Annotated in this window: 49 protein-coding genes (2 of these 49 cut by a window edge); 10 read left to right on the top strand and 39 right to left on the bottom strand. The window is 42.4% G+C overall.

Translation table 11 applies throughout. The annotated features are described in order from the left end of the window. The 15 genes from wecB to A3K91_RS03650 all read right to left on the bottom strand — a co-directional run. Positions 1 to 175, bottom strand: partial view of a non-hydrolyzing UDP-N-acetylglucosamine 2-epimerase gene (gene wecB / locus A3K91_RS03720; protein ID WP_062844053.1) — the start only. It extends 956 nt beyond the left edge of the window; 175 of the gene's 1,131 nt are visible here — the first part of the coding sequence; it begins with the start codon at positions 173 to 175; its stop codon lies off the left edge, out of view. Positions 176 to 184: 9 nt separating this feature from the next. Continuing rightward, on the bottom strand, positions 185 to 1,297 hold the full coding sequence (gene wbjC, locus A3K91_RS03715) for a UDP-2-acetamido-2,6-beta-L-arabino-hexul-4-ose reductase (RefSeq protein WP_062844052.1): 1,113 nt from the start codon (positions 1,295 to 1,297) through the stop codon (positions 185 to 187). A gap of 2 nt (positions 1,298 to 1,299) precedes the next feature. Continuing rightward, positions 1,300 to 2,334, bottom strand: coding sequence for a polysaccharide biosynthesis protein (locus A3K91_RS03710; protein WP_062844051.1), 1,035 nt, complete (start codon positions 2,332 to 2,334; stop codon positions 1,300 to 1,302). Beyond that, a complete protein-coding gene (locus A3K91_RS03705) occupies positions 2,327 to 3,544 on the bottom strand; it encodes a hypothetical protein (RefSeq protein ID WP_062844050.1) in 1,218 nt (405 codons plus the stop codon). Before A3K91_RS03705 ends, A3K91_RS03710 begins: the two co-directional genes overlap by 8 nt. A 79-nt stretch (positions 3,545 to 3,623) precedes the next feature. After that, positions 3,624 to 4,772 carry a glycosyltransferase gene (locus A3K91_RS03700; RefSeq protein ID WP_062844049.1) on the bottom strand — a complete coding sequence of 383 codons (1,149 nt, stop codon included), beginning with the start codon at positions 4,770 to 4,772 and terminating at the stop codon, positions 3,624 to 3,626. Next, positions 4,769 to 5,383, bottom strand: coding sequence for a CatB-related O-acetyltransferase (locus A3K91_RS14305; RefSeq protein ID WP_062844048.1), 615 nt, complete (start codon positions 5,381 to 5,383; stop codon positions 4,769 to 4,771). The genes A3K91_RS03700 and A3K91_RS14305 overlap by 4 nt, the downstream gene beginning before the upstream one ends. Positions 5,384 to 5,419: 36 nt before the next feature. Next, on the bottom strand, positions 5,420 to 6,688 hold the full coding sequence (locus A3K91_RS03690) for an oligosaccharide flippase family protein (RefSeq protein WP_062844047.1): 1,269 nt from the start codon (positions 6,686 to 6,688) through the stop codon (positions 5,420 to 5,422). Positions 6,689 to 6,693: 5 nt separating this feature from the next. Continuing rightward, positions 6,694 to 7,782, bottom strand: coding sequence for a DegT/DnrJ/EryC1/StrS family aminotransferase (locus A3K91_RS03685; protein ID WP_062844046.1), 1,089 nt, complete (start codon positions 7,780 to 7,782; stop codon positions 6,694 to 6,696). A 50-nt stretch (positions 7,783 to 7,832) separates the two neighbouring features. Beyond that, the gene (locus A3K91_RS03680) at positions 7,833 to 8,429 is read right to left on the bottom strand and encodes an acyltransferase (RefSeq protein ID WP_062844045.1); all 597 of its coding nucleotides are present in this window, start codon (positions 8,427 to 8,429) and stop codon (positions 7,833 to 7,835) included. Continuing rightward, positions 8,426 to 9,388, bottom strand: coding sequence for a Gfo/Idh/MocA family protein (locus A3K91_RS03675; protein WP_062844044.1), 963 nt, complete (start codon positions 9,386 to 9,388; stop codon positions 8,426 to 8,428). The genes A3K91_RS03680 and A3K91_RS03675 overlap by 4 nt, the downstream gene beginning before the upstream one ends. Before the next feature lie 18 nt (positions 9,389 to 9,406). Further along, complete coding sequence (gene tviB, locus A3K91_RS03670) at positions 9,407 to 10,684, bottom strand: Vi polysaccharide biosynthesis UDP-N-acetylglucosamine C-6 dehydrogenase TviB (RefSeq protein WP_062844043.1); 1,278 nt, start codon at positions 10,682 to 10,684, stop codon at positions 9,407 to 9,409. A gap of 66 nt (positions 10,685 to 10,750) precedes the next feature. After that, positions 10,751 to 12,724: a polysaccharide biosynthesis protein gene (locus A3K91_RS03665; protein WP_084387247.1), complete on the bottom strand. Its 1,974-nt coding sequence runs from the start codon at positions 12,722 to 12,724 to the stop codon at positions 10,751 to 10,753. Positions 12,725 to 12,782: 58 nt separating this feature from the next. Then, entirely contained in the window at positions 12,783 to 15,041 is a 2,259-nt protein-coding gene (locus tag A3K91_RS03660; protein ID WP_062844042.1) for a polysaccharide biosynthesis tyrosine autokinase, read from the bottom strand. Positions 15,042 to 15,086: 45 nt separating this feature from the next. Further along, positions 15,087 to 15,518 carry a low molecular weight protein-tyrosine-phosphatase gene (locus tag A3K91_RS03655; protein ID WP_062844041.1) on the bottom strand — a complete coding sequence of 144 codons (432 nt, stop codon included), beginning with the start codon at positions 15,516 to 15,518 and terminating at the stop codon, positions 15,087 to 15,089. 26 nt (positions 15,519 to 15,544) lie between these two features. Beyond that, positions 15,545 to 16,576, bottom strand: a complete 1,032-nt coding sequence (locus A3K91_RS03650) for a polysaccharide biosynthesis/export family protein (protein WP_228139900.1) — start codon at positions 16,574 to 16,576, stop codon at positions 15,545 to 15,547. A 497-nt stretch (positions 16,577 to 17,073) separates the two neighbouring features. On the opposite strand from A3K91_RS03650, the gene rluB reads away from it, so the two are divergent. Next, the gene (gene rluB, locus A3K91_RS03645) at positions 17,074 to 17,994 is read left to right on the top strand and encodes a 23S rRNA pseudouridine(2605) synthase RluB (protein ID WP_062844039.1); all 921 of its coding nucleotides are present in this window, start codon (positions 17,074 to 17,076) and stop codon (positions 17,992 to 17,994) included. Positions 17,995 to 18,183: 189 nt separating this feature from the next. Here the strand turns inward: rluB and A3K91_RS03640 are convergent, their stop codons facing one another. From A3K91_RS03640 to A3K91_RS03630, 3 genes are all read right to left on the bottom strand, one after another. Then, on the bottom strand, positions 18,184 to 18,741 hold the full coding sequence (locus A3K91_RS03640) for a hypothetical protein (protein WP_062844038.1): 558 nt from the start codon (positions 18,739 to 18,741) through the stop codon (positions 18,184 to 18,186). A 77-nt stretch (positions 18,742 to 18,818) separates the two neighbouring features. Then, complete coding sequence (locus A3K91_RS03635) at positions 18,819 to 19,520, bottom strand: hypothetical protein (RefSeq protein ID WP_228139899.1); 702 nt, start codon at positions 19,518 to 19,520, stop codon at positions 18,819 to 18,821. 30 nt (positions 19,521 to 19,550) lie between these two features. After that, entirely contained in the window at positions 19,551 to 20,309 is a 759-nt protein-coding gene (locus A3K91_RS03630) for a hypothetical protein (RefSeq protein WP_228139898.1), read from the bottom strand. Positions 20,310 to 20,443: 134 nt separating this feature from the next. Between A3K91_RS03630 and A3K91_RS03625 the strand changes: the two genes are divergently transcribed. Both A3K91_RS03625 and A3K91_RS03620 read left to right on the top strand, forming a co-directional pair. Next, a complete protein-coding gene (locus A3K91_RS03625; protein WP_062844036.1) occupies positions 20,444 to 21,046 on the top strand; it encodes a LysE/ArgO family amino acid transporter in 603 nt (200 codons plus the stop codon). A 209-nt stretch (positions 21,047 to 21,255) separates the two neighbouring features. Next, positions 21,256 to 22,476 (top strand): acetamidase/formamidase family protein, encoded by a 1,221-nt coding sequence (locus A3K91_RS03620; RefSeq protein WP_062844035.1) that lies wholly within the window; start codon positions 21,256 to 21,258, stop codon positions 22,474 to 22,476. A gap of 110 nt (positions 22,477 to 22,586) precedes the next feature. Here A3K91_RS03620 and A3K91_RS03615 read toward each other — a convergent pair whose 3' ends face one another. From A3K91_RS03615 to A3K91_RS03605, 3 genes are all read right to left on the bottom strand, one after another. Further along, entirely contained in the window at positions 22,587 to 23,228 is a 642-nt protein-coding gene (locus A3K91_RS03615; RefSeq protein WP_084387246.1) for a MarC family protein, read from the bottom strand. A 242-nt stretch (positions 23,229 to 23,470) separates the two neighbouring features. Then, positions 23,471 to 24,331: a carboxylating nicotinate-nucleotide diphosphorylase gene (gene nadC, locus A3K91_RS03610; protein ID WP_062844034.1), complete on the bottom strand. Its 861-nt coding sequence runs from the start codon at positions 24,329 to 24,331 to the stop codon at positions 23,471 to 23,473. Positions 24,332 to 24,484: 153 nt separating this feature from the next. Continuing rightward, positions 24,485 to 25,525 carry an NUDIX hydrolase gene (locus A3K91_RS03605; protein WP_062844033.1) on the bottom strand — a complete coding sequence of 347 codons (1,041 nt, stop codon included), beginning with the start codon at positions 25,523 to 25,525 and terminating at the stop codon, positions 24,485 to 24,487. Between the two features lie 458 nt (positions 25,526 to 25,983). Here A3K91_RS03605 and nadA point away from each other — a divergent pair, with 458 nt between their 5' ends. The 3 genes from nadA to A3K91_RS03590 all read left to right on the top strand — a co-directional run bounded on the left by nadA (position 25,984) and on the right by A3K91_RS03590 (position 30,142). Further along, entirely contained in the window at positions 25,984 to 27,123 is a 1,140-nt protein-coding gene (gene nadA, locus A3K91_RS03600; RefSeq protein ID WP_062844032.1) for a quinolinate synthase NadA, read from the top strand. Position 27,124: 1 nt separating this feature from the next. Then, positions 27,125 to 29,095, top strand: a complete 1,971-nt coding sequence (locus tag A3K91_RS03595; protein ID WP_084387245.1) for an L-aspartate oxidase — start codon at positions 27,125 to 27,127, stop codon at positions 29,093 to 29,095. 159 nt (positions 29,096 to 29,254) lie between these two features. Beyond that, entirely contained in the window at positions 29,255 to 30,142 is an 888-nt protein-coding gene (locus tag A3K91_RS03590; RefSeq protein WP_062844031.1) for a phosphatidate cytidylyltransferase, read from the top strand. A gap of 16 nt (positions 30,143 to 30,158) precedes the next feature. Here the strand turns inward: A3K91_RS03590 and A3K91_RS03585 are convergent, their stop codons facing one another. The 3 genes from A3K91_RS03585 to A3K91_RS03575 are packed head-to-tail and all read right to left on the bottom strand — an operon-like array spanning position 30,159 to position 34,995. Beyond that, positions 30,159 to 30,995 carry an SDR family NAD(P)-dependent oxidoreductase gene (locus A3K91_RS03585; RefSeq protein WP_062844030.1) on the bottom strand — a complete coding sequence of 279 codons (837 nt, stop codon included), beginning with the start codon at positions 30,993 to 30,995 and terminating at the stop codon, positions 30,159 to 30,161. A 38-nt stretch (positions 30,996 to 31,033) separates the two neighbouring features. After that, a complete protein-coding gene (locus A3K91_RS03580; protein WP_062844029.1) occupies positions 31,034 to 32,221 on the bottom strand; it encodes a patatin-like phospholipase family protein in 1,188 nt (395 codons plus the stop codon). Then, positions 32,221 to 34,995 (bottom strand): alpha/beta fold hydrolase, encoded by a 2,775-nt coding sequence (locus tag A3K91_RS03575; RefSeq protein WP_062844028.1) that lies wholly within the window; start codon positions 34,993 to 34,995, stop codon positions 32,221 to 32,223. Before A3K91_RS03575 ends, A3K91_RS03580 begins: the two co-directional genes overlap by 1 nt. Positions 34,996 to 35,197: 202 nt before the next feature. On the opposite strand from A3K91_RS03575, the gene A3K91_RS03570 reads away from it, so the two are divergent. After that, positions 35,198 to 36,109: a LysO family transporter gene (locus A3K91_RS03570; RefSeq protein ID WP_062844027.1), complete on the top strand. Its 912-nt coding sequence runs from the start codon at positions 35,198 to 35,200 to the stop codon at positions 36,107 to 36,109. 27 nt (positions 36,110 to 36,136) lie between these two features. Here A3K91_RS03570 and A3K91_RS03565 read toward each other — a convergent pair whose 3' ends face one another. The 4 genes from A3K91_RS03565 to A3K91_RS03550 form a co-directional block, all read right to left on the bottom strand. Then, positions 36,137 to 36,784 carry an OmpA family protein gene (locus A3K91_RS03565; RefSeq protein ID WP_062844026.1) on the bottom strand — a complete coding sequence of 216 codons (648 nt, stop codon included), beginning with the start codon at positions 36,782 to 36,784 and terminating at the stop codon, positions 36,137 to 36,139. Between the two features lie 11 nt (positions 36,785 to 36,795). Further along, positions 36,796 to 37,503 (bottom strand): OmpA family protein, encoded by a 708-nt coding sequence (locus tag A3K91_RS03560; protein WP_062844025.1) that lies wholly within the window; start codon positions 37,501 to 37,503, stop codon positions 36,796 to 36,798. Between the two features lie 17 nt (positions 37,504 to 37,520). Next, on the bottom strand, positions 37,521 to 38,780 hold the full coding sequence (locus A3K91_RS03555; protein WP_062844024.1) for an FAD-dependent monooxygenase: 1,260 nt from the start codon (positions 38,778 to 38,780) through the stop codon (positions 37,521 to 37,523). Positions 38,781 to 38,865: 85 nt separating this feature from the next. Continuing rightward, complete coding sequence (locus tag A3K91_RS03550; protein ID WP_062844023.1) at positions 38,866 to 40,164, bottom strand: FAD-dependent monooxygenase; 1,299 nt, start codon at positions 40,162 to 40,164, stop codon at positions 38,866 to 38,868. 738 nt (positions 40,165 to 40,902) lie between these two features. Between A3K91_RS03550 and A3K91_RS03545 the strand changes: the two genes are divergently transcribed. Both A3K91_RS03545 and ybeY read left to right on the top strand, forming a co-directional pair. Next, a complete protein-coding gene (locus A3K91_RS03545; RefSeq protein WP_062844022.1) occupies positions 40,903 to 41,991 on the top strand; it encodes a PhoH family protein in 1,089 nt (362 codons plus the stop codon). A gap of 199 nt (positions 41,992 to 42,190) precedes the next feature. Further along, positions 42,191 to 42,796, top strand: coding sequence for an rRNA maturation RNase YbeY (gene ybeY / locus A3K91_RS03540; protein ID WP_062844021.1), 606 nt, complete (start codon positions 42,191 to 42,193; stop codon positions 42,794 to 42,796). Positions 42,797 to 42,840: 44 nt separating this feature from the next. Here the strand turns inward: ybeY and A3K91_RS03535 are convergent, their stop codons facing one another. Together A3K91_RS03535 and A3K91_RS03530 are read right to left on the bottom strand one after the other, a co-directional pair. Further along, positions 42,841 to 43,716, bottom strand: a complete 876-nt coding sequence (locus A3K91_RS03535; RefSeq protein ID WP_062844020.1) for a mechanosensitive ion channel family protein — start codon at positions 43,714 to 43,716, stop codon at positions 42,841 to 42,843. An 84-nt stretch (positions 43,717 to 43,800) separates the two neighbouring features. Next, complete coding sequence (locus A3K91_RS03530; RefSeq protein WP_062844019.1) at positions 43,801 to 44,688, bottom strand: energy transducer TonB; 888 nt, start codon at positions 44,686 to 44,688, stop codon at positions 43,801 to 43,803. Positions 44,689 to 45,077: 389 nt separating this feature from the next. Between A3K91_RS03530 and A3K91_RS03525 the strand changes: the two genes are divergently transcribed. Further along, positions 45,078 to 45,851: a hypothetical protein gene (locus tag A3K91_RS03525; RefSeq protein ID WP_062845844.1), complete on the top strand. Its 774-nt coding sequence runs from the start codon at positions 45,078 to 45,080 to the stop codon at positions 45,849 to 45,851. A gap of 129 nt (positions 45,852 to 45,980) precedes the next feature. Here A3K91_RS03525 and A3K91_RS03520 read toward each other — a convergent pair whose 3' ends face one another. The 9 genes from A3K91_RS03520 to nuoG form a co-directional block, all read right to left on the bottom strand. After that, the gene (locus A3K91_RS03520) at positions 45,981 to 46,823 is read right to left on the bottom strand and encodes a ferredoxin--NADP reductase (RefSeq protein ID WP_062844018.1); all 843 of its coding nucleotides are present in this window, start codon (positions 46,821 to 46,823) and stop codon (positions 45,981 to 45,983) included. Between the two features lie 180 nt (positions 46,824 to 47,003). Beyond that, entirely contained in the window at positions 47,004 to 48,482 is a 1,479-nt protein-coding gene (gene nuoN, locus A3K91_RS03515) for an NADH-quinone oxidoreductase subunit NuoN (protein ID WP_062844017.1), read from the bottom strand. Positions 48,483 to 48,485: 3 nt separating this feature from the next. Further along, on the bottom strand, positions 48,486 to 50,111 hold the full coding sequence (gene nuoM / locus A3K91_RS03510; RefSeq protein WP_062844016.1) for an NADH-quinone oxidoreductase subunit M: 1,626 nt from the start codon (positions 50,109 to 50,111) through the stop codon (positions 48,486 to 48,488). A gap of 1 nt (position 50,112) precedes the next feature. After that, entirely contained in the window at positions 50,113 to 51,987 is a 1,875-nt protein-coding gene (gene nuoL / locus A3K91_RS03505) for an NADH-quinone oxidoreductase subunit L (protein WP_062844015.1), read from the bottom strand. 4 nt (positions 51,988 to 51,991) lie between these two features. Continuing rightward, positions 51,992 to 52,300 carry an NADH-quinone oxidoreductase subunit NuoK gene (gene nuoK, locus A3K91_RS03500; protein WP_062845843.1) on the bottom strand — a complete coding sequence of 103 codons (309 nt, stop codon included), beginning with the start codon at positions 52,298 to 52,300 and terminating at the stop codon, positions 51,992 to 51,994. A 98-nt stretch (positions 52,301 to 52,398) separates the two neighbouring features. Beyond that, complete coding sequence (nuoJ, locus tag A3K91_RS03495) at positions 52,399 to 53,124, bottom strand: NADH-quinone oxidoreductase subunit J (protein WP_062844014.1); 726 nt, start codon at positions 53,122 to 53,124, stop codon at positions 52,399 to 52,401. After that, complete coding sequence (gene nuoI / locus A3K91_RS03490) at positions 53,121 to 53,669, bottom strand: NADH-quinone oxidoreductase subunit NuoI (protein WP_062844013.1); 549 nt, start codon at positions 53,667 to 53,669, stop codon at positions 53,121 to 53,123. Before nuoI ends, nuoJ begins: the two co-directional genes overlap by 4 nt. Before the next feature lie 55 nt (positions 53,670 to 53,724). Next, positions 53,725 to 54,717, bottom strand: coding sequence for an NADH-quinone oxidoreductase subunit NuoH (gene nuoH, locus A3K91_RS03485; RefSeq protein ID WP_062845842.1), 993 nt, complete (start codon positions 54,715 to 54,717; stop codon positions 53,725 to 53,727). Between the two features lie 52 nt (positions 54,718 to 54,769). Continuing rightward, on the bottom strand, positions 54,770 to 57,671 hold the 3' portion of the coding sequence (gene nuoG, locus A3K91_RS03480; protein WP_062844012.1) for an NADH-quinone oxidoreductase subunit NuoG. 212 nt of this gene lie beyond the right edge of the window; the window shows 2,902 of its 3,114 coding nt (coding positions 213–3,114); the start codon falls outside the window, past its right edge; the stop codon is at positions 54,770 to 54,772.

Below are 57,671 nucleotides of genomic sequence, written 5' to 3'. Positions count from 1 at the left end.
CAGGTTTACGAATACCTAAATCTGTAAAAAATATTTCGTTTAATTCGTAATCGTAATTCTGCCCAGTGTGTACAATGATATGATCAAAATACTTATCACAGGCTTGTATGACTCTTGATAGTCTAATAATCTCTGGACGTGTCCCTACGACAGTCATTAGCTTTAACTTATCCATAGTAAACTCTTAATCTGTTATTGGCATTGCATAAGTATCAGGTTTTTCACGGTCAAAGATTTCATTAGCCCACAGCATAACGACCATCTCATCCTCACCTATATTAGTAATGTCATGAGTCCATCCTGGTACGGTTTCGACGATTCTTGCTTCATCACCAGTTGTCGTTAGCTCATAATACTCATCGGTAACCATGTGCTTAAATTTAAATAAAGCATTGCCTTTTATGACTAAAAACTTTTCTGTTTTGGTATGATGATAATGTCCACCACGAGTAATGCCTGGATGCGCTGTAAAGTATGAGAACTGACCAGCATTTTTGGTTTTTAGCATTTCTACGAATACGCCGCGCTCGTCTCCATGTTTAGTTACTTGATAGCTAAACTGTTCCGGTTGCAGATAGCTCATATAGGTAGAATATAACGCCCGAACCAAACCATTACCTACGTCTTCACTGATCAAACTATCACGACTGACTTTGAATGCTCGTATCTGCTGCGCTAAATCTCCAACCGTTATCTGATACTGAGTCTCAATATCTATAAAACCCGTAGCTGTTAACACACCATCCATAACTTGTAAAAAAGACTCAATAACGTCATCGATATAAACTAAGTTAATCTGTGCGCTTGGGTCATTAATGTGTATTGGCAGGTCTTGTGAGATATTATGACAAAAGGTTGCAACAGCAGAGTTATAATTTGGACGTGCCCACTTACCAAAGACATTGGCTAAGCGGTAAATAAATACTGGTGAGCTTGTGCTATTAGAAAAGTTAAGTAGCACCTGTTCAGCCGCTCGCTTACTAGCACCATAAGGGTTATCTGTCGCTGCTTGGATAGAAGAACTATATACAATAGGTATGGTTTTATTAAATTGCTGAAGTGCGTCACACAACTGCTGAGTTAAGTCAGTATTACCTTGCTGAAATTCAGCAGGGTCTTCAGGACGATTGACGCCCGCGAGATGAAATACAATATCGGTATCGACTAATAATGATAATAAGTCTGCTGCCGAATTATCGTGAATAAAGCACTTTACTTGCACATCAGGGCGTTCAATCAAATGCTGCTGTAGATTTTTACCTACGAAGCCATTGGCTCCGGTAATTAAAACACGCATAACTATTCCTCAGCTGCAATATTTTCGCCACGCTGGATAGCTGGCATGAATGTCAGTTTCATGAGTAACTGATGCATACCGCTGACATCTAGGCGCTTGGTATTATGAGAGTTGTAGTCCTCAGTTCGAGAGATTTTCTCTTCGCCTTGCTCAACATACTTAGCATAATTGAGATCACGTAAATCAGGAGGTATACGGAAATATTCACCTCTGTCTTCGGCACAAGCCATCTCTTCACGACTCAGTAACGCTTCATAAAGCTTTTCGCCATGACGTGTTCCAATAATATTAATAGGATGCTCTGGCTTTCCTACTAATTTAGTCAAAGCTCTAGCTAAGGTTTCTATTGTGGCAGCTGGTGCTTTTTGAACAAATAAATCACCATTATTACCATGCTCAAATGCATATAATACTAGGTCGACTGCATCAGCTAGGGTCATCATAAAGCGGGTCATATTTGGGTCAGTAATAGTCAATGGCTGATCAGCGCGAATTTGCTCTACGAATAGAGGAATCACCGAACCTCGTGATGCCATGACATTACCATAGCGAGTGCCGCAAATAACGGTCTTATTTTCATCTACGTTTCGTGATTTTGCTACCATCACCTTTTCCATCATGGCTTTGGATATGCCCATTGCATTGATTGGATAAACTGCCTTATCAGTACTCAAGCACACGACACGCTTGACTTCATTTTGTATTGCAGCTTCTAAAACATTTTCAGTACCAAGTACGTTGGTCTTCACCGCTTCCATTGGATGAAACTCACAAGAGGGTACTTGCTTGAGAGCGGCAGCATGAAAGATATAATCTACGCCACGAGTCGCATTTAGAATACTTTGATAGTCACGGACATCACCAATATAAAACTTTAGCTTGGAATTGGCGTAGGCTATACGCATATCTTCCTGTTTTTTTTCATCACGACTAAAGATACGAATCTCTTTAATGTCCGTATCTAAAAAACGTTTTAGTACTACGTTACCAAAAGAGCCAGTACCGCCTGTTATTAGAAGGGTTTTGCTTTTAAACATAGTTTTTTACCTTAAACAAACGTAGTCTAATCAGCCAAAATCCGATTACAAACCACATAGGAGAAAAAAGAACAGCTTTACCTACTAAAATAGAAATAAATGAATATACAAGCAATAAAAAACCAAATGTATCTATAGGGCTTAAACTTTCATAAATCTTATAATAGAAAATCTTTTTAAAAATATAATAAAAAGTATATATTATAGTTAGGAATGACAATGTACCATAAAACTGAAAAACACTTAGTATATTATGAGCATAAGATCCTAAGGTATTATGCCTTTCAATGAAATAATTAACATTTCCAATTAAAAACTGGCTTAGTATCCCATTATTGAAATCTGAAAAAAAATCTAGTCTTGCCTCTAAAGAAGAGTCCTGCCCAATTCCACCTTCAAAAAATATCTTTTTATATGCATCACTATCGATAAAAAGCCCTTTCAAACTATATATAATAATCAACAATATAAATATTATGAATGACAGCTTAGCTAAAAAAAAGCGTTTATCTGATATTAGAAATTCGTAGAAAAAAATCGTAAAAACGAAAGAGAAAAAAGATACTCTACCTCCTAACGCCAACATTATATATGTCATTAGCAACAGAGCTAACCATTTAATATAATTTTTCTTTATGAAGAAAGATAATGTTAAAAAAATTATATATGTTAAAGGCTCAGTTAATGATAAATGATGTATTTTTATATCATCATTTCTCAAAGAAGATAAACTATAGTAATCAATAAAGTATCCTCCGTCTAAACCTGTATACAAATAAAACAGAGATAAAATAAAGTAAAATAGTAATATAACATTGATAGCAAGGCTACTTTCTACTTTTGCAACAACACTACCTGCAAGCATCCAAGAAACAGCAAGCGAACTAGTTACTAATATATAATTATGGCTATATCTACCTTCACTATCTATTAGATTCTGAAAGAATATCATTTGAAAAAAAGGCACTGATACCAAAAAACCTATTATTAGTATATATAGTATAGATTCAATCTTAACTGTATTAATACTTTTTTTTATTTTTAGAGTGCCAAGTCCATATAATAAGGATACTGGTATAAATACCACAGGTAACCAAACTGAAATTGAATAATTAAAATTATTAAAATTAGCTAATACTCTGGTAAAGACAATACTAAGCAATAACAAAAAGAAAAAAAATTCATATTTTTTAGTCCAACGATATTGCATGTACTCTTACCCTTAAACTTAGTTAAAAAACTTTCATTTGAATATATTTATCAATATATTTAAAACCACCTCTGAATAATTAGATACTATAAATTTTCTTAGCAAGTTTTCTATAATCTAAAATATTTATTGCTATCTGATATGACTTCTTAGACATTTCACTTAATACAGAAGAGTTTTCTGAAATACTATCAAGAATCCTATATATATCCTCAATATTATTAATTAGCCATCCATTACCATCTACGAATGGTTTATGGCTCTTTACATTATCTAATATAATTGGATTTCGTAAACAGATACTTTGCTGCATCGTTGCCGACTGTGATCCTGGCTGTAAATATAAATCACTGGCACACAGTAAACCTTTCAATCTAACTGAATCAACCCAACCCAAATAACGAATACGATTATCAGAAGATATAAGTTTTAATATTTCAGTTTTCACATCTTCCTCTAAAGATCCTGCTATTACATATACAAGATTACTATTATTAACTTTTTTAAATTGCAAAATTGATTCAATAGCTTTTTTCTTAGCATTTATCTTACCAGTTTGTAAAATCATTATTTCGCTTTCACTAATATTAAGATCCAACCTAATATTAGTTCTTAGATCAAAATACTCTTCATCTTCTAAGCACTCACCTCCTAATGGAAAAAACTCTACTTTTTCTTCAGGTGTTCCATAGAAATCGATGGCAAAATCCATTGTGTCTAAAGATATACAAAATACTTTATCAACAAAAGGTAATATGCTCTGATAGCAAGTTCTATAGATTATTGAATGTAAAATATTTTTCGATAAGAAGTTTGTAGCAGAGTTATATTTATCGCTATGGCAGTCTAAAATCAATTTTACATTAGGATATTGGATTTTAAATTTTTTTATTGAAAGTAATTCAACAGCTGATATTCCATGAAAATAGATAATATCAGGAGCAAAATCCTTGAGTAGTGTAAACACCTGATCATAAGATTTTATTTTGTATTGGATTATTTTGGGTACAAGTTTATTGTAAGGCACTCTATTTACTAATGCCCCATCTCCTCCCATATAGCTACTTTTCTGTACGAAAGTTATTCTACCATTTGAATCTATAGATTCAGTAGATGCAATCACTTGCACATTGTGACCATCTTTAACATTTTGTTGTACTAGCAAATTTTCTTGATAACTAAAACCGTCATAATAAAAACACGATAAACATAAGTGTGCTATATTCATTTATTAATCTCTTTTATAAATTCAACTGGCTCATCAAAAAGGTGAGATACAGTTAGAAGTTTTTCCTCAGAGTAATTCCACCATTCTGAACGTAATAAATCTATTTTTAGTTCTTCATCAAACCTAGAACGAATTATTCTTGCTGGATTACCTGCTACAACAGCATAAGGCTCAACATCCTTAGTAACTACACTACCTGCTCCAATTACTGATCCAGTACCTATTTTTACACCTGACTTAATAATAACGCTATTTCCGATCCATACATCATGACCAATGGAGGTGTATATTGAAGGTAAGTATTGTAGTTTCCCCAATTTTTTTACTGAGCTATCTTTATGACTTAAAAATACGCTACTCATAGAAACGAAATGCATAGGATGTGATGCACCGCCTATGGTTACTCTATCTGCTAAGCAACAAAATTTACCGATACTTGTATTAATTATATTGCAATCGTATCCACAGTAACTAAAATCATCTACTTTAGAACCAATTATTTGCGTACCTGCATTAATTTTTACGTATTTACCAATACTGGAATTTCTAATTGAATGTAAACGTATCTTCTTAAGAAATTTATTGATAAGTAAAAATATTAAATTCTTCATTTAAAAAAACCTCAAGCAAAATATATTTTAGATTTATTATTTATTTTTTAACATTAGTAATACTATACATAAGTAAATAAAATAAAAAACTAGACCAGTTAATGCATAAATTTCGACAATGTAGTCATTGAAATAGAGTCCCGCTATTACAACACCACCTACTCTTAAGAACAGACCAAAAAACTGAAGGCACATTGCTATTTTTTGGTTATTATTTATATGCAGAGCCATCGACACAGGAGAGGTTATAAACTGCATTAAAAACCAAGGTGACATCCAAGCTATCAACATACCCGTACGCTGCCATTCCTCCCCAAAGATAACGGGAATTAAAAACGGTGCAGCTACTCCAGCGAATAAAATTGGAGGCGTACCTATCTTTGCTAATGCTGTGACGGTATTGTAAGTAAATTGCCTTAACTTTCCTTCGTAATTTTTTTCAGAAGCCTCTGCTAAATATACTTGTCCTACTGCGCCTCCTATTAGACTCATTGGCGCAGAAAGTAAACGCATTGCTAACATTAGAAATCCAGCTTCAGCACTAACAGCATAGTAAGCTATTAAAATCACAGGTATTTGTATAGCACCAGAGTTTGCAAATGCTTCCCAAGTAGAATATTTAGGGAATCGATCATATTGCTTAAAAATAGATTTTAGTTCATTAAAACTAATGTTTCTAAGCAAAGTCCTACTGTTTTTTGTAAAGTAACGACTTAACCCTATAATGCCTGCACCCGTATTCACCAATTGACCAATTAGTAACCCAAGAGGTGCTAATCCAGCATATCCAAAGCCAATTTGAGTGCTATTACCGCCAATTGCCTGGCTCAAGCGAGTTTTAGCTACTAAAGAGAAAGCTTTTTTCCTTGTGGCCCAATACTGTAACGCTGCATAAATACCTGAAAAAAATACACTTAATGGTATCAACCAAACATAACCCTCTAATTTCCCTTGAGTTGCTTGATCTATTTGTTCTAAAAACAAGATTGTTCCAATAGTGGTTAATAGTGTTACTATAACTACACTACCTAGAGACAAAACAAATAGTGCTACAGCGTCTTTATCTTCTTTTGGTATTGGTATAGCTATTTCTAAACGCAAACAAGAAACAACAGAAATTAGCGAAACAAATGAAAGATATACAGCTAGTACACCAAAATCTTCAGGTGAATATAATCTAGTTAATACTGGAAGCAATATTATAGTTATTAACTGAGCAAAAGCCGTTCCCCCTACCAACATGCTAACATTTTTAACAAAGCTTCCTTGAAATAAGGTTTTGATTTTCTGCTTAAATATTTTCATGATTTTTAGATAAGCACCTGCTGAAGCACACTAACAATTTTATCTTGCTGTTTTTCATTCATATAAGGATGCATCGGCAAACTCATTACCCGTTTAGCGACCGCATCACCTACTGGTAGTATTGCATTAGTATCAGAAACGGCAGGCTGCTTGTTTAGTGGTATCGGATAATGCACTGCTGTAGGAATACCCTGCTCTTTTAGCTTGGCTTGTACCTCATCACGATCATCAACTTGAATAGTGTATTGCGCCCAAGCACTCTGATTATGCGCTTCGATAAATGGCGTGGTGGTAATACCTGCTTGATCAAGCAACTGATTATATCTTTCTGCCGCCTGTTGGCGCAGAGTCACCTCTTCTGCAAATATTTCAAGCTTTGGCAACAATATTGCCGCTTGCAACGTATCCAAACGACTGTTAACACCAACTCTAATATGATGATAACGACGATCTTGACCATGACGCGCGATTTGGCGTAGTGCTGTAGCCAGTTCATCATCATTAGTGAATATCGCCCCACCGTCCCCATAACAGCCCAAAGGCTTGCTTGGGAAAAAACTGGTCGTGGCGGCTGTGCTTAGATTACAGGACTTCTTACCTTTGTAAGTAGCCCCAAAGCTTTGCGCCGCATCCTCAATCACAGGGATACCATATTTATTGGCAATGGCATTAATCGCGTCAAAATCAGTGCATTGTCCATATAGAGATACAGGAATAATGGCTTTGGTCTTTGGTGTAATTGCAGCTTCAAGCTTCTGCGGATCAAGATTGTAGGTTTTTGGGCATACATCAACGTATACAGGTTTTGCACCAAGTAAGGCGACGGTTTCTGCAGTAGCGATGTAAGTAAAGCCTGGAGTAATCACTTCGTCACCTGGGCCAATACCAAAGGCCATTTGGGCAATCTGTAGTGCATCGGTACCGTTTGCGCAGGTGACGCAATGCTTTGCACCAGTAAAGGCCGCCAGCTTTTCTTCTAGCTCGCTTACTTCTGGACCAAGAATATAATGTCCATGGGCCAATACTGCTTGAATACGAGTATCGATTTTGTCTTTAATACGCGTCTGCTGGGCGGCTAAATCTATAAATTGCATACGTTATCTCGGGTAGAACCCGCTCCTACAATCAGATATATGAAGAAAAACTACACTTGTTTAGTGACCAAGCTATCATTGAGAAGGTATATCGCATTGGTATGCTCACAGTTGGCTTGCGCTTTGCCTTTTAAAGGTAAATTTAATTGCTCACCAAACTCGCTCATCCAACCGATTTGATTAGCAGGCACACCAACCATTAAAGCGTACGCTGGTACATCTTTGTTAATCACAGCGCCAGCACCAACAAATGCATATTCACCAATGGTAATGCCGCAGATAATAGTACAATTTGCCCCAAGGGTTGCGCCCTTCTTAACAATCGTATCTAAATACTGATCTTTACGCTCGATCAGTGAGCGCGGATTGTAGACGTTGGTAAATACCATACTTGGCCCACAAAACACACCATCTTCAAGATGTACATTGTCATAGACAGAGACATTGTTTTGAATTTTGCAGTGATTGCCAATGGTGACTTTATGACCGATAAATACATTTTGACCAAGAGATACCCCTTCGCCTATTTTTGCACCACTGCAGACGTGAACGAAATGCCATACACGTGAGCCTTCGCCTATTTGTGCGCCTTCATCAACAATGGCTGAGTTATGAATGGAAACTGTAGGATGGATAGATAATGTCATAGTCTAGACCCCTTTAATAGCTTCTTGACGTTAGGATGTACTCTAGACTCATTTGTAACTAAGTCTTTGGCATGACGAATATGCTCTACAGTTTTGACACCGAAACGCGCATCTTCTAGACCGTAGCCACGTCCTGCAAGGATTTCTTGGTACGAGATAGTATGCAAGTCCGTAAACCCACCAGAAAACTCAATTTCATCACCTTCAATATTGATAGAACGATAGGTAGGCTGTTTGCCTTTAACACTGTCAGGTAAATCATCAGCGTCAATCGATAAGAACCAACGTACACGAGCCTTATCATATTCAAGATATCCACCTGCTTTGGTTTCTCCTGTATAGTAAACTTCGTTCTCTACTAAATCGCCAAATATAAAGTGCAACATATCAAAAAAATGTACACCAATGTTCGTTGCAATACCAAAAGACTTATTTAGATCGCCTTTCCAGCTTTCAAGATACCATTTACCGCGAGAGGTAATATAAGTTAGCTCGACGTCATACTTTTCTGCTCGATTGGCAGTAGCTATCTGTTCTTTTAATTTCAATATCGCATCATGGTGGCGCAGTTGTAGTATATTATAGGCCTTATGACCAGTTTCATTTTCAATCTCAATCAGATCATTAAGTATCGCTTCAGTCGGTACTAAAGGTTTTTCACATATTACGTCTGCTCCCATTCTCAGGCCTGCAGCAATATGAGAGTAATGCAAATAGTTAGGCGAACAAATTGAGACGATATCGATTTTTTTATTCGGATCACGTTTAAGTTGATAGCAATAGTCACTAAAGCGCTCGAATTGAGTAAAGAACTCGCTACTAGGAGAGATACTGTCGATAATACCAACAGAATCATTGATATCATAGGCGACAGACAATTCATTACCAGTCTCTTTGATAGCTTTCATATGACGAGGTGCAATGTAACCAGCCGCGCCTATCAATGCAAATTTTTTCATTATAACGTCCTTAATTATTTATAAACGAATATCTGTTTCGCCTTCTTGGAATACGTGTTTTACGTCGTAGACAACATGGTTCAATTTAGCCAGCGCTCTAATTTTATCAACACCCATCTGCTTATACTTACTGTGATCAACAGCCACCACAACGCCATCGTAATAGCCTTTCTGCAAATCATCGATCAACTCAATTCCGTAATGCTCGAAGACTTCTTGCTTATCAGCCCAATCATCGTAGACATCCACATTGATATTGAAACTTTTTAACTCTTTAATAACATCAATGACTTTGGTATTACGGGTATCAGGACAGTCACCCTTAAACGTGAAACCAAGTACCAGTACTTTTGCCTCATCAATATGTATTTTACTACGCGCCAGTTTTTTAACCATTTGCGTAGCCACATATTGCCCCATACCGTCGTTGATACGTCTACCAGCGAGGATAACTTCTGGGCGGTAACCAACTTCTTGGGCTTTATGAGTCAAGTAATAAGGATCGACACTGATACAATGCCCACCAACCAGACCTGGCTTAAATTTCAAAAAATTCCATTTACTACCTGCAGCATCCAATACCGCTTGAGTATCTATACCAATGATATTAAAAATCTTGGCAAACTCATTAACAATAGCAATATTTAAGTCGCGCTGCGTATTTTCAATGACTTTAGCAGCTTCAGCGACTTTAATTGATGTTGCACGATAAGTACCAGCAGTAATGATAGAAGCATAGAGACTATCGATTAAATCAGCCGCTTCCGGTGTTGAGCCTGAGGTAATCTTAGTAATTTTAGTTAAGGTATTTACCTTATCACCTGGATTGATACGTTCAGGACTATAACCAACATAAAAATCTTTATTAAACGTTAAGCCTGATACTTTTTCTATAATAGGAATACAAACTTCTTCTGTCGCACCAGGGTAAACAGTTGACTCATAAACCACGATATCGCCAGCTTTTATGACTTTACCAACAGCATCAGAAGCACTTTCTAAAGGTGTGAGATCCGGTGCATTATTATCATCAATCGGCGTTGGTACTGTTACGATATAAAAATTATAATCAGCAATGTCATCCAATTCAGTGGTAAATATCAGTGAATTAGCTGCTTTTAGCTCCTTACTATTTACTTCAAGCGTAACATCAAAGCCATCTCTTAACTCTTGAACTCGCTTGGTATTAATATCGAAACCAATGACTGGGCGATACTTACCAAACTCAACGGCTAATGGTAAACCCACATAACCCAGTCCAATTACTGCGATTTTAATATTGTTGATATCTAACATAATATTCCTTTAGTAATGTGCCTGAATTTTGTTTTCAAACTTAATTTTTAATACATCTTCTAAGATCTATACAGATTCGGAACTTTCTTGAGAGCATTCTTGATATCCATCTACAAACTGCCTAAACTGCGCTTTTAGCCAATTCACATCATGCTGTTTTTGTTTTTCGGTAAGCTCAAATAAAATGTTTTCGATATCATTTAATGGAAAGCTATGTTCCATCGCCTGCATAATCAAAGGATGGTCAGTCCCCTCTACATTATCATCACCGATGATCAGCTCTTCATAGAGCTTCTCTCCTGGACGTAGTCCTGTAAAGACAATTTCTATATCTCCATCAGGGTTTTCAGCGGTTTTTGTTTCATGACCACTGAGATGAATCATTCTACGAGCCAAGTCGACGATTTTTACCGGCTCACCCATGTCGAGGACAAATACCTCACCACCAGTCGCCATTGCTCCTGCTTGTATCACCAAATTTGACGCTTCGGGAATCGTCATAAAATAACGCGTCACATTAGGATGAGTGACTGTTATAGATTTGCCTTCTTCGATTTGTTTGGTAAATACAGGTATGACAGAGCCTGAAGATCCAAGCACATTACCAAAACGTACCATGCTAATGCAGGTGCTATTGCTTGTTTTGCTTAATCCTTGACAGACCAGCTCTGCCAAGCGCTTAGTTGCGCCCATGACATTGGTCGGCCTCACTGCCTTATCTGTGGAAATAAGAACAAAGGTCTCAACGTTCGCTTCAATGGCAGCGCGCGCACAGTGATACGTGCCTTTGGTGTTATTAATGACTCCCTCAAAAGGGTTATGCTCTACCAAAGGCACATGCTTATAGGCGGCAGCATGATACACTGTTTTTATTTGATGTTGTGTCAGTATTCTATATAGATTGTCTTCATTGGTGACGTTGCCAATCACCGCGATGATGTCAATAGTCTGATAACTGTTATGCTTTGATTGGAACGCTATGAGTTCTTGATGGATACTATAAAGTGCATATTCGGACGACTCATAAAGCACAAGGCATTTTGGCTGGTTTTTGATTACTTGTCGACATAGCTCACTGCCGATGGAGCCACCTGCACCCGTGACCAGCACACATTTACCACTGATATTTTTTTGCAGCAAATGCATGTTTGGTTCGACGGTCTGACGATCTAGTACATCTAAAATATCGACTTTACGCATACTACTGACAGTCACTTTGCCATCGGCAAGCTCTTTAAGACTCGGTAAATCTTGAATCTTGATGGAAATACCAGATAGCTTCTCTATAATTTTTCTTTTTTGTGTACGGTTGACAGAAGGTAACGCTAAAAAAACCTGCGCGACGTCATATTTTCTTATAACAAACTCAAGCTCATGAGCAGCATAAATCTTTTTATCAAGTAAGTACCCTCCTATTAGTTGATGATCATCATCGACATACGCTACTACATTGTAATTGTGCGAGTTTCTTAGACCTTTTAATAGGTTTCTGCCTGCATCACCTGCGCCATAGATCACGATATTATCACAACTACCCTCATTTCTAAGGTGCGCCCGATGCTGACCCCATCGTCGCATCAGAAGCTCACGAATAATCAGCCTGCTATTCCATAACCAAATGAAATACAGAAACAAAAAGATGATTGGAACAGAGCGCGGTATACTCTCCAATGGGTTTAGGTAAATAATGATTTCAAAAATGATAATAAGGACGAAAAACAGCTGCGCCACAGTGCCCATGACGTTATCAAGAAAGCCTCTAGCCACCCCTTTATAGAAGCCAATGGTGTACAAGCCAATGATAGGAATAGCAGCATAAAAGAATAATATGGCGGGGCTAATATGATGAGCGATATTGCCGTAGCGCAAGGACAACGCTAAAAACAAGCAAACACATGACATTGCAAAGTCTGCACTGAACATTACTGTGCGCTTGAGCCCACGCGGTAGTGATAACAAATACTCAGTGATGGATAATGGCCGCGTATTTTTATGTTTCAGCGGCGGACAGACATTTTTAGTTACTGATTTTGAAAACATAACCACCAACGATTCAAAAGAGATGCATGAGAGGAGAATTCTAAAAATTCACGATTGCTTAAGACTTATTCCCATAAGCATAACTATAGTGATAGCTGTATTTACTCATCAAACCTTGCTGTACATCATTCAGAATAATGCCATCTACTTGTACATTTGATTTATTCATCTGCTTGATAGCATAAACCAACTGCCCTTCTATTGAGTCATCGTATCTCGTTACCATTAGCACTTTGTCTGCATAATGACCTAACACCATAGCATCTGAGGCCGCTAGTACTGGCGGTGAGTCGATAATGATATAATCGTACTGAGACTTTAACGCTGCTATTAGCTGACCAAAATTATCATTCATTAGTAGTGATGCAGGATTGTGCGGATGCTTGCCGCGCGGTATAAAATCAATATGATCCATACCAGTAGGATGGATAAAATCAGAAATACCTATATTAAAGAGCTCATTATCTTTTTGGACACTATCGACTGGGAGCAATCGACTGTTATCCTGTGACAAATAATCCGCTAGGCCATTATTTTGACTCATATTGAACATTTTATGCATCTCACCCATACGCATATCACCATCTATTACCAGTACCTTTTTATTGAGCTGAGCGAATACTTCTGAAAGGTTAGCTGTGATAAAAGATTTACCAACGCCTGGGCTCTCACCAGTTACTAAGATGATTTTGCCAGATTGCTTGGTTAAGCTTTTTGTTGCCAAACTAAATACCAAGTTGGTTCTGAGACTTTTGATTGCCTCATAACTCAAGCTATCATGATCTACATGAGCGAGCATACGATGCGGACTTTTTTTATTTTTACTTAATCTTGATAATAAAGGTGAGCGCGGAATGGTCGCAATCACTGGTATGCCTGTTTTGGTTTCCAAGCGCTCCGGATCTTTTACCACATTTTTCAGCAGGTTTTTAAGTAATACTAATGCTGCGCCAAGCATCGTTCCTAAAAGCATGGCCAATATCATAATTTGGAGTTTTTTTGGCGCAATCGCTCTAAAGGTACTGACAGGTAGATCAATGATACGAGCGTACCCAATTTGACCAGCCTTAACGATTTTTAATTGTTCATAATTCTTGAGCAGCGTTAAATAGATTTCTCTATTAATTTCAGTATCGGCTGATAATTTTAAAAACTCTCTTTGTATCTCTGGTAGACCAGCAATCGTATTATCTATCTCTTGTTTTCTACTATTAAGTACAGCAAGTTGTTCATTGATCTGCACAACCAATGGATGCTCTTCGGTATAGTAGGTAGTGAGATCTGCTTTTTTTAATTTAAGCTCATTAAGCTGTGAATCGATTTGCGAGTTTTCACCTAATAAAAGTTCAGCTTCTTTACTGACATCGATGGTGCCATATTTTTTACGGAATTCATTAAATATTGCTTCAGAGTCTTCTAGCCTTTTCTTTAATGTTGGAATTTGCGTTTCCATAAAGCTAATGGTTTTAGTCGTCTCTTCAGATCCACGAGATTGATTTTGATTAATATAGGATAAGACGATTTGTTTCAATATTAAGCTGGTCTGCTGCTGATTTGATCCAGTCATAGACAGTTGGATAATACCGGTTTGCTTACCTTTTTCAACGACTGACAACGCACTATTTATTTGGTCAGTTGTTGTTTGAAGGGATTGTTTGATGATATTAACTGGGTATCCATCAACCGGAAGATCATTGACGGTGACCTGAATCTCACCATCCGTCCCTCTAAATTGATGCGCTGTACCAATTTGGCCTTTAAATTCGTCAAAACCATTGCTTAACACGAACCCTGTTGCAGAGCGTGTCAAGGTGAATGAACGATTCAAATATTTTTGTGAAACATTAAACTGGCTGATTTGCGCTTCGCCATCTTTAGTTTTCAGTGACACACCTTCAGGTATATTTACCTGAGTATCGATACTACTGCTTTTTATTCTATCAAGCGCGCCAATATTAGGATCAGATAGCCGAATGCGTAGATGTAATGTATTGACAACTGGCTCTAATATCATACGCGAACGAATGAGCTCTGCTTCTGTTTGAGCTTTACTAACTTCAGATCCAATAAGCTCAGAGATATCACTACCAAGCGCTGCGATGCCCTGAGACTTTTCTTCAACTTGAATAAGCGCATCAGATTTATAAGTAGGATTGACATATCTACTATACAAGACCCCTATAATCAAACCCACTACAGCAAAGAAGACAATGATTTTCCAGCCACGTAAAATGGCAAATAGCAACGCCATTAGATCAATTTCGTCATTATCATCTTTAGAGGCAGCGCTTGATGCATTTTTTGAATCTGTATTCATAATAATAGGGTCATCACTCAAGGATAGTCATTTAATAATTGCGGCTTAACTAAGTTTGTTAGCCCATTGCTCAAGACTGTTAACAATGTCTTTACATGCTGCTTCAAACACATTTATATCATGCTGATAAGGATCAGCAATGTCTTTATTGACCCAATGACCTATCCGAAAAGTTTTGCCACGGCAATGTGGCCAACGTGCTTCAATCCACTTGGTTTGACTGTCTGACATTGTAAATATAAGATCTGCGATCGTAACTAGATTTTCGTTTATCTGCTTGGCCACATGATCAGACATATCTATATTGTAGGGAGCCATGACTTGTTGTGATTTTGGCTCTACTGGATGACCAGTCATTGCTGAAAGACCTGCTGAATCAATATTTTTTTGAGGATACTGATTTTTTAGTAGCGCAGCTGCTATAGGGCTGCGACAAATATTACCCACACAAACGACCAAAATATTATCAAACGCCATCTCAAAAATACCTGTGCCCGTGTGTGCTATAAGCCAGAAAGACTTCTAATGGTAGAAGTAGAAGGTAATAGAGCACTAACTACACGATTCCAACGGGTCAAGCCAGTTGGATCAACATAGACAATATCGTTGGCTTGCATCTCAAAACGATTGGCAAGGGGAAAGCTGGTAATAGTCTGCATATCGATATAATAAATATTAGTAACTCTCGTTTTGAGATTATCACGCACCACATAAATCTTGGCAGCATTGGCTGTATTGGCGTTGAGACCTCTAGACTCACCCAATACCTGCGCTAGACTGATGCCCTGTTCTAAAATAGGAACAGGCTCTACACGCCCAAACTCACCCAAGACATATATCTTATTGCGATCTTGACTATTGATATGAATCGAGTCACCGTCTCGTAGATAGATTTGATTAGCCGATGTACCCATTTCCCGTAACGATTGTAGACCGATAGAGTAACTCTTCCCCTGACGGTCCAGTACGATACTATTTGAATCTCCTGTAGGCATTGCCCCGCCTGCCATAGAAATTGCACCGTATAACGATACAGGAATATCAGCAATGGGGAATTCACCCGGTTGCTTTACTTCACCATCAATAAAAAATTTATTGCCACGATAATTGACAATTTTGACTTGCGGGTCTGGATATTTAAGGTAGCGTTTCAAACTGCTTTGTAAGTTGGCGGTAAACTTGGGCACGCTTAGGCCACTGGCTTTAATACGCCCTATGAGAGGAAATTGAACAAAACCTTGTTGATCAACTGGAAAACCTGAGACATAAGGATTACTATTGCTACTGACTGCAGAGGGCGTTATATCTGGGTAACCTATCATTGAAATACTTAGAATATCACCTTCAGTAATTCGATAGTTTGCTTGACCAGAGCTTTGTACTAGTTCTGCCAAGTCGCTGTTAGGAGTCACCACTTGTTTAGGCGGTAGCGTTGTTAAGCTCAATGGCTGAACATTAAACTGAAGACCATTTTCCGCGACAAAAGTACCACTAGGTGGCAAATTACCAGACTGTAATCCTGAATTGAGACTCATACATCCTGATAATGCACTCACAAGTAATATACACGTTGCGCCTAACCGTCTAAGTGCATGATGCTGCATGAATAACCCTCTATAACGCATTATTTTTATTTTATAATATTAAGCTATTATATTTTTCATAAAAATTTATAACGCATAATAACATGAATATGCTCTTGTTAAACTTTTATTACTTGATAATAGTTTATTTTTGTGATGACTATAAGTAAAATTTGAATTTATTACATTAATATGTGTAGTAATATTTTTGTCTATAGACAATTTGATCATTGTAATTAGCATATAATTTATGTGCTTGGCGAAAATAAATTTTATTTAAATAATTTTTTTAGCAAATAAAGTTTATATTTCTGTCTGTTTTTTATCTAATCTTTTTTATCGGAAAATAACTATAAAGCGTATAAATAGCGTAGAATAGCGGCTGCAAATTACTTTGCTAAAATTTTATACATTGAGAAATGTAAACCCACCGACTCAAGGACATCATTATGAAAGATGAAAAATTACAGAAAGCCCTCGCCCGTATGGGTCTAGGTTCGCGCCGTCAGATGGAAGAGGTGATCAAAGCGGGTCGCGTCTCTGTCAATAACGGCCCAGCAACGATTGGTGATCGCGTCACACAAGGCGATGAAATTCGCGTTGATGGTCGTCAGATCAAATACACCGCTGAAAACGAGAAGCGCCGCCGCGTGTTGGCATACTATAAGCCTGAAGGTGAAGTTTGTTCAGCCAAGGACCCAGAAGGTCGTCCAACGGTATTTGAGCGCTTGCCAAAATTGACTCATGATCGCTGGGTCATGGTTGGACGTTTGGATATCAACTCCACTGGTCTGCTCCTGTTCACTAACGATGGCGAAATGGCGCATCGTTTGATGCATCCATCAAGCGAAGTGACACGTGAATACGCTGTACGTGTATTGGGCGAAGTGACACCTGACATTGCTCGAAACTTGACGGCTGGTGTGATGCTAGAAGACGGCATGGCACAGTTTGAAGATATCAAAGAAGGGGGCGGTGAAGGCGTCAATAAATGGTATCACGTCAAGCTAAAAGAAGGACGTAACCGTGAAGTGCGTCGTCTATTTGAGTCGCAAGGCTTAAAAGTAAGCCGTCTATTGCGTACGCGTTACGGTACAATTGCCTTACCAAAAGAGCTGCGTACAGGTCGTTTTTTAGAGCTGGACAAAAAAGACATCAATACATTGACAGACCTAGTCAGCTTACGCCCACGTTATGGCACGGGCCTACATGGTGCGGCAAAAGAGAAGCAAGAGCGTATCCGCAACAAGCCACTAAAAGCACGTCGTGCAGACAGCCGTGGCGAGAGCAGCAATGCAAAACCTAAAAGCAGCGCAAGCCCTGCCAGCCGCGGTTCACGCAATACTCGTGACCGTAATGACAAACGTTAATCTGTATCTACTTTAAATCTGTTAAAGCGTTAAGGTAAATTCAAAAAAGCTGCCCATGATGATGAGTCATGGGCAGCTTTTTTATGCCGTATTATTAAGTCGTTATAGACACATAGTCAGCTCAAGCATTATGATTATTGAAGTCTTAAGACTGTTTAACTCTTATACCCCTTCAAGGACTTTAACTACTCAATTATCATGGCTATCGAGATACTGATTCATGACTCGTAAATCCTGCAAATGCCGCATCTCCATTTGCTCTAATAACGTATCCAGACGTTGTTCAATATTGTCTAATACCTTTTGTAGTAACTCACCTGCCTCCACCCTTTTCTCACCATTCATAGTTTTTGCATTCTTATGCATATGTGTGAGCTGGTAGTAACTGGCCAACACTTCTGGCAATCGAGTATGCAACATCTTGTGCAGCACAAATTGAGACTCATTGACCGCAGGTGTTCTATGCTGCGCTTGTAACTCTTGTTGATATGCTTGGTAGTGATGTACTTTTTCGTCAATACGCTGTAGTTGGCGCAACTCCTGCTCTGATAGACTCTCCAAATGTTTTTTATTCAGATTTAGCTGCTGCCAGTTTAGGGTAGTTAGAGACAATGGCGCATGGTAATCTTGATACGTGAGTACGCCTGGAGAGATGCCGACCGCTTTATGAAATGCGTGCCAGCACTTTTTTCCCAAATATAAAGTAGTAATCGTCGTCACAACGCCAATGCCTATTATGATACTCATATACACTCGCTATTTGTTTTTCACTCATACATGTCATCAAATGTTATTTCGCATCTACTTTTCTTTGGCTGATCGTTTTATCGCTGAGTACTTTTTTCTTGAGTACTTGCTTCTTGAAGGTTTTCTTCTTGAGGATTTAGCTCATTAGGGTCATGATTTTTATCCATATTAGGGACTGTATTAGGATTGCTAATGTTGCTCAGAGAAGATGCCTCTACCGTGGTTGTTGGGTTATCAAAGCGACTTTGTAGATATCTATTGGCGACCAGCAGTTTTTGTCCATCTTGATGATAAGAGGCATTCAATAAATCGTCGAATTGGGTATTGATTGTCTTGAGTATGTCTAATAATGCTTCTTTGCCAGTGACGTTAGAGTGCTTAATTTTTGTCGTATTAGCAAGCGCGCCATCCGCCACATCTAAGTCATGCAAGCGGCGATAGTCAGCCACTGCTTGTGGTATATGTGTGTCCATCAGGTTTTGAATCATGACATAAGTTTCGTTGACAGTATCCTTGTTATCAATTTTTCCATCATTATTGGTATCACCATAAATCAGACGCAGCTTTTTGCCTTTTTGGTTGATTTGGTCAAGCGCTGTTTTGATTTCAACTGGCAAGCTTTTTTCGGGAATATAGCCCAATTGCGGCATGGCCGTGTATTCAAGCATTTTGGGCGCTGTGAATTTTTTGATACCGCGATACCCCAAATATAACCCAGCTGCTGGTAACAGCCCGTATAAAACAAACATCACGAACATCGCTGTCATTTGGGTCATCATAGCGTCCTTATGGAATTGGTCTTATATAAACTAGCTTTGGGTGCGACTTTTGACATAACGATGGGTCGATGCCAGACGGTTCATCACGGTTTGATGCAACTCATCTAATAACTCATCAAGCTCATAGTCAATTTCTAAAAACAAATCGGTCAGCATGTCACCTGCCGTCATTTTACCTTGAACCGTACTATTCTTGGTTCGATGTGGACTAAAGCGCTGTAGCTGTTCATAATGATGTAACGCTTCTGGAATACTCTCTGACACCAGCTTATCGATGACAAACTGGCGCTCATTGTGCTGCTGCTGTTGCTGTTCGTTGAGCTCATTGCTCCACTCACGATAGCGCTTTAACTTACCATTGATTCGATCTAATATGGCAACCGCTTCAATCGGCATAGCATTTAAGGTGGCCTCATCAACCACATCAATCAGTTCAGTCATAATCGGACAGCGTCCATATCTTAGATACCATAACGTATCTGGGTCAAAAGGAGGTCTATTTGTGGGGCGCATTTGAGCGCGATTGGACAAATAACGATCCGTCAAAGGCGTGGGTGTTCCAATATCAGTGACTTGTGCTAAAGCATCACAGATACGATCCGCCCGTTCAGGTGGAGTCAGCGTGGAGAGTTGCTGATCTACTTGATTACTTTCTTCAGTCACTCCAGCCTCTTTAACTTCGGCGTCCTGACTGATACTCGCTCTTTGAGCATTTTCAGCCGCTAGCGTTGGCAAGTCATTCTGCGCTTGTCCAAACGACTGTAGCATTCTTGCCAAACTTACCACCATGGCCCACTTCGCCTCTCATTCATTGTGCTTGTATTGCATACGTAGATTCAATAGCGTATCTTAACAGCTTTTTTTGGCGCTGCCAGTAAGCAAACTGTCAACGTTATTACTCTAAAAACAATAAGCCTACTACTATGAATGCCCCTGATTATTTTTCTGGTTTCTTTCTTGGGCTATCGCTCATTATTGCCATTGGTTCACAAAACGCCTTTGTACTCAAACAAGGGCTCAAACGTGAGCACATATTTTTTGTCTGTCTTTTTTGCGCGGTGAGTGATGCGCTTTTAATCTCAGCAGGCGTGGGTGGTTTTGGCGCAGTCACCGCACGCTACCCTCAAGTGGTCAATATTGCAAAGATAGCTGGCGTCTTGTTCTTACTATGCTACGGCTTACAAAGCTTGTATGCCAGCGTGCGAGTGTCACATGCGATGACCGTCGAGGGACAGGTAGTCACTAGTCTTAAAAAGGCATTGTTATTATGCTTTGGCTTTACTTGGCTAAACCCACACGTCTATCTAGATACATTGGTGCTCGTTGGCATGGTTTCAACAGGTGCCAGTAGCAAGCTCGTGTTTGCTACTGGTGCCATCACGGCGTCCTTCTTTTTCTTTTTTGCGTTGGGTTATGGCGCGCGCCTACTGAGACCGCTGTTTGCCAAACCAAAAGCTTGGAACATCCTTGATGCCTTAGTCGGCATATTGATGCTATACCTTGCTTGGCATTTGTATCGCAGTTAATACTACTGAGATATTGTGACGTACTGCACCAAAATCGTTCTTAAATGGTTTAATAGCACCAAATTAGAACGTATCCGAACGTTTGAACATAGATTTTATGGCTGAATGAGCTTTTTTCTACAATGGTATAGAACTTGCCTTAATCAAAGCGCAGTTAAGAAACTTTTGCTCTTAAAAACCATTGCTCTTAAAAACTAAGGATATGCTCTATGTTGAAAAAAACGGCTTTGTCACTATTTGTTTTAAGCACGCTCACTCTATCCCTAGCTCATGCACAAGACTTTCAGGTTCTAAAAGAAATCACAAATAAACCCACTCAACTAAAAGAAGGACCATATAAAGGAAACTATTACGTGCCGTCTACCTTACAAACCATCAGCTGGGGTTATTTGCCAAATAGAGATGCCAAACCTGTGTTAAGTGTGCCATCTGGAAGTACAGTGACGTTTGATACGGTGTCTCATGAAGGCTTACTTGAAGATCAAGGACGCGATGCAGAAAAATACTTTCAATCAAAAGGTGTCACAGCAGATTACGTCTTGGATGAAGCAAAAAAGATTACTGGTTCTGACTTAGCACATGATTTTCATAAAGATGGCCCGCATATTGTGACAGGACCACTTGAAATACGCGGCGCCATGCCAGGCGATATTTTAAAAGTAGAAGTGATCAAAATTGAGCCTCGTGTGCCTTATGGTGTTATCTCTAATCGTCATGGCAAAGGCACCTTGGTGGGAGAGTTTCCAAAAACACCGCAGCAAAAAAATGCCTCGACCGCTCATCCTGAACACTTCGGTAATGTCTCCGTCTTTACGCCGATAGAAAAAAACGCCAACGGCAATTATGAAGGCGTCATCAAAACCGAGTCTGGTCCCTCTATCCGCTTTCCACTCAATCCATTTATGGGATTGATGGGCGTGGCCTCAAACACCTCAGAGCCTGTACACTCTGTACCACCAGCAAAACATGGCGGCAATATGGACATCAATGACTTGGGTGATGGCTCAACGGTCTATTATCCTGTACAAGTGCCTGGTGCGCTTTTCTATACAGGCGACAGTCATTTTGCTCAAGGAGATGGTGAAGTCGCTCTGACCGCACTTGAAGCATCAGCGCGTGCAACCTTTAAGTTCACATTGTTAAAAGCGGGTAAAGACAAAATCCCAGGCAAGTCGCTGTCGCAACCTTTGGGTGAAAATTCTGAGTTTTGGATAACGCCGGGGTTGGATGAAGACTTAGACGAAGCCATGAAAAAATCGACTCGTGAAGCCATTGGATTTTTAAATAGAGAATATGGTATTGATGAAGCATTGGCGTATGCTTATTTGAGTGCCGCCACTGACTTTGAAGTGTCACAGGTGGTCGATAAAACAAAAGGCATCCATGCAAAAATTCGTAAGGCAGATTTTAGAGAGTTTAGTCAAGACTAAGTCAAACAAGTCCTTTGTATAGAGCAGTAGCAAGCACTTAGCACACGTATATGATTTAGAGTCTATGCTAAGCGCTTGCTCACAAAACGGCTGTTATATTAAAACCCTTATCACATCATGCTTGGAAACAATGTACGCAATGCATTGACGATGATTTCGACAGAAACGGCCGCTAGTAACATACCCATGATTCGGCTCATGATGTTTAGTCCCGTATCGCCTAATAAACGGCTGATACGACCGGCTGCCATCAATGCCAAATAACAAAACAAGCTGATGAACAATCCAGCGATCAATATAGCAGAGACTTGCAACACGCCCGAGACTTGTGAGGAGTAGATAATCACGGTTGAGATACCACCGGGTCCAATCATCATCGGAATCGCAAGCGGAACGACGGCAGAAGCCATCGTTGGCGGCGCGTCTTGTACATGATCGACATCAAAATTTTCTTGATCAGGCTTAACCGGGTTACCCTCACCATTCATCATATTCAGCGCAATCAAAAAGACCAATATTCCGCCTGCCAGCTGGAACGAGCCTATCGAGATACCCAGTATTTTTAGTAGCCCTTCGCCCGCTAACGTAAAAAAGCTAATGGTAATAAAAATCGTCACACAAGCAACGCGCGCCACTTTGCGCCGGTTATTCATCGAATAACCACGGGTCAAATCCAAAAATAACGTCAGAGCGCTAAATGGATTAATCAATACCATAAAGGCTAAGATTATCTTGATAATTTCAGTATTCACTGAGCGCTCGCTTGTCTATTGAAATAACTTGTACAAAAAGTAAGGTCATCGTGCGAGTGCAAAGATGACCCAATACGCATCGAAAAATGGCATTGTAACATAGGCAGATAAGCCAATAAAATCATTAACTTTGTCGATTTTTTATATCACCAATATCAGACTTTTATCAAATGCTTTATTCAGGCGCTAAGGAATGAGCAACTAAGCTATCAAGCAATCTTATAAAACCTCAACAAACCAGACTACACACTAAAGTCCAAACCAATATCTAAGGCAGTGGTACTGTGTGTGAGGTACCCCATCGCAATAAAATCAACGCCTGTCTTTGCCACTGCTTGTACGGTGGTAGGAGTAATCCCGCCTGACGCTTCTGTTTTGGCGCGGCCCTGACACATGGCCACTGCTTGCGATAGGACGTCAGGCAACATATTGTCTAATAAGACCAAGCTCACGCCAGCCTCCAACGCCTGCTCTAATTGCTCTAGTGTATCAACCTCCACTTCGATTGGAATTAGGTGACCTGCAAACTCTTGGGCGTGGCGGATGGCTGTCTTGATGTCACCTGCTATGGCAATATGATTGTCTTTAATCAAGATGGCATCATCTAATCCCAAGCGATGATTGCGCCCGCCGCCGCAGCGTACGGCATATTTTTGTACCACACGCAAACCTGGAATGGTCTTGCGCGTGCAGGTAATTTGCGCAGGATAGGCAGCGACACTATCGACGATTGTTTTTGTCGCTGACGCAATACCACTCAGATGCGTCATAAAATTGAGTGCGGTGCGCTCGGCCGTCAGCAGATGACGAGCATTGCCCCGAACGGTTGCCAAAACTGTACCAGCAGCCACCGATTCACCGTCGTTGACGTAAGCGCTAAATTTAATCTGCGCATCGACCAAAGCAAACGACAAACGCGCCAAATCCATACCACATATCACGCCTGCTTGCCGCGTCTTAATTTCTAGTTGCGCTTGCAGGTCAACTGGGATGGTGGCTTGCGACGTCACATCGCCGCGTCTACCCAAATCTTCAATTAAGGCAGTTTCAACCAAGGGTTTAAGCAATACCTCATCCAATGCTGGCTCTTTTTTGACTGTCATCTTTAACCCTTATATGCGTACACTAATAATATGAGCTTGATTTAATTAAACTCAAAATGAGCATAAATATAGCGTAAAGTGAACACTCTCGCAAGCCAAGTACCTGTTTTCGTGCTTAACCAAGTGGACATCATCGACTGCAAAAATGGCTTCTTATTTACGCTTGGGTAATTTGCTATCCATCAATAAGCTTTGTAGTTCAATATCATGACGAAAGCGATAAAGCTTTGCAGGGCGACCTCGTTGAGCGCTACTACTGTCTCCTGTCTCTGTTACGAGGTGCTGTGCATCGAGCAGGCGACGAAAATTTTGTTTGTGCAAACGCACGCCTGATAATGCTTCTACGCTTTGCTGTAACTGCGACAACGTAAACACCTCAGGCATGAGGCCAAAGATAAGGGGTCGATATTCGATTTTTGCACGCAGCCTTGAGATAGCAGTGGCAATCACACGGCGATGATCATAGTACATCGGCACACCTTTGAGTTGTGACCATTGTTCAGGCAGTATTTTTGTCTGATAAGTGGGCGGATAAGTAGGCGCTTCAGGTATCAGCCCCGCTTCATAAAGCATTTCATAACGCAGCAACACATGCTCAGCTACCCATTCTTTACTCTCGTATTCAGGCTTTTTATCTGACTCACTTACCAACTCTATATTGTGAGCGTCATCATCTGCAAAAACTGGCCGACTTACGCCCCAGCACAAGCCAATGCGTTGTATTCGGCGTTGTTGACCGACGTCATCCTCTGCGGTATTCGCCCAATCTAATAATGCAGGCACGATAAATTCAACAATCATACTTGGCATACCATCCAAGTGATTCTCCCAAGGAAAATAGTCGTACCAATCTTGCCATGACGCTTGGCTTTGTAGCTGCGCTTGCGTCTCTTGCACCAATCCTAGATAACTCACATAAACCAATGCGTGACCATCGATGTTGCGCCTATTGGTATCTACAAAGGTATATAACTGCTCTAAATATCCAAGTGGCTGCTGTGTTTGCTCTTCGACCCATTGACGAACGCCTGCTTGTAAAGAGCGGTGCAACGGCATGAGTGGTCCATTGGGTAATAATTTCCCTTGATCGACCGTTAGTACGCGAGCGGTATGGTCTGTGATGGCCACAAGTACTGCGACTACTTCGGTTGTGCCACTACCTTGTTGATGGGCGTGCGAGTAAGACAATGTCATAACGTTAAAGGTCATCCTTTATTTTTAGAGCCAAAAGGTAATAAAACGAATGGCTGATAGTATGGCTTAGTATAGCGTGAATGTCGCATTATCATAGACTGCGGTTGTAACGATAAAAAGTCAAAAACAATGTCAAAAACGATAATTAGCAGAGGATAGTTGGTTCAAATTCAAAAATTTACAGCACCATTTATCTACCCTCTTTCCCATTACACGCGAACCTCTCTAAAAAACCAAAGCCTTTTTCCTATCATCTCGATCCTTTATCACTCAAGCTCTTATCACTCAAGCACAAAAACGCAGTTTATGTAAATCGCATCCTTTAATCAGCGACATCTAAAAAGCACTTGTATTTATACTCAAAATGAGCATAATTAAACAATGTTTTGTCAGCAGTATTTGATTGATCCATTTTTAGCGACACACCAATTGTCGTTACCCCATAAAAGGTTGTCATTATGAAAATCTACCCATACGATGCGCCAATAATGAGCACTGATGCTCGCATTGCTACTCAAATGAATATCGACTATGCCCGAGCCAAAATCCCAAAGGATCTGCCACGTGCAGAGCGCATCGCGGTCGAAGCAAACATCAAGCAATTGTTAAAGGACAAAAATGCGGTACTGGTCGCTCATTATTATGTCGATCCCTTTATCCAAGACTTGGCATTGGCAACGGGCGGCTGTGTTGGAGACTCGCTTGAAATGGCGCGCTTTGGTCAAGCGCATAGTGCGCAGACCTTGGTGGTTGCGGGCGTGCGCTTCATGGGTGAATCAGCAAAAATCCTCAGCATGGAAAAAACCGTCCTCATGCCAGATTTAGAAGCGGAGTGTTCGCTTGATTTGGGCTGCCCTGCCGATGCGTTTGCTGCGTTTTGCGATGCTCATCCTGAGCGTACCGTGGTGGTTTATGCCAATACCAGCGCTGCCGTAAAAGCGCGGGCAGACTGGGTGGTGACTTCCTCCGTTGGTATCGATATCGTTCGTCATCTGCACGCAAAAGGCGAGCCTATCATTTGGGGGCCTGATCGTCACTTGGGCAAATATATCGCGCGTGAGACTGGCGCAGATATGCTGCTGTGGCAAGGCTCCTGCTTGGTACACAACGAGTTTAAAGCCACTGAGCTGATACAGTTGAAAGAAGCCTATCCAGAGGCAAAGGTATTGGTACATCCTGAATCTCCTGATAGCGTTGTGGCGCTCGCCGATGTGGTTGGTTCAACCAGTAAGCTGCTGCAATCGACATATGAGATGGACGCCGATACGTTTATTGTTGCCACCGATTTGGGTATCTTGCATGAGATGCAAAAACGCTCACCAACCAAGCACTTTTTGGCCGCGCCCACCGCTGGTGAAAGCGCCAGTTGCAAAAGCTGTGCTTTTTGTCCATGGATGGCAATGAATGGCTTGCAGGGTATTGAACACTGCTTGACTCATCAAAGCGGTGAAATACTTATGACACCTGAGTTGGCCGCCGCGGCTAGAAAACCTTTGCAACGCATGCTTGATTTTGCTGAGTCACAAAAACAACGTGTGGCGAGCAGTGGCGATATCATAAAAGACCGCTCTTTATTTGCCAATGTAGGAGCGGCTTAACATGAGCCAGGCTATCAACCTAGGTAGCGCCATTGGTGATGCACATAGCGAAGACGATATAAGACAAACGGATGTGTTAATCATTGGCGCAGGACTTGCGGGTTTGAGCACGGCTTTGTCTTTGCCAACGTCGCTTTCGGTCACGGTGCTGAGCAAAGCTGCACTTGAGGTTTGCTCGAGTCATTATGCGCAAGGCGGTATCGCTGCAAGCTTAGACAAAGAGGATACTGTTGCCGACCATATCGCTGATACGTTGGTTGCTGGCGCAGGATTGTGTGAGGTTGATAATACCGCCCGCATCTTAAGCGCTGGAAAACAAGCGGTTGAATGGCTGTGCCAACAAGGCGTGCCTTTTACCCAAATATCTCATTCAGATACTCAGCAAAAAACCATCGCCACTCTGCGTACCAGCGACTTACACTTAACCAAAGAAGGCGGTCATGGTTGTCGCCGAGTTGCCCATGCGGACGATGCGACTGGTCGGCATATTATGGAAGCATTACTTCTCAAAGCGCAGGCGGCGAGTAATATTACTATCCTTCCCTATCATGAAGCGTTGGAATTGTTGACAGCACCATTCAGCCGTCATCTGGATAACGCAGCTATTAATCACTGTCACGGTGCACGTGTTTTTGATCATATCAATCGGCGTCAATTTACTTTTCATAGTAGTGCTGTCGTATTGGCCAGTGGCGGCTTAGGGCAACTGTTTAAACGCGCCAGTGCGCCCAACGTTTGTGTTGGTGATGGGGTGATGATGGCATGGCAAGCAGGTTGCCGCTTGGCCAATCTAGAGTTTGTTCAATTTCATCCGACAGGTTTGGTGCTTGGCGATAGTCACTTTTTGATATCAGAGGCATTACGCGGTGAAGGTGGACGGTTATATTGTCCGCAGACCGGTACGCGCTTTATGCTGGATATCGACGTGCGCGCTGAGCTCGCACCACGCGATATCGTGGCTCGTGCCATTGCCGAGCAAATTGAAAGCAATGGTCTTGGCTACGTGCATCTTGATGTCAGCCACTTGCCAGCAGCATTCTTAAAGGCGCATTTTCCGCAGATTTACCAAACATTGCAGACACTCGGCATTGATATGACTGCTGAGCCTATTCCCGTAGCGCCGATTGCCCATTATAGCTGCGGCGGCGTGGTGACGTCTGCGGACGGTTTGACCGATGTGATAGGGCTTTATGCAGCTGGTGAAGTTGCCTATACTGGATTGCATGGCGCCAATCGCTTGGCCAGTAATTCTTTACTAGAATGCGTGGTCGTCGGTCGGCACATTGCCGCACATGTGCCCCAGTATTTGAAGGCCATTACCAAACCAAACCGCCCTTTATATAAGATTCATTCAGCGCAAGCGGTATGTACGGCTTGGACGCTACCACTTCTTAAAGAGACTCAGGCTGTTGCCTTGTCACCTTCTAGCTCTCATTTATATGTTCATAGTGATATAAAAGACAATACACATTTTGACGTTGATGCTGTCAAAATAACCGCCGCATTAAAACTGCTGATGACCAATAATATGGGTATCGTGCGTCATGCTGACAAACTAGAGCAAGCGCTCCTGCTAGTACAGCAGTGGCAACAAGCATTGAACGCGCTGTCTGATGAAAAAGCTTTTATCCTTTTAAAAGATGGAACCGAGAGTTATAGTACTAGTGGGACCGACTTAAATTTATCAAATTGTGTTGATGAATCTGCTATACTCCATTCTTTGGCATCTTTTCAGTTAAAGCAGCAACTATCTTTAGCCTCTCTTATTATTCACGCGGCGTATCAACGCTGTGAAAGTCGTGGTGGTCACGCGCGGCTAGACTATCCTGACACAGACAGAGAGCCGCGAACCAGTGTCGTTTATCCAATCGTTGAATTGGATAGTCACAGCCTTGATAAGCCAAGCATATATCATGGTACATTGCCTATAAATACCTCTGTTGTAGCAGCTAAAACAACTGCCACAGGATAATGCACCTGCTTTGACCAGCAAATATAGGGTAAAAGAGTGAACCAGATGCAACAAACTATACTTTCTCAATTTAGCAGCAGGTACCCTATTTATACTGAGTATAATATGCTGGATTCACTTTTACCTTTTATTCGTAATGTATGACTAAGACGATGGACGATGACTGCTGATACTTGGTTTGTGGTTGGTCTGATGTTAACCGTAAGCACAGTTTGGGGTGCACTGGCCTATCCAGGCATCCGCCTCCGCTTACCTAAAATTTATTTTATCGCCCGCTCATGGTGGTGGATGCTAGCCACATTATGCAGCTGCTATGTGATTGCAAAAATAGACCTCAATAATCAGCATCCTTATGCATGGCTATTGACGGTCTTTTTTTTATTAGTGGGCTTACGCGCCTTATACGAAATCATTCGTTTGTGGCGACCAAGCAGCAAAGCACATTTGATTTATAAGCTACAACAGCGTGGATTACATCCTTCTACACCAACTGATCACAAACCTGCATTCCTTAATGCTATTCCTCACTCATCTCCGCTTACTCCAACAATAAATGGTATTGATATCGCTCTAGTACTTGCTACTATTAGTTTGACCATCAGTCTCATTGTTCTTCAACACGTGGCATGGCAACGTAGCGAGTATGGCGTAGTATTATTTGTGTTATTTTCGAGTCAATTTAACGATATTGCTCAATATTTATGTGGCAAATGGCTCAAGAACAAGCTATTTAAACGTAATCTTGCACCCACCATTAGCCCTAACAAAAGTATTGAAGGTGCCCTATTTGGTGGATTCGCTGCTGCCGTACTTGCTACGATATTTGGGATTTGGTTGACGCCATTTGATGGCTGGTTATGCTTTATTATTGCTTATGGGCTGGTTGTGAGTGGCATTGCAGGGGATTTGCTAGAGTCAGCCTTCAAGCGTCAACATGGGATCAAAGATATTGGTACGTTACTGGCAGGACATGGCGGTATTCTTGATAGGATTGATAGTCTACTGATTGGTGTGCCACTGTTTACCTTGGTTTATTGGTTTTACTAAAATTGAAGGTCTCCCATTACTTGTCTAATTTATTACGTAGTAGTCGATGTAATACAGGCTTTGGCAGTCGATTCAATATTCTAGTGATGTAACGCATAGGCCATGGAAATATAGCTAGCTCAGTATCTTCGCTAATCGCTTGCATTATGTTATCGACTGCATGCTCAGGGGACATGATAAAAGGCTTATGACTGGCATCCCCTTTATTTAAATCGCGCAAAGCTTGCGTGTCAATATAGCCTGATGCAATGCAAGTAACTTGTATATTAAAAGGCTGCAAAGCACAGCGATAAGCACTGGCAGTGGCAATCATGGCGCGCTTACTTTTGGCATATAGACTGGCATAAGGATAATCCAACACTCCTGCTATCGACGCAATACAAATGAGACCGAGTTTAGGATCAGATACAGTATGAGTAGCAGGACAAATGACTGGTTGCTCCTCTATTTGCCGCTTTAATTGCGTACTTGCCCAATGAAATACATGCTCAAACGCTTGCAAATTAATCGCCAGCATTTGGTCACTCTGCACGCGGTCAAGTGTGTGTATTCTCTCATTGAAATAACTGCCTGCGCTATAGATCAAACGCTGAAAACCAACCTCTGATAGTTGTTGCAATAATTTTCGACGTTCAATGTCATGGGCTAAATCACAAGAATAAGTAATCATATTAGGATGACTCTGATTTAACGTTTTTATCTTCTCTTGATTATGGCCAACCACACTCACTCGCCAGCCCTGCAGCTGGTGGCGGCGTGCTAGTGCCAAGCCAATTCCGCTTGTACCACCCACCACAATCAGATGAGGTGTGCTACTGGTATTAGTATAGGAAGGATTAATAACATCTGTCATAGTGCCTGCCGATAAGTCATTGTAATAAAGTAGCGGTATTAAAGATGCTGTTGAATATAGCTCACTGTACGCTTATACCCGTAGTCCCACTGCGCCTGCATTTGACGGACAAACGTATCGTGAGAGCTGTGTACCAGCTCCATCATTGCCGTCTTCATATTCAAGCGTTTTCTTACTTGCTGCCGTACTAACTGCGCTGCATTGTCAGAAAAAGGCAGCCAATGTATTTGACTTGTAAAACCGCTTGCCCCATCTCTATGCTGATACTGATGCACCTGTGCCAAGCGCACATTTGGGTCAAACCCAAAAACATGACGAATAGCAGGCGCGGCAAGCCAACGATCATATCCTGCCTTAGTTTCGGCAAAGACTGTGTGACCAGTAGCAGCTGCCAGCTCAATGGGGGTTAAATTAATCACACCGCCCAAGCACCAACCCAACTCTCGAATATGGATGGGCGGTAAATAATACATGTCTGACATCGAAGCACGAACTGCAGTGGCTATTTCCCATTCTTGTAGTACGGCCACGTTCTGATGAATGCGTGTACGTGCTAGTGTATTGACAGGAGAAATAAGCTTATCGAACGTAGTACATGCTGTTGGTTCGGTAGTAGAATTCGGTATTAACTGAGTCCGATACCGATGAGCCAAAGGTAGCGGAGCAAATAAAACTTCTTGTAGCTGCGGCTGGCCAAGCGCTGTTTGTGCTGCTTGCCCTTGATAAAGTCGACTGGCAATAATCGCAATATCAGGTGTCATTGGATCAATTACCGTCTGTTTATTAGTATTTGCCAAGTGTATCAATTCATCAAGCCATTGATCGTCATTTGTGATACGAAACATAGCCAAATGTTGTAGTTCATCCAAAAGATCAGCATGCATATTGGCAGACTGGCGCATACTTAGATGAGAAGTACGCCAACGGTTGAATGCCTGACTGGCATAACGCCATTTATGCCGCATGCTAACCTCATCAGGAGCGACATGGGTGATATTGCCAATTACCTTATATAGCGCATGACTCTCAATAAGCTGTTTGAGGGCAACAGGATCAGGCGCAAGCTGTACCAGAAGAGCGGACAAACTACCACCGCAAGTCCCAATGATTAAACCCGGCTTGAGATCATGCTCAACCAGCGCGGCATAACTGCCCAAATAATACCCAAAGCGCGAACCGCCACCAGAAAAAAGCTGAACACGCTCATAAGGGTACGCAGTTTTCATTACCGGCTCTCATGATGTTTGGTAGACTCAGTTTTACTGTCTTTTAGGGGTGCCTCACTATCTTTGTCAGCATTAAGTGGTTTTTTTGCCAATGACACCGTAAAAATACCAAACTTATCGATACGCATAGATACTTTTTCAAAACCTGCACGCTCAACCAGTTGATCCATTTCTGCCTGCGAGCGACAACGCATCACCCAACTACTGCCGCGATGATTATTCAAGGTTTTGCTGATAAATTCTTGCTCAGGATGCCAAGGTTGATTGGTATAAATAAGATACCCACCCGCCTGAAGACTGGCGTACATCCCTGCCAGCGCTGTCGCAAGTAATGTGTTATCAGAAAACAGCTCAAATACCCCTGAAGCAATAGCAATATCAAATGCAGGTGTATCAGCATTACTGTTATGATAACTACTGCTATCAAATGCATTTTTTTGATAAGTTACCACGCGATTGCCCATATCCAAACGTTCTGCTTTGGATTGTAGGGCCTGTACATTATGGATCTCATAATCACGCAGCTCAGCATGTAAATTGTCAAACTTTTCCAGCAAATCAAATACGTAAACGCCGTGACCACTCGCAATATCTAATAGTTTTGGAGTATATGATCTTGGGATATGCTTTGGCTGTTCAGAGATAAGGGCATGCTGACCGTCTTTAGCCTCTTTCTGCATTTGTACATGCGCGATCGCCTCACCTGCTAATTCTAATAAGTGCTTGCGTCGTACTCGGATTCCTTGCCAACCAATATTATTTAAATAGAACTTATCTATGGCACGCCCAACTGTACCACGTCCACTTGGGGTATTATTGTACACTTGATCCAATGAGCTGCCAGAGTCAAAACCGTGCTCAAGCCCTGCCGAGATGGCTTGACTGACATGACCAAATTTTTGCATGGCAAAGCGCGTGATAGCAAAGCTTGGATTAAATGGCTTAATCGCTAAACGATCGACTTTGTCCTTGCTGGCGCTGGCAAGATGCGCATCATTTAGATCTGGTATTTGTACTGACGTTGCAAATACTTGCTCAGCAAAATCAAGACAATCTGCAAACACATCCGCTCTATTGGTCTCATGAAAAATAGCATGATAGCTGTCTGGGTATAGCTGCCAGCGCTTGATAGGTGTATTAATGGCTTCATAAAAATTACGCTCAGCTTGTTTATCTACCACATAATCTTTGCCGGCACACAACACAAAAACAGGCGCAGTAATAGCAGCAGCATCGTCGAGCAAACGCTGCCCTGTGGCGTGAGTGTCAATCAACAGATCCGTTGAGATACTACTCGATATTAGCGGATCGGCATTGTATGCTTCCTGCGCTGCCTTATCATGAGTGAGCACCTGCGCCTTCACATAACTGCTCACACGAGACATCACACCAAGGGTACGTGCTACTTTTAGCGTTGGAATGGCAAACGGCATATACAAGCGAATATTAAGCGCAGGTGTACCCAGTATCATCCCGCGGATGTTGGGTGCATAATCGTGTACCCATGCTGCTGCTAACACAGCCCCTATGCTGCTCGCCACAATCAACGTGTCTTCGATAGCTATGCCCGTCTGCGCTCTGACCAACTGCACAAAATCATTCAAATCTCGTTCAAGCTCTGTGACGCTATCAGCATGATCTTTGATGCCACCTGAACGTCCATTACCACGCGCATCCCATGCAAATACCTGATAACCTGCCCTTGCAAACTGTACACCAAGCTCTGCCAGTCGTCCCGAATGTTCATGCCCACGGTGTAACAAAATTACTTGGCGTAATAACTGATTGGCTGCTTGTAGTTTTATGTCAGCTATCGGCATGGTCAACCAATAACGGTAATAGATCGCCGTGCCATCGTAAGCATTAAAACAGCTTTCGCCACTGATGGGCAGTGTCTGATCACATGCCGATTGATGAAAATAATGAGGTGATGAAGGCTTAGCCATGGTTTGAATATCCAAATGATGGGGAGTCGATGCGTGAGTTATCTCTGAGAGAGTATCTAATTTTGATGAAGTATGCTTTAAAGGTAACTGTATTTTCTTAGTAAGCAATTGCTCGAATGTATTGTCATCGGCATGACTCAAAAAAACTGCGCGGTTTGACCGAAGTTGGGGTGGATTACTTCGCAGATAAAGCTCAGCGATAAACCGTAAGCGGTTTAGACACGTTTTGATGAGTAATGCTTCTGAGATGATGAACAATGGTGATAGACAAGCACTTAAACGCGTGAGCGGTAACTTCATCCCCATCACCGTACCAAGCACCCCAAGCAATAACGCACGATCGCTTTTTCCTAGTGGCCCTTGATTGCCTCGCTCTTGGAAACCTATATTACTACCAATTGCCAACAGCTCTGTACTGATGCTTAATAAGGACAAACTGGCAATATGCTGCTGATAAGAGCCATGATTATGAGCGCCCGATATTGTCGTCTGATTCAAATGCGGCAAAATGCTGATAAAAAATGCCGTATCTGCTACCAGATCGCCTGCTTCATTGAGTAAGGCACCCATTGTCGATGCCTGTCCATGCTCACGTGCCATCATGCCGTCGATTGCATTTAGCGCCATACGCATGAACAAAGACAAAGGCAATGATAACCATAAACGTGGACTCTCTCCTGCCCGCGTCGCAATCACATAAGCCGTACCCATGCTTAACACGACCGCGCTGATAGTCACTTGATTTGCAGTACAATGATGCTTAACCAGCATATCGCTAACAGGGCGCAGCTGATCTTGAAATTGAGACTTGAGTTGGTAAAGTGACATAATAAAGATCAGCTATCTGAATACTCTAATGTAACAACAAATGTTTATCAGGTAAATGCTTGTCATTATTATATTCTTTTTTCATCAATCAACTGGGGCGTATGCATCACCCTTTGACGCACGTGCCACCATTATGACCCAGTGTGCTACAATCGTCGGCTTGTCCAAAATGCCCTATTAAAAATGCTGCGAGCCTACCACCATGCACAGCCTAATCACTCTTGTTTTGGTATTGATGCCAATGTTCATTGGTTTTGCCATTCCTTCTAACCCAACCATGACCAAGTTTGCAGACAAAGGCCTGTCTTATTTGGTGTTTGTCATCTTGGGACTCATTGGTATTGAGCTGTCGCAAGTGGAAGGCTTAGGCAGTCAGATTGGCGAGATCGCTTTATACGTGACGGTCTTATCGATACTCACGGTTGGCACAGGTTTATTCGCTCTTATGTTGTTTGACCACATGCGTCCATGGCATGCTAAAAAACCCAGCATAAAGTCAAAAGCGCATCGCGTCAGTATTCGTGGCAGCTTAGCACAAGTATTTTGTGTGGCGATTGGCATGATAATTGGGTATTTATTACCAGCTGACTACATGCCACCTGAAAACACTATGACTGTACTATTGATGATACTGATTTTATTGGTCGGTATTGGCTTAAAAGGGTCAGGCATCACCTTAAAAGAGGTGCTATTGAATAGACGCGGCGTGGAGATGAGTATCATCTTTACGTTATCGGTGTTAGTCGGCGGACTGATTTTTGCTTTATTATTTACGGATGTGTCATGGGCAAAAGGTTTAGCGTTGGCGTCAGGATTTGGCTGGTATTCGCTCTCAGCGATTGTGATGACTGATGCTTATGGCGCAGTTTGGGGCAGTGTCGCGCTATTTAATGATTTGGTACGCGAGTTTTTTGCGTTACTCTTTATTCCAGTCTTTATGCGCAAGTATCCTTCTGCTGCTGTTGGGCTTGGTGGCGCGACAAGCTTGGATTTTACTTTGCCGATTATCCAGCAATCAGGTGGTCTAAAAGTCGTGCCACTGGCAATCAGTTTTGGCTTTATTATTAATATTGTCTCGCCAGTGTTAATGGTGTTTTTTTCGGCGCTTGGATAAGTGCAAGTTGTTAAGATTGACTACGATTTAAAACTCGACACATATCTTTGAAGCTAAATCAACCAGATCATTATAAGCGTTTACTTTTGGCTCTTTGACTAGTCCATAAACACGGCGGTTAAAGGATTTGCCTTCTTCGGTATCAGAGGGTGCAATAGGCGCTCTAATGCTACAATCAAAAGTACTCAAACGACTAGGTTCAATGTCGTGTTTTAAAATAAGGTAGTTCTTAACCATAAGCCCTCTATCTCTGCTCAGAGAATTAGAAACTTGGTCGAGCTCATCTTCTGAGATGTGAGCATCAATTTTCATGGTAGCGATATCGTATTTTTTCATCTGCATTGCCACTCTATCTAGCTCAAACTGATACTCAAGTGCTAATTCACTACTACCTTTTGCAAAAAAGGCCCGATATTCCATTGTAATAAGACTCATTAGATCCATCGGCATCGAACAACCAAGCTTATCTACTACATTTAAAGGCGTTTCAGGACACTCGTCTCTATCGTCAAGCACCCCATCACCGTCTGAGTCTGGGATATCTGGTACTAAGGTAATAGGTAATTCTTCGATACTTTGATTTAGCGCAGTGCTTTTTAATGGCGTTTGGCACGCTGCGAGCGTCGAGGTGAGTACTGCTATAGTGGTTATCGTTGCCCATAACTTATTTGACATGACTTTTCTTCCTAAAACTGCTGACAAAAGGCTTTGTATCTGTCAAACGAGTCCATCTGCCCATGACCTTGACCATTGAAAAAGTCATAGGCTGGTAGTGCCTTCCCATAGACACGCTGATTCATTAGTGTACCTTCCTCGGTATCATTGGGCGTAACTTGCATATTATCGGCGCAATCAAAACTATAAATTTTACTAGTAGGCACACCTTTATTGATTAAGTAGCTTTTTACTAACTGTGCCCGCTTACGTCCCAATTGAAATTGGCCGCCTGCTCTCTGTTTGAGATTTTCACCAGTCATCGTTAATTGCAGTGCTTCAGGCTCAGAGGTATGACCAGATAGTACGACCACCAGATCCAGATCAGGACTGGTTAGCATTTTATCAGTTACTTTTTCCAGTTCTGGAAAATACTTCGATTGTAGCTCATTGCTATTACGCTTAAAGAATATTCTCATATCCATTGTAATGAGATCCATTAAGTCAACAGGCATCGGGCAGCCAAGCTCATCTACTGAGACATTTTTAGGTGTATTTGGACAGTGATCGATGTCATCAAGCACCCCAACAACGTCTGAATCAGGAGCTTCTGGCAATAAGGTAATAGGTGTTCCTTCGATAATTTGGTTTGGCTCAATATTTTTTAATGATGTTTGACACCCCAATAATGCTAGAACGCTTACCAAAACCACTATCGTTTCACATAACTTTTTAGCCACGTTTTTTCCTTATATTGCTACACCCCACTCGCCTGCTTTGCAAACAAGCGCATCAATGGCTTGATTTTACCGACGCGGTACATGCCTTCATTACGGATTTGCTGCACAGGACGAGCTTGAGCAAGTGACCCTGCAAACAGCCAGTTAAGCGCAGAAAAACTGTGCATCATCAAGCTATTGTGCGGACGTCGCGAGCGCTCATAAACACGTAAAGTCTGAATGCTACCCCAAAGCTTACTGCCACTACGGGCAAAGTCATGGGTTAACTGCTTACTCAATACTTGCACATCGAGCATACCGAGGTTCAACCCCTGACCTGCTAGCGGATGGACGCCATGCGCTGCATCACCGATTAAGACTAAATTATCAGCGACATAGCTCTTCGCTTGTTGTGCCATTAATGGGAAACTGGCGATTGATTCAATTTGCTGGATAGCGCCAAGCTCATAGTTCGTCGCAGCCGCAAGCTTATCCGCGATAAAGCGATCCTCTTCTTCCAGTAGTGACAGTGCTTGATTGCGCGGCAATGTCCAAACGACTGACTGCCAGTAGTGTGGATTGGCTTTGTCCGTATCTGTAATATCAGCCAAAGGCAATAAGGCTAAAGTCCCCGTAGGCAGCATGGCTTGGCGCGCCGTCGCTTGATGCGGCTTTTCTGTCTGAATGGCACAGCAAATCGCAGTTTGATGATAATCTAAGGTATCAAGCCCAATGCCAGCTTGTTGACGCACAAAGGAGTTTCGACCATCTGCGCCAACCACTAGCGCGGCCTCAATGATTGTGCCGTCGTTTAAAGTCACACGATAGCCTTTATCAGTACCAAGCCAATCCATGTTCACCACTTTTTGACCTGCGACAACGGTGAGATAGTCACTGACTGTCTCGTCATTGATGCGCTGCCACAGTGCATGTTCAATGACGGCAGGCTCAACCATGCTACCCAGTATGTCAGGCGCGACGTTTTGGCTATCGCTATCACCGAATAGCAACTCGCCCATACCATTCAATTGCCATACTTGCATTTGCGAATAGTCTGCTTTGCGTTTGGAGGCCGCAATTTTTTGCCACGCCCCTACGTCTTCTAGCAGATGGATACTGGCTAAGCTTAGCGCATAGACACGGGCATCGCGCTTATTCAATACCGCTTGCCACATTGATTCATCACGTGCAGGACGAGCATCAATCAAAGTCACTGGCATTTTTGCTTGTGCCAGCTTTAATGCAAGCGTGGCACCAACGATACCGCTACCTATAATCAATGTATGGTTGTTTTTCATGGAATATCCTTTATTGAGCGGTGGTTTGCTCATAGTATTTATCGCTTCATTATTTAACACAATCTACGCCGATAGACTTTTAAATTTAAGATTTTAAGCCCATCGCATAAGTGGCCACTAATGGTTTAATATTGGGTAGTTTGTCAAACGCAACCAAAGCCACGTTTCGCGCTAGCTTCACGGCTGGATTGGTATGTGTAAAGCCATGCACCACGGCATCACAAAAGCGGATGACTCGTTTTTGATCCGCTTTTCTGGCTTTCTCATAGCGTTGGAGCAATTGCGTGTTTCCAATGTCGTCGCCTCTTAACACTTGTACATTCATCATTTGCGCCAAGACATGAGCGTCTCTCATACAAAGGTTAAAACCTTGCCCTGCCACAGGGTGTAGAGTATGAGCGGCATTACCCATGATGACGCAGCGACCCACCACCTGCCTATCCGCCAATACTCGGGTCAATGGATACGCGCCGCGTCGACCAGCAGCCCTAAACGTGCCTGCCCGTTGTTCAAATCCTTGCTGTAACGTCGTCAGAAAATGCGCATCATCTTCTAGATACTGCGTCTCTTCCCCTTTTGGACATATCCAAACGACTGAGCGTCTGTAGCCTTCTTGATGTGCATCATTACCATCGCCCTCTGGATCCGTCAATGGCAGCACCGCTAATGGACCTGCCGGACTAAAGCGTTCAATGGCGGTATGGAGATGAGGTTTGTCTGTCTCAACCACACCGACAATCGCGCTTTGTCCATAATCATAAGTCGTCGTACCAATATCTAGTAGCTGACGCACCGAAGAGTCACGTCCATCACAAGCGACCAAAACACTGGCTTGCAATTGCTGCTCATTTTGTTCTTCGCCATCTTGGTTAAAGCTGAGTGTGACACTGTTGACATGCTGTTCAACTGCTATCACGTTGGCGCCATCAATCAGCGTAATCAATGGCTCTTGTTGAGCCGCCAATAACAGCTTACGTCCGAGCCACGCATTTTCGATCACTTGCCCAAACGATTCGACCTTTTCTTCCGCTTTATTCAATTGAGCACGCCCAAAGCTACCCTGCTCACTAATCTGCACCGTATCGATGCGACACGCATGGCTTTGTAGCTCATCCCACAGACCAATTTCTTGATAAATCTGTACTGTACGGCGTGATAGTGCGGTATTGCGACTGTCTAAATAATGACTGCGTGTTCTATCATCGGTAGGACTAATGACTGGATAACGGTTTTTTTCTAATAAGGTGCTAGCGATGCCATGATGCGCCAATAGCAATGCAAAGGACAAGCCTACATGCCCCCCTCCAGCGATAAGCACCTGCTGCTCAGTGACTGCTTCTTTCGTTGTAGCCTGCGATAAATTTGAATCCGTTTTTTGCATCATGGTTGTTCCTAATTGTTATGCCTATTGCTATTGATTGAGTCAGCGTACCAAATACGCTCATATATAGTCGATTTACTTTAAAACCGATACAGTGCTACTGAGATGAATGTTGCGCCGCCTCTGTTTAGCAGCACGCAAGGAACATTTATACCAGTAGCACGTGGCTATTCACGTATCTGTTTTATTTCGACCCAACTATATTATTGTTCTCTCATGATTTTATTATTGTACGCCAGCTTTACGATCAATTATAAAATGGGTGATATGACTCGTAGATTACCATAAATTGCCTTTTCCTTTATGCTCTTAACCGTACATAAAACGTGTATCAATCGCATGTCAAGTTTAGGATATTTGAGATATCCTCTCTTGAGTCATACAAAACAAAAACCACTTGAGGTAGTTGCAATCGTCATACAAAAACAGGGCTATCTGGCGAATGTACTGCTTGAAATTTAAAAACTATCTACCATAATAAAGACAAGACATTTATTTCTCTTCATAACCAATAACCAATAACCAATAACCAATAACCAATAACCAATAACCAATAACCAATAACCAATAACCAATAACCAATAACCAATAATAATTTTTAAAACATTGCCGTTATTTTTATCTCTACGATCTAAAATTAATATAAACCTAATGACTATTTTCCGTTTAAACCCGTCACTTTATTAAAAATACATCATAGTATCGGGTACACAACATAAGGATAATCGCTTGACTGATTCCATGAGCCGCCGTATAAAGTTTGAATCATTGACACCAGCCCAGCTAAAAACTGTACTTGGTGAATACAACAATCACATGAAATATATCCAAGAACGCCTCGACATCAAAATCAGCCAACGCCAAGGCGACTTTTGCCTCAGTGGCGATGTGACTGGTGTCGAGCGCGGTGAGCGCATTATATATAAAATGGTAGACGAAGCCCAAAACTCAAAAGACATCAGCGCAGAAGAGTTGCACCTCATCATTCAATCCAGCCTCTCGCGTGATGAAGACATGGAAGCCGATGAGCAAGACGATGACGATGCAGAGTACGAAGATGAGTTAGAAGCCAGTGAGTTTACGCCCATTAGCTTACGCACACGTAAGGGTCGTATTGTTCCTCGTGGCGGCAATCAGCAGCGTTATGTAAAAAACGTCCTGAGCTCTGATGTGTCGTTCGGTATTGGCCCTGCTGGTACAGGTAAGACGTATTTAGCGGTTGCCTGTGCAGTCGATATGCTTGAGCGTAATGAGATTGAGCGTATTTTATTGGTGCGCCCAGCAGTAGAAGCGGGTGAAAAACTGGGCTTCTTACCAGGTGATTTGACCCAAAAAATCGATCCGTATTTGCGTCCATTGTACGATGCGTTGTATGAGATGCTTGGCTTTGAAAAAGTGGGCAAAATGATTGAACGTCAGATCATTGAAGTTGCGCCACTTGCTTACATGCGTGGTCGTACACTAAATAACTCGTTTGTCATTCTAGACGAAGCCCAGAACACCACCCCTGAACAGATGAAAATGTTTTTGACGCGCTTGGGCTTTGGCTCACGTGCCGTGATTACGGGTGACATCACTCAGGTCGATTTGCCACGTGGCCACAAATCAGGCTTGGCACAAGCGATGGAGATTCTAAGCGGTATTGAAGAGATTCATATCACTAAGTTTGACTCAAAAGACGTGGTACGCCATCAGTTGGTACAAAAAATCGTCGAAGCTTACGATGTGTTTGATGAAGAGCAATTGATACTAGAAGAAAAACGCAAGTTTGAGCGCATTAAAGAGCAAGAGCGTAGACAAGTGATTGCTAACGCCGCGGCTAAATTATAAACTGGCACGCTTAAGCTGTCATTCTAAAATAAAAAACCGGATTACTTCTAGAGTAGTCCGGTTTTTTGCTAAAAAATATAACGTTGGCAGCACTATATTGATTTTATATTGGATTGATTATGCAGTCAGGCAACACTGAAATGTTTGAGATAATAATATTTAGAGACATCGTCTCATCAACCGATAAAAGGATAATGACATGAGTCAGTCTAACGATGACCAAGATCACGTAAATGATGACATGACGAATAACGATGCAGATTTAGTAGCACTCGATATCAACGCGACTGAAAGTATTGATGATGAGATACTTGATACCTTTTATCAGCGAGATAATTTAGTGCGCATCATAATGGCAACGTTAGATTATGTGAATGAGCGTATGCCTCAAGGTTTGACGCTGCCTTACTTTGAGGATATTGAGCCTGAGCGCTGGCAGTCAAAAACAAAAGCGCTAGACATATATATTACTGATGAGATTGAAGGACAGGCATTAAATCTGGAAGCACGTGATAAAGATTATGCAACCAACATTCTATCTTACCCAAGCGATTTGCCCATTGCTATCATTGAGCTAATGCCCACATTACCGCTCGGTGAGCTCGTTATCTGTCATGACGTTATGGTGCGTGAAGCCGAAGAGCAGAACAAAGCAGTAGATCAGCACATCAGCCATCTGCTGATACATGGGGCACTGCATCTACTGGGCTTCGATCATGAGCTTGGACAGGCCGAACAAGATGAAATGGAAAGGTTTGAGATCGATATTTTAGCAAATCTGGATTTGCCAAATCCATATGTCTAGATTAGGGACCTTTTACGGTCCCATGTTTAAATTGAGGACATGCTTTAGTCTTTTTTCATCGGTAGTTTTTGTGATTCACCCATTTGGTTAATCATTTGATCTAGACCTTTGACATGGACACTACGCTGCGGGAATGGAATCTCAATTTTCTCATCGTCTAGTGCCACTTTGAATTGTTCTAGCAACTCACACTGCATTGACCACCAGTCAGCATTGGTGGTCCAAACATTCAAAGTCAAATCCACCGAATTATCGCCCAAGTTGGTAACACGCACGATCGGCTCAGGATCAGTAAAGGCCAAAGGGTTATTTCGTGCCAAGTTAAGCATGACGGTTTTAGCCGCTTTAATATCTGCGTCGTAACCAATACCGACTGTGATATCAACACGGCGATTGGGCAACGATGAATAATTGGTGATCGCTGAAGTTGTGATATTACCGTTTGGAATGATGATATCGTGGTTATTGGTCGTCGTTAAATGCGTATTGACCAAAGTGATTTCGCCCACTGTACCAGTAAAGCCGTTGATTTGGACATAATCGCCACTGACAAATGGGCGAAAAGTCACAATCATGATGCCAGCTGCAAAGTTTGATAACTGATCTTTTAATGACAAACCAATGGCGACCGCTGCACCACCCAAGATCGCAACGACAGATGTCGTCTGTACGCCTACCTTACTTAAAGCCGCTAGGGTAACCACGACGAGTAAAACGCCATACAATAAACGACCTAAAAAGCTGGCGACCGTGTCATCCAAGCGACTTTTTAGCATGACCTTATGTGCGATGCTTACTGCTTTTTTGGCCAACCACAGTCCGATGACGAATATTAGAATGGCCAACGCTAGCTTGGTTGTTAACACTACTGCACTGGCGGTTAGCGTTGCGATATCGATGGTGAAACCTAAAAATTCCATACTGACTCTTTATTCTATAAATGTTTTGATAAATGCATGTTAATATTTTTTGATGTCTGTCTATGTGGTATTTAACCACAAATGTTAATAAGTGACATCGACTTTGTCACTATAGCGATACGTCCGTATCAGGCGCAACTCTACAATATTTTTCATATCTTTGGTAAATTGACCAAAAGGCGCCGCTTGACGCACTGATTGTTTTGCCGCTTCGTCTAGTATTGTCGAGTTCGAGCTCTCTAGCAGACGAATGGCTTTAATATTGCCATCGTTATTAATGATGACCATCAAGCGCACATCACCTGTAATGCCTTGGGCACGAGCTTGTACTGGATAGTGCAAGTTACCAACACGCTCAACATGCTCACGAAAGGTATTGATATAATCTGCTGCGACACCGCGCGTGGTCGAATTGCTATCCATCGTCACGACTTTTGATTTGGTCGCATAGACTTGCTGACGCTGGGAGAGCTGTGCTTCTAATGTAGCTATTTGTTTGCGTAGCCGCTCTTCTTGTGCCATGGCATCGTCTTGTGCTTGTTTGCTATCATTATCAGACTCAACCGTTGCTTGACGCCAGCTCAAAGTGGTGCGTAGATAACTTTCTTGATAGCGCTGCTGACGAACTTGCCGCTGTAAATTGATGACGTCTTGCGTCTCACTCATTTGTTCAGCGGACAAAGGACTGGTTTGATCAGTCTCTTGCCGCAGCGTCTCCTCTATTGTGCCACCACCTTCTTGTGACGCATTGGCAATGAAATGCGCGTCTTCATTTGGTTGCATGTTGTCCGTGAGGGCTTTTGCGACGTCTTGCATCATTGCAGCGGGATCTTTACCCATCGAAAAGCTGATACCAAAGATAATCCCGACATGTATCGCAACAGCGATCACAATCGCGATAGGCAAACCCAAATCACGCTTGGGCGCTTGAGCAGAAAAATGGTAACTTTGTGAATCTTTGATATAGGCCACAATAGGTCTCAGCGGATAAAAATCAAGTCAAACAAATAAAAAGCACTATTGCTACAGAGCCTAAAACAATGCCAGTGCTATCATAACATGACATAGAATTATACTGCCAGTATAACTGTGATGCCGTATTTTCACCCACTTTTGCTATGCCAGCAGCTCTGATCGGCTGATTAATAGGCCCAGTAGCTTCAAATAAAATAGATCGGTAGCAATGATGTTTTTGTTATAGCAATGTTTGTTTTACTTTAGCAGCAGGCGTCATCAAATGAATTACTACAAAGTGTAGGTGTTTATTTTGAAGCCATCACATTTACTATATACTGTTTTATAAGTATTAAATAACGACCCCTATTATTATAAGGATAATAAGTTTGAGTGGCTTTGATAACATGAATGACAACGTGAATGATTCAGACAATTTCGATGAGTTTTTCGAAAATATGGGTGACCGTTTTGACGAGTCATTTAGCGGAGGCTGGGAGCGCCTTACTCAGTCTATTAAGCAAATATATAATAAAACGACTGACAAGCTAGAAGACGAAATCGCTCTGCCCGTTGCCCAAAAATATGTCAACGACGCCTTGCAGAAATTTGTCACTGATAATGTAAAAGCCATTTTAGAATTGCGTGTTGAGATGCATGACGACTGGTTTCGATTATTCTGTACAGTCAATACCAGTGGCATTTATGCTGAGGTGGCCAGTAATTTTAGCTTGGTCCATGTGCAGCTTGATCGTAATGTTCAGCGCTTTGTTTTTGGGCAGCAGACCTATACCGATGTACTCAACCTACGTTGTGAGTCGTTTCTCAAACGTCAAGGGGTTAAGCTTTTCATCTGGTTTTATCATAGTATCCTCAAAAAAGATCCTTTAGGATTTATTCTGTCTTATATCAATATTGCTCGTACAAAAGATGAAGTCATTTATCTTGATATCAATCGTTGGCTCAAGAGCAACAAAAAAATCATTAGCACGCTGCATAAGGTTCAAGTGAACTATGGCGAGCTTGAAGAAGAGCAGATGGTTTTAAAAACACAAATCAACTATCGGGATTTACTGGCTGCCAGTAGCAATGAAGACATCATTAGCGATGATGATGAACCGCAGCTGATGCAAGGTCCAATCAGACCGATAGAGGATGCCACCGAACCTAGCCAAGTTTAAAGCATGTTTGCTTTTTTTATACCATTACGCGGTCTCTGAAAGCCTATTTACTTTTAGAGACCGCGTTATGGTATAAAAAATAGCTTACAGATGGTCAATATCAACCCTGTGTCTGCTCACAGCTGATACTTACCAATAGTTTTCTACTGCAATATTACCCTCACCGCGTCGGTTCATGACCAACCCTAACGATTTTAATGTCTCTTTGGTATCTTCTACCATATCTGGATTACCACATAGCATGACATGCGTACTATCGATATCCAGCTCGATACCTGCTCGCGCTTGCAAAGTACCCTCTAACAACAGCTTTGGCAGACGTTCTGTCAATGCCCCTTCGACAGACTCACGAGTAACAATAGGAATAAAGGTCAGTGTCGCTGGGTTATCTACCAACGAACCAAATTCTTCTTGCAAGCTTTCAATCTTCTCCACATAAGCAAGCTCCTCCGTTGAACGTGCGCTGTAGGCAAGAATAATATGCTCGTAATCTTCCCATGTCTTTAAATCTTGTAACATGGATAAGAAAGGAGCCAAACCAGTACCAGTCGCTAGTAGCCATAGATCTTTTGGCAAGGGTTTTTGATAACGGGCTAAGGTTAGAAAACCAAATGGCATTGTATTGAGTAGCAATTCATCGCCTACTTGCAAGTGTTGTAACTGCGAGGTAAATGCACCATCTGGAATCACGATAGAGAAGAATTCTAGCACTTCGTCAAAAGGGGACGACACTATTGAATAGGCACGAAAGATATCTTCATTCAATGCTGTATTCGCTGCTTCATCGACGCCATCATCAGATGCGTCGCTTTGCTGCTTATAATACTGTAACTGGCTAGGATTGACGCCCAAACGTACAAATTGGCCTGCGGTAAACTTAAAACTGTCAGGACGGCTCACCGTAAAGCTAAATAGATTTGGTGTCCATGTGGTTTTGCTGAGCACCGTTACCTTTTGAATATTTTCACTCATAATAATTGTTCACCCACCTAGTATTTATACTTATTGAATTATTAGACGCTACAAACGAAAAGATGCGCCAAGCTTATCACAAAGCAGGCGCATCTTGGTTTTCTAACCGTAACAATAGACAAGCCACCGTATACAGTGGCTTACCTTTTCTCTATGATAACAACTTACCACATCTGACAGCTACCAGATACGTGCCAGACTTGCCCACTCAATCATACTATTGGGTAAGACACCGAAGAAGACGATAATGGCAGTTACCGCAATCACCATTATACCGCCCATACGAATACCCCATTGTCCAGACACATCAAATTCAATAAATTGCTTAGGACGTTTGAACAACGTGAGCATAACGCGCAAATAATAGAACAAACCGATGGCACTACCGAGAATAATCATTGCGGCTAAGAACCAATGAGTACCTTGTACCGCAGACAATATCGCAAATAGCTTAGTGATAAAACCTGCCGTCAAAGGAATACCTGCCAATGACAACATCATAATCGTCATAACAGCGGTCAATACAGGACGACGCCAAAACAGTCCTTGATAATGCGTTAACTCATCCGCTTCACCAGACAAGCGATATGGACTCGACATCAAGGTCACAACCCCAAAGGCACCAATAGAGGTAAACGCATAAATCGCCATATACATACTAGAGATACTATCAGCTGCTGCACCAATGCTAACAATGACGATCAGCACATAACCCATATGGGCAATCGAAGAGTAACCAAGTAGACGTTTTAGGCTGGTTTGGCGTATGGCCAATAAGTTACCCACCAAAATTGACAAGGTTGCCATCACCATCAGCAACATCTGTACCGAGGGCAGTGCCAACAAAGACGTATCAATCAAAAAGCGAACCGCGAGCGCCATCATCGCCACTTTTGAAACTGACGCTAAAAAGGTTGCGATAGGTGCTGGTGCGCCTTCATAAACATCGGGCGTCCACATATGAAATGGTGCCGCAGACAGTTTAAAGGCAATACCGAACATCATCATTGCCGCACCAAGAATCAATAGTGGCGATTCAAATAGATTGGTCAGCATCATACTGATGGGCTTGAAAGCCAATGAGCCAACTTCTGCGTAAATAAAAGCCATGCCCATGAGCAACGTCGCCGATGCAGTCGCAGACAATACCAAATACTTTAAACCCGACTCAAGCGAGCGATTACGCATATACGTATAAGCTAGCAATCCATAGAGCGGCACTGATAGCATCTCTAAACTCATAAAGAACGATGCCATGTGCTGAGCGCTTACCATGAGTAAGGCGCCAATCGTCGATAGCAACATGAGCAAATATAGCTCGTCTTTATTGTCTTTTAAATTGGCCAGATACGCATACGATAGCGTACAGCAGGCCAATGCACAGATAAAAATAACCACCATATTAAACTGAGCGAAGTTATCAATGACAAATAACTGCTCAGCGTTTGGCATCATATTACCACTATTAACAATACCCAGCATTTGACCAATTAAGGTAAACAAACCGATATTCAAACCGGCAACCGTGATTGCCGCAGTGACCATATGCGAGCGCTTGATTGCAATGGCAATCATAACTGCCAATACCGTAATGACTACGATAATAATTGGCGCGTAAGGCAACAATCCCATCAAATCATTCATTGTAATATTATTCATGACTTAACGTGCCTCCATTGCATCAAGCAACTGCGATGCATCTACCTGTGTTACTTGACTGTATATATACGCATTGTTGATCCACTGCATCGCGTGACTCGACGTATCGAGGAACGGCTGCGGATAAAGTCCAAGCCATACCAGTCCAGCGGCCAATACCAGTAACAATGACAGCTCACGTTTGCCCAAATCTTTTAGTCTGCGCGTGGGCAACCCATGTGACTTAGTCTCTTCGAGCGCCAGTTCGGCAATATTATTTGTTCCAAATAAAGCACGGTGGATCAGTATCAGCGAGTACAATCCTGCCAATACCAAGCTAAACGTTGCAAATACCACGAATACCGGATATTGAGCAAATGAGCCAAATAAGATCATAAATTCGCCGATGAAGTTACCTGTACCAGGGATACCCAGCAGCGCGGCACAGAAGAACATCAATATCGGTGCATAGTAACGGAACTGTCCCCACATGCCGCCCATTAAAGTCAAATCGCGCGTATGCAAACGTTCATACAACTGCCCTGCCATGATAAAGAGTGCCGCTGAGCTTAAGCCATGCGCCAGCATCTGAATCATCAAACCTTGCAAGCTCAGTAGCGTACCAGCATAAATAGCCAATACTACAAATCCCATGTGCGAGATACTGGTATAAGCCAGCAAACGCTTCATATCGGTTTGCATAAAGGCCAACCATGCCCCGTAAAAGATACCAATCGTACCCAACGTCATCGCAATCGGCGCAAACTCTTGAGATGCCACAGGAAATAACGGTAAAACAAATCGAATCAAACCGTAAGCCGCAGTCTTAATCAAAACCCCTGCCAAATCCACCGAACCTGCTGTTGGTGCCTGCGCATGCGCATCTGGCAACCAGCCATGGAATGGAATAATCGGCAACTTAACTGCAAAGCCGATAAAGAAACACAGCATGATTGGATATTCCCAGCCGCCAAGTGACGTACCGAGTAAATCATTATAGTTAAAGCTCACCACACCTTTTTGTGCGTAGCTGATAATAACCAATATCAAAATACCAATCAGCATGATAAGACCAGAGGCTTGGGTATAGATAAAGAACTTGGTGGCCGCATATTCTTTGGTTTTACCGACCACATCATGACCCCAAATAGCGATCAAGAAATAGATAGGAACCAGCATCATCTCCCAGAAGAAGAAGAATAAGAACAAATCAATGGCTAAGAAAACACCAATGACGCCGCCCAGACTCCAAAGCAAGTTTAGATGGAAGAAACCAACGCGGCGTTGAATCTCATTCCATGAACAGGCCACAGCAGCAATACCGAGCAGACCTGTCAATGCCACCATTAATAGTGATAAACCATCTAGCGCCAAATGAAAACTGATACCAAAGCTTGGTATCCACGGCACACTGAATTCAGCCACCCAAGGCACTGCTGAGTCTGGTGCAATGACTTGCTTGCTCATACCGCTAAAATTGCCGTACTGCCAGAGCACCAGTGATAGTGCAAAGGTCAATATCATACCGACCAACGCGATCCAGCGCGGCAGACGCTTATTAAATCGCTCTACCAGCCAACACAGCAACCCTGCAATAAAAGGAATTGCGATTAATGCTGGTAGCATCCACGTTTGTTGTAACTCAATCATCTTATACCACCGTCATCATTACCAGCACCAACAGCACAGCCATGCCCAAGCCAAAGCTTGTCGCATAACCTCGAAGTGACCCTGTTTGCGTCGCAGACAATATCTTATTACCTGCTGAAGCCAGCTTGGGTAATACATACCACGTTTTATCAATAGGGTCGGCTTTAAATAAGCGGCCGATGAATAAAAAGGGTTTTACAAAAATTAGATCATATAGCGCATCAAAGCCTAGACCGTGATAGCACCAGTGATATAGCCCACCACCAATGCGTGAACGTTTGAAGCTGGTTAGTATGCGACCTTTATTTACCACATAGAGCAGTGCAGCGATGATCAAACCAGCTGCCATCGCACCCATCGCGATATATTCTGCCGTGTGCTTAGCATGTGCTTGACCTGCCACTTCTAATAGATGCCCAACGCTCTCTGGCAACACGCCTTGTAATGGCGGCGTAATCCATGCACCAACCGCTGTTGATAGCACTAGCAGCACAGTAAGCGGTAACCAATACGATACCCCTGACAATTTGTGTGCATGGGTTTTCTCTTCACCAAAGAAGATAATCCAAATCATACGGAAGGTATAAATAGCCGTTAAGAATGCCCCAAACACACCCATGTAGAACAATACTAAGTGACCTGTCGCATAGGTTTCCCAAAGAATCGCTTCTTTAGAGTAAAAACCAACGGTTACCCAAGGTATGGCAGCCAATGCACCACCACCGACGATATAACACCAAAATACCAATGGTATCTTTTTACGTAAGCCGCCCATCTTGAAGATATCTTGCTCATGATGTACCGCAAGAATAACCGCACCTGATGATAAAAACAGCAATGCTTTAAAGAAGGCATGCGTCATCAGATGGAAGATAGCCCCTTGCCATGCACCCACACCAAGTGCTAAGAACATATAACCAATCTGACTCATGGTTGAATACGCAAGAATACGTTTGATGTCTGTTTGCGCCAATGCACAAAAACCAGCAACGACCAGCGTTAATGCCCCTACGCCGCCAACCCAGTACAATAAAATACCTGGCGTCAGCTCAAATAATGGATGCAGACGAGCGATTAAATACACCCCTGCTGTCACCATCGTTGCAGCGTGAATCAGCGCTGATACGGGCGTCGGACCTGCCATCGCATCGGCAAGCCACGTATGTAGTGGCAACTGGGCTGATTTACCCATTGCACCGCCCACAAGCATCATAGTGGTTAACATCATGATTGGATTATTGATGTCAAAAACTTCTGGCGCGCGCGTGATAATCTCTTGAATATTGAGCGTACCAAACTCGCGGAATAATAAAAATAGACCAAAAGCTAAGAACACATCACCCACACGCGTAACCGTAAAGGCTTTTATCGCCGCGCGACCATTGGCTCTATCGTGATAATAGTAACCGATGAGCAAGTACGAACAGATACCCACACCTTCCCAGCCCAGATAGAGTAAAAATAAGTTATCTGCCAATACCAGCAATAACATGCTGGCGACGAACAAATTCATATAGCTAAAGAAGCGTGCAAATCCTGTATCGCCTTTCATGTACCAAGCAGCAAACAAATGGATTAAAAAGCCAATACCAGTAATGACGCCAGTCATGGTCAATGCCAAGCCATCAAAGCTAAGTCCAAAATTTGGCGCAAAATCACCAACTTGGAACCATGTCCATAGCGGTATTTCTATCACCGTTCCTGCTGGACTGGTGGTCAAAAAGGTATAACTGACAACCAGTGTGCACAATGCTGATAACAACATGCTACCAACACCGACAATCGCTGCCACCTGCTCCGTTAACTTGTCACGCATAAAGGCTAAAATCAAAAAGCCAACGAGCGGGAATATAAAGGTTAATGGTAATAAACTCATGACATCATCCTTTCATCTCATTGGCGGTATCGACATCTAGATGCCCACGCTTATGATAAAACCGCAATAATATTGCCAAACCAATGGCGGCCTCGGCTGCTGCCAACGTCAAAATAAAGATAAACATAATCTGCCCATCTGGATCGACCCAGCGACTCCCTGCTATGACAAATGCCAATGCTGTCGCATTCATCATGATCTCAAGGCTCATCAGCATAAATAAGAAATTACGTCGTACCATGACGCCGCACAAACCAATGGCAAATAAAATACCGGCCAAAATCAATCCATGGCTCATCGGTATCATTCCCAATAAGTTTTGTGCCTCAGCAGCAGGCTGTACTAAGCCTGCCACTTCATGGGCAAACGGCACATTCGATACGTCTTGTGCCACGCTCGCTGCTAGTACCATCAGTCTGACTCCTTGCGCGTGACTCGTTTTACAACCACGACTCGTTTTGCACCCACATAGTCACGTGGATCAACATCTTTATATTCATAAGGTTCAGCCGTTTCTGCTGCATTGTTTTCTACATGAGAGCTATCGTGATTGTACGACTTGGTGCGAGCCGCACTCGGCTGCCCTTTATGACTGTCGTCACTGACAATCTCGTCATCATTGGCTTCTTTACCCAAATGATAAGCGGCCACTAAAGCTGCCAACAGCAATAAGGCTGCTACTTCTATCAGCATCACGTATTTGGTAAACAACACCGTGCCAACTACTTTGGCAGATACGGTGGTACCACCAATCATCGCTGTGCCGTCGTCATTAAGACCAATCAGCGCATAAAGAATCACAGCAATGATGATGGTCAAACCTGTCGGTATCGCCCAACTGCCAGCATCTAGCCATTTCTCTTCGCGCTCATCATTACTCATACCGAGATTCAACATCATGATGACAAAGACAAACAGCACCATGATAGCGCCTGCGTAGACCACGATTTCAAGCGCGCCTGCGAATGGCGCACCAAGCACAAAAAATATCCCAGCAATCGCTAGCAATGACACAATCATTGATAAAATAGCATGTACGGGGTTGGCTTGAGTGACCACCCGCAGGCTGGCAAAAATAGCCACGGCTGCAAGCGAGTAAAACCCTGCCAATTCAGGATGATTTAAGATATTCATCATGGCAGCAAGCTCCTTAGATCAATAGGTGCAGATTCATTTTGAGCTGCCCCTTTTGGTTTGTCCGCGACCGCCATACCCGTCACACGATAATAGTTATAATCAGGATATTTACCCGGTCCTGAAATGAGCAAATGCTCTTTTTCGTAAACCAAGTCCTGACGCTTATATTCACCAAGCTCAAAATCTGGTGTCATTTGAATAGCGGTTGTCGGACAGGCTTCTTCACACATTCCACAAAAGATACATCGTGAAAAATTGATCCGAAAAAACTCTGGATACCAGCGGCCATCTTCACGCTCCGCTTTTTGTAGCGAAATACAACCGACTGGGCATGCAACAGCACATAAGTTACAGGCAACGCAGCGCTCATCTCCATCAGGGTCACGCGTTAGGACAATACGTCCACGAAAACGTGGCGGTACAGGTACCGGCTCTTCAGGATAAAGAATGGTATCACGTGGCCTGAGCGCATGACTATTGACCATCCACATGCTGCGGACAATGGTAAATATACCAATGACGGTCTTTTTTATAGTAGTAAACATGGGATTATTATCCTTATCAGCTTTACCCTAGTTCATCAGTGATGGCTAGTAATGATTACAACGTTGGGGAAAAGATCAAAATGACTGCAGCCGTAATCAATAAATTAATCAACGTTACTGGCAGGCAAACTTTCCAGCCAAAGTTCATCACCTGATCATAGCGCGGACGCATGAGTGAGCCTCGAGCCAAAACAAACATGGTCATAAAGAACAGTGTCTTAATCATGAACCAAAAAGCTGGTGGAATAAATGGAATGTCTAAGTTAAAAGGTGCAAGCCAGCCACCAAAGAACAAACACGTCATCAGCGCAGAAATCAAGACAACGTTGACGTATTCGCCAATAAAGAACATACCAAATTTCATGCCAGAATATTCGACATGATAGCCTTCAGCGAGCTCTTGCTCAGCTTCGGGTTGGTCAAACGGATGTCTATGGGTAACCGCTACGCCAGCCACCACAAAAGTCAAAAATCCAAAAAACTGCGGAATGATATACCAGCCATCAATTTGTGACTCGACAATCTCACGCAAGTTAAATGAGCCAGTCAATGCAACCACACCCATCAATGACAATCCCAAAAACACTTCGTAACTGATCGTCTGTGCAGCTGAACGTAATCCACCCAAAAGAGAAAATTTATTCGCCGATGCCCAACCACCGAACATCACAGCGTAGACCGCGATACCCGCCATGGCAAAGAAGAACAAAATGCCAATATCCCAATCAGCGACACCAAGCGTTGGTGAGATAGGAATAATGGCAAATGAAGCCAATGCCGTAAACATGGCAACCGCAGGTGCCAAAGTAAACATAAACTTATCAGTAAAGTTTGGCGTCCAATCTTCTTTAAAGAAGATTTTGAGCATGTCGGCCACCAACTGCAATGAGCCAAAAGGCCCTACACGGTTTGGACCATAGCGGTCTTGCCATAATGCCAGCATGCGGCGCTCATAGATGATCATCATGGCGGCAACCAGCACAACAACTAAGAAGATAACCAGTGATTGGCCCACCAAAAATAGAATGGACCACGCATCAAAGCTCATGCTATTGGCCAAAAAGCTTGGCACATCAGGAATAATACGAGTGACTTGCATATCACACCTCCTGTGTGGTGGTTGGCGCTACAGTTGCTTGCATGGCACGGTTATCATCAAAGCTGTTACCAGCATTTTTGTTTGTCAAAAAGCGATCATCAGCCATATCGCCCATCATCGTAACGGGCGCGTCAACTTTGCGTACCGACGCTGGCAGTGACGGATGAACGATGCTGACCTGACCGACTGGATAACCAATACAGCCTTCCGCTAAGTAACCGACAAGCTGGACTGGCAAGGTGATTTGTTGCTTATCAATCTCAATCGCTAAATAATCACCAGCAGCGATATTCCAGTTTTTGGCATCATCAATACCAATGCGCCATGCTGCAACAGGCAGTTGCTCTGCGACAATGGGACTGCGTGATACCATCATTGAGCTGGCATAAATATTATAGATAGGCACTAACTTGGCTTGTCCTTGCTGCATATCCGTCATGGTCGACGCAGTAGCTTCTGGTACCACATACTGACGAGTGGCTAGACGTTCTAACTGATCAAACAGGCGCACACCTGGATCACCATTTTTTAGATGACCACCCACTTTGTCTTGATATTTGTTCCACGCTTGCGGTGAGTTCCAACCTGCCGCATTGGCAAAAGGAATCATAGAGCTTGGGGTTTGTTTGCCGCTATAACCTTCCATTGAGAAAGTTAAACCTGTATCTAAATCCTTTGGCTGCATTGGCTCATGGACGGATATCGGTGCGCGCATGGCAGTACGGCCTGAATAGCGACGCGGTTGACGCGCAATTTTAAGACCAATAATGCGGTAATCTGCTTCTGGCGCTGCGCCTTTGATACCTGCAAGCTTAGGATGCGTGGCTATTAACGCATTGATCACATCATCCAATTGCGTCCAATCGACCTCTCTGCCTTCTAAGCTGCTATGCACAGCATGCAGCCAGCGCCAGCCTTCTTTGATACTGCTCATTGGATGATAATAGTTATTGTCATAGACTTGGAAAAAACGCTGAGCGCGGCCTTCAGCGGAGATCAATGTACCATCAGCTTCCGCAAAGCTTGCTGCTGGTAATACGATATCAACATCTTTGTGCCAATCAAGCAACTGATGATCAAGCGCAATCACGGTTTTATCAGCCAATAGCTGTGTTAACTTATTGGCATCTATTGCATCAGTTAGCTGATTTTCTGCAACGATGACCACATCAAAGTCACTCGCTAGTAGCTCTTCGACTGATTGACCACCAAGCATACAAACGCCCATGCTATTGGCATCAGGAACCGTCAGATAAATACCCGCTTGTGCATGATAGCTGTCATTCACTTCTTTTAGCTCAAGCTTCTCAGCTGGCTTACGCTCAACATCGTCTTGCGCTTCTTTATTTGTACCAGTGTCAGGTTTCTCTGGTTTGGCTGATAGCTCTTGATCTTCGTCAGGCTGATCAGTTTGCGCTTGCTGCTCTGCCGCTCTCACTTTTTCATTATGAACATCAACTTGGTGCTGCTCTGTCGCTTGAATGGCAGCACGTTTTTGGGTTAATGCTTGCGTGATTTGCGCGGCTGCTTCTATTAAGGCAACAGACGACAGACCCGTGCCTGAGATGACTAATGGTTTATCCGCTTGAATCAAGTCATAAGCAATTTGCTGGGCAAGCGATTGCATACCGTCGATGTTGGCATCAGCACTGGCATCTTGTTGCTTACTGTCCTGAGGATGAGCAATTTTGGCTAAATCATCAGAAAAATGAGCAATTTCTTCGGCCACTTTAAAGCCAAGTTTGGTAATGTCTTCAGGCGTTGCTACCACACTCACTTTACTGATATCTTCTAGCTTAGTTTGGGTCACATCAATGACATAAACGGGACTTAAAGCATCTTGAGCAATACGCTTGACAGGTTCAGCAAGCCAAGGCTGAGTCTGCAACGCGGCTGCCATTTTCAGACCTTCATTTTTAGCGGCTTGGCGTACTGATAGCGCGACTCTTGATGACGTTTGCGTGATGTCTTCACCCAATACCAATACGGCATCATAGCTTTCGATATCAGTCATGCTTGGGTTATAGATGCCCTCAGTGCTAAGCACTTCGATACATTTATTGACCAAAGATTGCTGCTGATGATTAAGGCCAGTTGAAAAGTTATTAAAGCCAACTAAGTTTTTTAGGGCAAAGTTGGTCTCTAAACTGGCACGTGGCGAGCCAATACCAATAACCTTTTTCTCTTTGATACGTTTGATGGTTTCATCTAGCGCATAGTCGATATTGATTTTGACGTGCTTATCATTGATACGCTCAAGCGCTTGCGTTGGGCGATCCTCACGGTTGACATAACCGTAACCAAAGCGACCACGATCGCATAAGAAATAACGGTTTACTTCACCGTTATAACGGTTTTCGATACGGCGCAATTCACCATAACGCTCACCTGGCGAGGTGTTACAGCCCGCTGAGCAGCCATGACAGATGCTTGGTGCATACTGCATGTCCCACTTACGATTGTAGCGCTCAGAATGCGTCTTATCCGTAAAGACGCCCGTTGGGCATACTTCAGTTAAGTTGCCTGAAAACTCGCTTTCAAACTGACCATCTTTATCGCGACCAAAATAGACACGGTTGTTTGAGCCATAAACGCCCAAATCCTCACCACCTGCATAATCCTTATAAAAGCGAACACAGCGATAGCAAGCGATACAACGGTTCATTTCATGAGCAATAAACGGCCCAAGCTCTTGGTTGTGATGCGTACGTTTGGTAAAACGATAGCGACGACGGCTGTGACCTGACATGTAAGTCATGTCCTGCAAGTGACAATGCCCTCCTTCTTCACAGGTAGGACAGTCATGCGGGTGGTTGGTCATGAGTAACTCAACCATCGACTTACGGAAGGCTTTGGCTTCATCATCGGTGACCGAAATATACATATCATCACCAGGTGCCACC

It is taken from the genome of Psychrobacter alimentarius (assembly GCF_001606025.1).
Classification (GTDB): domain Bacteria; phylum Pseudomonadota; class Gammaproteobacteria; order Pseudomonadales; family Moraxellaceae; genus Psychrobacter; species Psychrobacter alimentarius.
Note: the sequence above shows the minus strand (reverse complement) of the source record. Positions and strands in the feature narration are given on the sequence as shown.

What these genes read in the sequence shown, in the direction of transcription:
- A3K91_RS03640 (WP_062844038.1), bottom strand. Translation starts at nt 18,741, where the DNA reads ATGAGTATCATAATAGGCATTGGCGTTGTGACGACGATTACTACTTTA.
- A3K91_RS03595 (WP_084387245.1), top strand. Translation starts at nt 27,125, where the DNA reads ATGAGCCAGGCTATCAACCTAGGTAGCGCCATTGGTGATGCACATAGC.
- A3K91_RS03570 (WP_062844027.1), top strand. Translation starts at nt 35,198, where the DNA reads ATGCACAGCCTAATCACTCTTGTTTTGGTATTGATGCCAATGTTCATT.
- A3K91_RS03650 (WP_228139900.1), bottom strand. Translation starts at nt 16,576, where the DNA reads ATGAGTCTCAATTCAGGATTACAGTCTGGTAATTTGCCACCTAGTGGT.
- nuoI (WP_062844013.1), bottom strand. Translation starts at nt 53,669, where the DNA reads ATGTTTACTACTATAAAAAAGACCGTCATTGGTATATTTACCATTGTC.
- A3K91_RS03555 (WP_062844024.1), bottom strand. Translation starts at nt 38,780, where the DNA reads ATGAAAAACAACCATACATTGATTATAGGTAGCGGTATCGTTGGTGCC.
- A3K91_RS03705 (WP_062844050.1), bottom strand. Translation starts at nt 3,544, where the DNA reads ATGCAATATCGTTGGACTAAAAAATATGAATTTTTTTTCTTTTTGTTA.
- tviB (WP_062844043.1), bottom strand. Translation starts at nt 10,684, where the DNA reads ATGTTAGATATCAACAATATTAAAATCGCAGTAATTGGACTGGGTTAT.
- nuoL (WP_062844015.1), bottom strand. Translation starts at nt 51,987, where the DNA reads ATGAGTTTATTACCATTAACCTTTATATTCCCGCTCGTTGGCTTTTTG.
- A3K91_RS03605 (WP_062844033.1), bottom strand. Translation starts at nt 25,525, where the DNA reads ATGACATTGTCTTACTCGCACGCCCATCAACAAGGTAGTGGCACAACC.
- rluB (WP_062844039.1), top strand. Translation starts at nt 17,074, where the DNA reads ATGAAAGATGAAAAATTACAGAAAGCCCTCGCCCGTATGGGTCTAGGT.
- A3K91_RS03700 (WP_062844049.1), bottom strand. Translation starts at nt 4,772, where the DNA reads ATGAATATAGCACACTTATGTTTATCGTGTTTTTATTATGACGGTTTT.
- nadC (WP_062844034.1), bottom strand. Translation starts at nt 24,331, where the DNA reads ATGACAGTCAAAAAAGAGCCAGCATTGGATGAGGTATTGCTTAAACCC.
- A3K91_RS03550 (WP_062844023.1), bottom strand. Translation starts at nt 40,164, where the DNA reads ATGATGCAAAAAACGGATTCAAATTTATCGCAGGCTACAACGAAAGAA.
- A3K91_RS03710 (WP_062844051.1), bottom strand. Translation starts at nt 2,334, where the DNA reads ATGTTTAAAAGCAAAACCCTTCTAATAACAGGCGGTACTGGCTCTTTT.
- A3K91_RS03575 (WP_062844028.1), bottom strand. Translation starts at nt 34,995, where the DNA reads ATGTCACTTTACCAACTCAAGTCTCAATTTCAAGATCAGCTGCGCCCT.
- A3K91_RS03525 (WP_062845844.1), top strand. Translation starts at nt 45,078, where the DNA reads ATGAATGACAACGTGAATGATTCAGACAATTTCGATGAGTTTTTCGAA.
- A3K91_RS03690 (WP_062844047.1), bottom strand. Translation starts at nt 6,688, where the DNA reads ATGAAAATATTTAAGCAGAAAATCAAAACCTTATTTCAAGGAAGCTTT.
- A3K91_RS03655 (WP_062844041.1), bottom strand. Translation starts at nt 15,518, where the DNA reads ATGGCGTTTGATAATATTTTGGTCGTTTGTGTGGGTAATATTTGTCGC.
- A3K91_RS03665 (WP_084387247.1), bottom strand. Translation starts at nt 12,724, where the DNA reads ATGTTTTCAAAATCAGTAACTAAAAATGTCTGTCCGCCGCTGAAACAT.
- nuoN (WP_062844017.1), bottom strand. Translation starts at nt 48,482, where the DNA reads ATGAATAATATTACAATGAATGATTTGATGGGATTGTTGCCTTACGCG.
- A3K91_RS03620 (WP_062844035.1), top strand. Translation starts at nt 21,256, where the DNA reads ATGTTGAAAAAAACGGCTTTGTCACTATTTGTTTTAAGCACGCTCACT.
- A3K91_RS03565 (WP_062844026.1), bottom strand. Translation starts at nt 36,784, where the DNA reads ATGTCAAATAAGTTATGGGCAACGATAACCACTATAGCAGTACTCACC.
- A3K91_RS03545 (WP_062844022.1), top strand. Translation starts at nt 40,903, where the DNA reads ATGAGCCGCCGTATAAAGTTTGAATCATTGACACCAGCCCAGCTAAAA.
- nadA (WP_062844032.1), top strand. Translation starts at nt 25,984, where the DNA reads ATGAAAATCTACCCATACGATGCGCCAATAATGAGCACTGATGCTCGC.
- A3K91_RS03520 (WP_062844018.1), bottom strand. Translation starts at nt 46,823, where the DNA reads ATGAGTGAAAATATTCAAAAGGTAACGGTGCTCAGCAAAACCACATGG.
- A3K91_RS03580 (WP_062844029.1), bottom strand. Translation starts at nt 32,221, where the DNA reads ATGAAAACTGCGTACCCTTATGAGCGTGTTCAGCTTTTTTCTGGTGGC.
- A3K91_RS03685 (WP_062844046.1), bottom strand. Translation starts at nt 7,782, where the DNA reads ATGCAATTTATAGATTTAGCCGCCCAGCAGACGCGTATTAAAGACAAA.
- A3K91_RS03680 (WP_062844045.1), bottom strand. Translation starts at nt 8,429, where the DNA reads ATGACATTATCTATCCATCCTACAGTTTCCATTCATAACTCAGCCATT.
- ybeY (WP_062844021.1), top strand. Translation starts at nt 42,191, where the DNA reads ATGAGTCAGTCTAACGATGACCAAGATCACGTAAATGATGACATGACG.
- A3K91_RS03535 (WP_062844020.1), bottom strand. Translation starts at nt 43,716, where the DNA reads ATGGAATTTTTAGGTTTCACCATCGATATCGCAACGCTAACCGCCAGT.
- nuoM (WP_062844016.1), bottom strand. Translation starts at nt 50,111, where the DNA reads ATGATTGAGTTACAACAAACGTGGATGCTACCAGCATTAATCGCAATT.
- nuoH (WP_062845842.1), bottom strand. Translation starts at nt 54,717, where the DNA reads ATGAGCTTTGATGCGTGGTCCATTCTATTTTTGGTGGGCCAATCACTG.
- nuoJ (WP_062844014.1), bottom strand. Translation starts at nt 53,124, where the DNA reads ATGATGAATATCTTAAATCATCCTGAATTGGCAGGGTTTTACTCGCTT.
- A3K91_RS03635 (WP_228139899.1), bottom strand. Translation starts at nt 19,520, where the DNA reads ATGATGACCCAAATGACAGCGATGTTCGTGATGTTTGTTTTATACGGG.
- A3K91_RS03660 (WP_062844042.1), bottom strand. Translation starts at nt 15,041, where the DNA reads ATGAATACAGATTCAAAAAATGCATCAAGCGCTGCCTCTAAAGATGAT.
- A3K91_RS03630 (WP_228139898.1), bottom strand. Translation starts at nt 20,309, where the DNA reads ATGGTGGTAAGTTTGGCAAGAATGCTACAGTCGTTTGGACAAGCGCAG.
- A3K91_RS03625 (WP_062844036.1), top strand. Translation starts at nt 20,444, where the DNA reads ATGAATGCCCCTGATTATTTTTCTGGTTTCTTTCTTGGGCTATCGCTC.
- A3K91_RS03585 (WP_062844030.1), bottom strand. Translation starts at nt 30,995, where the DNA reads ATGACAGATGTTATTAATCCTTCCTATACTAATACCAGTAGCACACCT.
- wbjC (WP_062844052.1), bottom strand. Translation starts at nt 1,297, where the DNA reads ATGCGTGTTTTAATTACCGGAGCCAATGGCTTCGTAGGTAAAAATCTA.
- A3K91_RS03675 (WP_062844044.1), bottom strand. Translation starts at nt 9,388, where the DNA reads ATGAAAAAATTTGCATTGATAGGCGCGGCTGGTTACATTGCACCTCGT.
- A3K91_RS14305 (WP_062844048.1), bottom strand. Translation starts at nt 5,383, where the DNA reads ATGAAGAATTTAATATTTTTACTTATCAATAAATTTCTTAAGAAGATA.
- A3K91_RS03590 (WP_062844031.1), top strand. Translation starts at nt 29,255, where the DNA reads ATGACTGCTGATACTTGGTTTGTGGTTGGTCTGATGTTAACCGTAAGC.